The 46,837-nt window shown below is 69.8% G+C and carries 40 protein-coding genes and 1 tRNA gene; 22 read left to right on the top strand and 19 right to left on the bottom strand.

The annotated features are described in order from the left end of the window. The first annotated feature begins 768 nt into the window (after nucleotides 1–768). Complete coding sequence (locus FMQ63_RS38150) at nucleotides 769–1,344, top strand: immunity protein YezG family protein (protein WP_309247157.1); 576 nt, start codon at nucleotides 769–771, stop codon at nucleotides 1,342–1,344. Between the two features lie 160 nt (nucleotides 1,345–1,504). On the opposite strand, the gene FMQ63_RS26600 is transcribed toward FMQ63_RS38150, so the two are convergent. Further along, nucleotides 1,505–1,581: transfer RNA gene (locus tag FMQ63_RS26600), tRNA-Pro, on the bottom strand. A 253-nt stretch (nucleotides 1,582–1,834) separates the two neighbouring features. Between FMQ63_RS26600 and FMQ63_RS26595 the strand changes: the two genes are divergently transcribed. Continuing rightward, nucleotides 1,835–2,221, top strand: a complete 387-nt coding sequence (locus FMQ63_RS26595) for a two-component system response regulator (protein ID WP_044276566.1) — start codon at nucleotides 1,835–1,837, stop codon at nucleotides 2,219–2,221. Nucleotides 2,222–2,234: 13 nt separating this feature from the next. Here FMQ63_RS26595 and rpe read toward each other — a convergent pair whose 3' ends face one another. Further along, nucleotides 2,235–2,894, bottom strand: coding sequence for a ribulose-phosphate 3-epimerase (rpe, locus tag FMQ63_RS26590; RefSeq protein WP_011556230.1), 660 nt, complete (start codon nucleotides 2,892–2,894; stop codon nucleotides 2,235–2,237). A 172-nt stretch (nucleotides 2,895–3,066) separates the two neighbouring features. Here rpe and FMQ63_RS26585 point away from each other — a divergent pair, with 172 nt between their 5' ends. Then, the gene (locus FMQ63_RS26585; RefSeq protein ID WP_011556231.1) at nucleotides 3,067–4,569 is read left to right on the top strand and encodes an HD family phosphohydrolase; all 1,503 of its coding nucleotides are present in this window, start codon (nucleotides 3,067–3,069) and stop codon (nucleotides 4,567–4,569) included. A gap of 4 nt (nucleotides 4,570–4,573) precedes the next feature. Here the strand turns inward: FMQ63_RS26585 and pyk are convergent, their stop codons facing one another. The 4 genes from pyk to FMQ63_RS26565 form a co-directional block, all read right to left on the bottom strand. Beyond that, complete coding sequence (gene pyk, locus FMQ63_RS26580) at nucleotides 4,574–6,007, bottom strand: pyruvate kinase (RefSeq protein WP_011556232.1); 1,434 nt, start codon at nucleotides 6,005–6,007, stop codon at nucleotides 4,574–4,576. A gap of 101 nt (nucleotides 6,008–6,108) precedes the next feature. Further along, entirely contained in the window at nucleotides 6,109–7,029 is a 921-nt protein-coding gene (locus FMQ63_RS26575; protein WP_011556233.1) for a hypothetical protein, read from the bottom strand. 118 nt (nucleotides 7,030–7,147) lie between these two features. Further along, nucleotides 7,148–8,605: an NFACT RNA binding domain-containing protein gene (locus FMQ63_RS26570; protein WP_011556234.1), complete on the bottom strand. Its 1,458-nt coding sequence runs from the start codon at nucleotides 8,603–8,605 to the stop codon at nucleotides 7,148–7,150. 97 nt (nucleotides 8,606–8,702) lie between these two features. Beyond that, nucleotides 8,703–8,942 (bottom strand): hypothetical protein, encoded by a 240-nt coding sequence (locus FMQ63_RS26565; RefSeq protein WP_020478039.1) that lies wholly within the window; start codon nucleotides 8,940–8,942, stop codon nucleotides 8,703–8,705. 355 nt (nucleotides 8,943–9,297) lie between these two features. Here FMQ63_RS26565 and FMQ63_RS26560 point away from each other — a divergent pair, with 355 nt between their 5' ends. After that, nucleotides 9,298–10,605 carry a glycoside hydrolase family 1 protein gene (locus tag FMQ63_RS26560; RefSeq protein ID WP_011556236.1) on the top strand — a complete coding sequence of 436 codons (1,308 nt, stop codon included), beginning with the start codon at nucleotides 9,298–9,300 and terminating at the stop codon, nucleotides 10,603–10,605. Between the two features lie 65 nt (nucleotides 10,606–10,670). Here FMQ63_RS26560 and dusB read toward each other — a convergent pair whose 3' ends face one another. Further along, on the bottom strand, nucleotides 10,671–11,684 hold the full coding sequence (dusB, locus tag FMQ63_RS26555; RefSeq protein ID WP_011556237.1) for a tRNA dihydrouridine synthase DusB: 1,014 nt from the start codon (nucleotides 11,682–11,684) through the stop codon (nucleotides 10,671–10,673). A gap of 95 nt (nucleotides 11,685–11,779) precedes the next feature. Here dusB and FMQ63_RS26550 point away from each other — a divergent pair, with 95 nt between their 5' ends. The 3 genes from FMQ63_RS26550 (at nucleotide 11,780) to FMQ63_RS26540 (ending at nucleotide 16,585) form a co-directional block, all read left to right on the top strand. After that, the gene (locus FMQ63_RS26550) at nucleotides 11,780–13,207 is read left to right on the top strand and encodes a M50 family metallopeptidase (RefSeq protein WP_011556238.1); all 1,428 of its coding nucleotides are present in this window, start codon (nucleotides 11,780–11,782) and stop codon (nucleotides 13,205–13,207) included. Between the two features lie 82 nt (nucleotides 13,208–13,289). Next, complete coding sequence (locus FMQ63_RS26545) at nucleotides 13,290–14,354, top strand: acyl-CoA desaturase (protein ID WP_011556239.1); 1,065 nt, start codon at nucleotides 13,290–13,292, stop codon at nucleotides 14,352–14,354. Nucleotides 14,355–14,551: 197 nt separating this feature from the next. After that, complete coding sequence (locus FMQ63_RS26540; protein ID WP_011556240.1) at nucleotides 14,552–16,585, top strand: chloride channel protein; 2,034 nt, start codon at nucleotides 14,552–14,554, stop codon at nucleotides 16,583–16,585. A gap of 12 nt (nucleotides 16,586–16,597) precedes the next feature. Here FMQ63_RS26540 and FMQ63_RS26535 read toward each other — a convergent pair whose 3' ends face one another. After that, a complete protein-coding gene (locus FMQ63_RS26535) occupies nucleotides 16,598–17,806 on the bottom strand; it encodes a glycosyltransferase family 4 protein (protein WP_020478038.1) in 1,209 nt (402 codons plus the stop codon). A gap of 240 nt (nucleotides 17,807–18,046) precedes the next feature. On the opposite strand from FMQ63_RS26535, the gene FMQ63_RS26530 reads away from it, so the two are divergent. Next, a complete protein-coding gene (locus tag FMQ63_RS26530; protein WP_011556242.1) occupies nucleotides 18,047–18,559 on the top strand; it encodes a GNAT family N-acetyltransferase in 513 nt (170 codons plus the stop codon). Between the two features lie 17 nt (nucleotides 18,560–18,576). On the opposite strand, the gene FMQ63_RS26525 is transcribed toward FMQ63_RS26530, so the two are convergent. After that, the gene (locus FMQ63_RS26525; RefSeq protein ID WP_011556243.1) at nucleotides 18,577–19,107 is read right to left on the bottom strand and encodes a peroxiredoxin; all 531 of its coding nucleotides are present in this window, start codon (nucleotides 19,105–19,107) and stop codon (nucleotides 18,577–18,579) included. A 48-nt stretch (nucleotides 19,108–19,155) separates the two neighbouring features. After that, nucleotides 19,156–20,448, bottom strand: coding sequence for an amidohydrolase family protein (locus tag FMQ63_RS26520; protein WP_011556244.1), 1,293 nt, complete (start codon nucleotides 20,446–20,448; stop codon nucleotides 19,156–19,158). A 179-nt stretch (nucleotides 20,449–20,627) separates the two neighbouring features. Here FMQ63_RS26520 and FMQ63_RS26515 point away from each other — a divergent pair, with 179 nt between their 5' ends. From FMQ63_RS26515 to FMQ63_RS26505, 3 genes are read left to right on the top strand one after another with little or no spacing between them, the layout of a single operon-like run. Continuing rightward, nucleotides 20,628–22,730 carry a serine/threonine-protein kinase gene (locus FMQ63_RS26515; protein ID WP_020478037.1) on the top strand — a complete coding sequence of 701 codons (2,103 nt, stop codon included), beginning with the start codon at nucleotides 20,628–20,630 and terminating at the stop codon, nucleotides 22,728–22,730. Between the two features lie 47 nt (nucleotides 22,731–22,777). Further along, on the top strand, nucleotides 22,778–23,800 hold the full coding sequence (locus FMQ63_RS26510) for a PHB depolymerase family esterase (protein ID WP_011556246.1): 1,023 nt from the start codon (nucleotides 22,778–22,780) through the stop codon (nucleotides 23,798–23,800). 24 nt (nucleotides 23,801–23,824) lie between these two features. Then, nucleotides 23,825–24,574 (top strand): carbohydrate deacetylase, encoded by a 750-nt coding sequence (locus FMQ63_RS26505; RefSeq protein ID WP_011556247.1) that lies wholly within the window; start codon nucleotides 23,825–23,827, stop codon nucleotides 24,572–24,574. Here FMQ63_RS26505 and FMQ63_RS26500 read toward each other — a convergent pair. Next, entirely contained in the window at nucleotides 24,558–26,456 is a 1,899-nt protein-coding gene (locus FMQ63_RS26500; protein ID WP_011556248.1) for a hybrid sensor histidine kinase/response regulator, read from the bottom strand. The genes FMQ63_RS26505 and FMQ63_RS26500 overlap by 17 nt on opposite strands. A gap of 162 nt (nucleotides 26,457–26,618) precedes the next feature. Between FMQ63_RS26500 and queF the strand changes: the two genes are divergently transcribed. Beyond that, a complete protein-coding gene (queF, locus tag FMQ63_RS26495; RefSeq protein ID WP_026113840.1) occupies nucleotides 26,619–26,987 on the top strand; it encodes a preQ(1) synthase in 369 nt (122 codons plus the stop codon). A 14-nt stretch (nucleotides 26,988–27,001) separates the two neighbouring features. On the opposite strand, the gene FMQ63_RS26490 is transcribed toward queF, so the two are convergent. Further along, a complete protein-coding gene (locus FMQ63_RS26490; RefSeq protein WP_074960096.1) occupies nucleotides 27,002–28,093 on the bottom strand; it encodes a serine/threonine-protein kinase in 1,092 nt (363 codons plus the stop codon). Nucleotides 28,094–28,191: 98 nt separating this feature from the next. Here FMQ63_RS26490 and FMQ63_RS26485 point away from each other — a divergent pair, with 98 nt between their 5' ends. The 6 genes from FMQ63_RS26485 (at nucleotide 28,192) to FMQ63_RS26460 (ending at nucleotide 34,355) form a co-directional block, all read left to right on the top strand. After that, on the top strand, nucleotides 28,192–28,395 hold the full coding sequence (locus FMQ63_RS26485) for a hypothetical protein (RefSeq protein ID WP_225909537.1): 204 nt from the start codon (nucleotides 28,192–28,194) through the stop codon (nucleotides 28,393–28,395). Between the two features lie 80 nt (nucleotides 28,396–28,475). Then, nucleotides 28,476–29,609, top strand: a complete 1,134-nt coding sequence (locus FMQ63_RS26480; RefSeq protein ID WP_011556252.1) for a phosphatidylserine/phosphatidylglycerophosphate/cardiolipin synthase family protein — start codon at nucleotides 28,476–28,478, stop codon at nucleotides 29,607–29,609. A 48-nt stretch (nucleotides 29,610–29,657) separates the two neighbouring features. Next, complete coding sequence (locus FMQ63_RS26475) at nucleotides 29,658–30,458, top strand: hypothetical protein (protein ID WP_225909538.1); 801 nt, start codon at nucleotides 29,658–29,660, stop codon at nucleotides 30,456–30,458. Further along, on the top strand, nucleotides 30,455–31,363 hold the full coding sequence (locus tag FMQ63_RS26470; RefSeq protein ID WP_011556254.1) for a type VI immunity family protein: 909 nt from the start codon (nucleotides 30,455–30,457) through the stop codon (nucleotides 31,361–31,363). Before FMQ63_RS26475 ends, FMQ63_RS26470 begins: the two co-directional genes overlap by 4 nt. 106 nt (nucleotides 31,364–31,469) lie before the next feature. Continuing rightward, nucleotides 31,470–32,987, top strand: coding sequence for a Ppx/GppA phosphatase family protein (locus tag FMQ63_RS26465; RefSeq protein WP_011556255.1), 1,518 nt, complete (start codon nucleotides 31,470–31,472; stop codon nucleotides 32,985–32,987). Nucleotides 32,988–33,134: 147 nt separating this feature from the next. Next, the gene (locus FMQ63_RS26460; protein WP_011556256.1) at nucleotides 33,135–34,355 is read left to right on the top strand and encodes a zinc-dependent alcohol dehydrogenase; all 1,221 of its coding nucleotides are present in this window, start codon (nucleotides 33,135–33,137) and stop codon (nucleotides 34,353–34,355) included. 20 nt (nucleotides 34,356–34,375) lie between these two features. On the opposite strand, the gene FMQ63_RS26455 is transcribed toward FMQ63_RS26460, so the two are convergent. After that, nucleotides 34,376–35,401, bottom strand: coding sequence for an S-adenosylmethionine:tRNA ribosyltransferase-isomerase (locus FMQ63_RS26455; protein ID WP_026113841.1), 1,026 nt, complete (start codon nucleotides 35,399–35,401; stop codon nucleotides 34,376–34,378). Next, the gene (locus tag FMQ63_RS26450; RefSeq protein ID WP_011556258.1) at nucleotides 35,398–36,126 is read right to left on the bottom strand and encodes an SDR family oxidoreductase; all 729 of its coding nucleotides are present in this window, start codon (nucleotides 36,124–36,126) and stop codon (nucleotides 35,398–35,400) included. Before FMQ63_RS26450 ends, FMQ63_RS26455 begins: the two co-directional genes overlap by 4 nt. Nucleotides 36,127–36,211: 85 nt before the next feature. Here FMQ63_RS26450 and FMQ63_RS26445 point away from each other — a divergent pair, with 85 nt between their 5' ends. Next, the gene (locus FMQ63_RS26445; protein ID WP_011556259.1) at nucleotides 36,212–36,769 is read left to right on the top strand and encodes a helix-turn-helix domain-containing protein; all 558 of its coding nucleotides are present in this window, start codon (nucleotides 36,212–36,214) and stop codon (nucleotides 36,767–36,769) included. A 41-nt stretch (nucleotides 36,770–36,810) separates the two neighbouring features. Next, complete coding sequence (locus FMQ63_RS26440; protein ID WP_026113842.1) at nucleotides 36,811–37,425, top strand: DUF4230 domain-containing protein; 615 nt, start codon at nucleotides 36,811–36,813, stop codon at nucleotides 37,423–37,425. A 7-nt stretch (nucleotides 37,426–37,432) separates the two neighbouring features. Here the strand turns inward: FMQ63_RS26440 and FMQ63_RS26435 are convergent, their stop codons facing one another. After that, nucleotides 37,433–38,713 carry a tetratricopeptide repeat protein gene (locus FMQ63_RS26435; protein ID WP_225909540.1) on the bottom strand — a complete coding sequence of 427 codons (1,281 nt, stop codon included), beginning with the start codon at nucleotides 38,711–38,713 and terminating at the stop codon, nucleotides 37,433–37,435. A gap of 30 nt (nucleotides 38,714–38,743) precedes the next feature. Here FMQ63_RS26435 and FMQ63_RS26430 point away from each other — a divergent pair, with 30 nt between their 5' ends. Further along, the gene (locus tag FMQ63_RS26430; RefSeq protein ID WP_011556263.1) at nucleotides 38,744–39,415 is read left to right on the top strand and encodes a TIGR02269 family lipoprotein; all 672 of its coding nucleotides are present in this window, start codon (nucleotides 38,744–38,746) and stop codon (nucleotides 39,413–39,415) included. A 6-nt stretch (nucleotides 39,416–39,421) separates the two neighbouring features. Continuing rightward, nucleotides 39,422–40,147 (top strand): double-CXXCG motif protein, encoded by a 726-nt coding sequence (locus tag FMQ63_RS26425; RefSeq protein WP_011556264.1) that lies wholly within the window; start codon nucleotides 39,422–39,424, stop codon nucleotides 40,145–40,147. 12 nt (nucleotides 40,148–40,159) lie between these two features. On the opposite strand, the gene FMQ63_RS26420 is transcribed toward FMQ63_RS26425, so the two are convergent. From FMQ63_RS26420 to FMQ63_RS26405, 4 genes are all read right to left on the bottom strand, one after another. Next, nucleotides 40,160–40,402, bottom strand: a complete 243-nt coding sequence (locus FMQ63_RS26420) for a DUF1059 domain-containing protein (protein ID WP_020478033.1) — start codon at nucleotides 40,400–40,402, stop codon at nucleotides 40,160–40,162. A 106-nt stretch (nucleotides 40,403–40,508) separates the two neighbouring features. Then, nucleotides 40,509–42,101: a hypothetical protein gene (locus FMQ63_RS26415; RefSeq protein WP_225909541.1), complete on the bottom strand. Its 1,593-nt coding sequence runs from the start codon at nucleotides 42,099–42,101 to the stop codon at nucleotides 40,509–40,511. Nucleotides 42,102–42,249: 148 nt separating this feature from the next. After that, nucleotides 42,250–44,439, bottom strand: a complete 2,190-nt coding sequence (locus tag FMQ63_RS26410) for a serine protease (RefSeq protein ID WP_225909542.1) — start codon at nucleotides 44,437–44,439, stop codon at nucleotides 42,250–42,252. A gap of 279 nt (nucleotides 44,440–44,718) precedes the next feature. Then, nucleotides 44,719–46,836, bottom strand: a complete 2,118-nt coding sequence (locus FMQ63_RS26405; RefSeq protein ID WP_228556500.1) for a response regulator — start codon at nucleotides 46,834–46,836, stop codon at nucleotides 44,719–44,721. Nucleotide 46,837 lies beyond the last annotated feature (1 nt).

Here is a 46,837-nt window from a genome sequence, read left to right as displayed (position 1 = left end):
GCCATGGCCCGGGGGATTGCCACCTGGCTGCCGCGCTGCCCCACCTGCCACCGCTCCAACCACCCACGCTCCTCGCGCAGCCCACCCGATCTCCCCGTCCACCCGTCGGGGCCCTGACGCAGTAGTGCTAATCGGGGCCCCTGCACGGCTCTCAGCACGTCGTTGGCCGGATACTTACGGTGCTTCAACGCTGCCGCAATGGCCTCGCACGCTGGTCTTCGTACCAGGACACAGCACCTTCCCCCCCTGCGTCAGGGAAGTTGTCGCGTAAAAGGGTGAGCCAATCCAAGTCGTGCCTGATTTGGCGGGGGTAGTTCCATCACCGGACCCACGCGGCGGCGTTCTAACAGCGATCTGATGGAGTCCGCGAGAGGTCACGCCATCCAGATGCGATGCTCGGTCAACTGGCCGGATGAATCCCTCTCCAGTCGCACTCCGTACGCATCCCGTAGTCCGCAGTGACTTGCCGCGTACACCGCAGGCTCGCGACGATACGGAGCGACTTCAAGCACTCCGACCCTTGTCGCCAGTGGGGAGTACAAGGAAGAATGCTGCATGGAGCGGTGGCGCAGATAGCGCCACACGTCATGGCGAACGAAACAGGAGTCGCTCAGGAACCAAGCCCCTAGCAGCGGCACAGCAATCCTGAGGCGTTCAAGTTCCTCATCACTCTCGATAGCCCCCCACAGCAGAACCCAGGTCCCCCAAGGACGCCTCCGCTCATCACGTGACGACCAGTTGGCCACCAGCATCCGGACCGCCTCCGCGATGAGCCATCGTCCTGGGGTGTCAAAGTCAGTCATGGGAGTCAGTGAAGTCTTGGCTCCAGGCGTCGAGAGAGCAATCTCGTCCACGGCTCGTTGTACCGATGACCCACTCCAACAAACAGGGCTCCCATCCATCCTATACTTCGCGCCAGCAAGCTTCGGATTAACGGGACAATCGGCACGACCACGAAGAGCCGTTTGCTCGCCAACCCCAGACTCTAGACGTGACGCCCGACATCGAACAGCTTCACCAGACCATCGCCCAAGGCGTGTACAACAAGCTGAAGACGGCTGGGTTCAGGCCACCTATTCGTACCTGGCCATCCCCCTCTTCTCCGAAGAAACCGGCCGGTACCGCCTCGCCGACGGGCAGCAGCGCTCCTTCGCCGCGACAGACGAAGTCACGGACGCCTTCGACGAGTTGAGGACCCGGATGGCGACACTCAGCAAGAACGGCCACGACTGGCACACGGCCACGCTGACCATCACCGCCGATGGCAAATTCGCGTTTGACTTCAACTACGACGACCTGCCACAGCTCGAAGTGGTGCCAATCTGCCGGCAAATGGGCCGATGAATTCCGCACCTACCCGCGCCAGGAACTCCAGGCTCGCGTCTCCATCCAGCCCAGGTGCCCCGAGGTTCGCGCCCGCAACCGGTCGGCCAGAGCCGCGAGGACTATCGCCCCAAAACGAAACGGGCTGGAGACCTTGCGATCTCCAGCCCGCTTCATGACGTGGTCGGGGAGACAGGATTTGAACCTGCGACCCCTTGGTCCCGAACCAAGTGCTCTACCAGGCTGAGCCACTCCCCGATATGTCGCCTCGCCGGACGGTCCTTCTCGGGACCGGCGAAGTGCGGGCGGTAGTACCCGAGCCGCCCAGCCGAGTCAACGTCCTCGGATCACCTTTTCTTCCACCCCTCCCCGCTCAGAGGGAGCAGGCAGCCGGGCGCTGCCCGGGTGGCCCCCGACTCCGCTTCCCAAGACCACGAATTTCCTGTACTCCCGGACAGTTTCCCTCCCTGCTACACTCACGAGGCAGCCTGCATTGTTGCACCGCGATGCCATGACGCCGCCCCCCGTCGTCCTCATCTCCGATGACGAACCCCTCATCGTCTCCGCCCTCGCCCGCGAGGGGAAACGCTCCGGGCTGAACTGCATCTCGGACACCACGTCCGAGCGCGTCCTGGAGCTCGCCCGCGAGCACCGGCCGGCCGTCATCATCCTGGACATCAACCAGCACCAGGACGGCCGGGACTTGCTCGCCCAGCTCAAGCAGGACCCCAACACCCGCGACTGCAAGGTCATCATCCTCAGCGCCGTCGAGGACCAGTTCACCCGCCACGTCTGCTTCGAGCTCGGCGCCGACGACTACGAGGTGAAGCCCTTCGACCCCACCTTCATGACCCGCGTCGCCCGGCTCGCCTCCTCCGTGGCGCGCCCTCGCACCTGAAGTCCGCCGCGCCTCACGAGCGCAGCGAGCGGATGGCCTCCGCGTAGTCCTTCGAGCCGAAGACGTAGCTGCCCGCCACCAGCACCGTGGCCCCGGCCTCCACCACCCGCTTCGCCGTGGTGGCGTTGATGCCGCCGTCCACCTCGATGTCCACGTCCTTCAGCCCGCGCGCATCCAACATCCCGCGCAGCCGGCGCACCCTCTCCACCGTGGACTCGATGAAGCTCTGCCCGCCGAAGCCCGGGTTCACGCTCATCAGCAGCACCATGTCCACGTCGCCCAGCACCTCCTCGATGGCCGACAGCGGCGTGCCCGGGTTCAACACCACCGCCGGCTTCGCCCCGGCATTGCGAATCTGCTGAAGCGTCCGGTGCAGATGCGGACTGGCCTCCACGTGCACCGTCAGCACGTCCGCCCCCGCCTTCACGAAGGCCTCCACGTAGCGCTCCGGCTCCACAATCATCAGGTGCACGTCCAACGGCTTCGTCGCCACCCGCTTGATGGCCTCCACCACCACGGGGCCAATCGTGATGTTCGGCACAAAGCGGCCATCCATGACATCCACGTGAATCCAATCCGCACCAGCGGCTTCGATGGCGCGGACCTCTTCGGCCAAGCGGCCGAAGTCACAGGACAAAAGCGAAGGAGAGATGCGAACGGGGCGGCGGCTCATGCCGCGCTTCATAACCGCAACCCGCGCGCTGGATAAGGCTGAACGCAACGCGGCGACGTCCACCAGACAGCCAGGGACCTGCCAGGTGGGTCCCCCGAGGCAGTGTGCTGTCTACCCGTGCTAGAACTTTGTAGCCCTTCGCGGCCGCTGGCCGCTTCTCACGGAGCCGCCGGTGCTCGCTCAACCCGCCCCACAGCCCGAGCTGAACCGCCGCCTGGCGAAGCTCACGTCCATCCTGGATGTCGCGAAGGCGATGAGCGCCGAGCGCGACCTCGACCTGCTCCTGCCGCTCATCCTCTTCGAGGCCACCAAGGTGGTGGAGGCGGACCGCTGCTCGCTCTTCATCCTGGACCGCGAGCGCAACGAGCTGTGGAGCAAGGTGGCCCAGGGCTCCAAGAGCGAAATCCGCCTCCCGGTGGGCAGCGGCGTCGCCGGACAGGTGGCCCAGACGGGCGCCGTCATCAACATCCCCGACGCCTACGCCGACGCTCGCTTCAACCGCTCGTTCGACGTCTCCAGCGGCTACCAGACGAAGACCATCCTCTGCGTCCCCATGCGCGACGCCGGCGGCGAGGTGACGGGCGTCATCCAGGCCCTCAACAAGCTGGACGGCGCCAGCTTCAACGCCGAGGACGAGGAGCTGCTGCTCGCCCTGGGCGCCCAGGCCGCGGGCGCCATCGAGAACGCCCTCCTCCACGAGGACATCAACCGCCTCTTCGAGGGCTTCGTCTCCGCCTCCGTCGTCGCCATCGAATCCAGAGACCCGACCACCGCCGGTCACTCCGGCCGCGTGGCCGACCTCACCGTGGCCATGGCCCAGGCGCTCGAGCACCTGTCCACCGGCCCCTACGCCCACACGCGCTTCTCCGCCGGGGAGATTCAGGAGCTGCGCTACGCCTCATTGCTGCACGACTTCGGCAAGGTGGGCGTGCGCGAGCCCGTGCTGGTGAAGGCGGAGAAGCTCTACCCGCATGAGCTCGAAGGCCTGCGCGCCCGCTTCCAGCTCGCCCGGAAGGACTTGCAGCTCCAGAGCTACCGCCGCCGCTTGGAAGCGGTGAAGATTCGCGGCCAGGCGAACCTGGCGGAAATCGAGGCCGAGGAAGAGGAGCGGCTCGCCCGCGAGTCGTGGCAGTTGGACGAGGTGCTGGAGTTCATCCTCTCCTGCAACCGCCCCACCGTGCTCGCGCAGGGCAACTTCGAGCGGCTCCACGAGCTGGGTGCGCTGCGCTTCCTGGATGCCCACGACAAGGCCCAGCCGCTGCTGCTGCCGGGGGAAATCCAGTCGCTCTCCATCGCCCGCGGCACGCTCTCCCCCGAGGAGCGCCGCGAAATCGAGAGCCACGTCGAGCACACCTACCGCTTCCTGTCCCAGATTCCGTGGACGCGCACGCTGCGCCGGGTGCCGGAGATTGCCTACGCCCACCACGAGAAGCTGGATGGCACCGGCTACCCCCGCGCGGAGAAGGACATCCCCGTCCAGTCACGGATGATGTCCATCTGCGACATCTACGACGCGCTCACCGCCAGCGACCGGCCCTACAAGAAGGCCGTGCCGCACACGCTCGCGCTCGACATCCTCCGGCGCGAGTCCGACGCCGGGCAGTTGGACCCGGCGCTCTATACCGTCTTCATCGAGGCCGACATCCCCCGGAAGGTCCTCCAGGGAATCAAGTAGCCGCTCAGCCCTGGATGGTGTGCAGGCGCAGGCTGTTGATCTTGCCCGGCTGCCCCACGGGCGCGCCGAACACGATGACGATGCGGTCGCCCTTGCGGCCCAGGCCTCGCGCCAGGAGCTCTTCCTCCACGCGCTTCACCATGGCCTCGGTGTCCTGGGTGGGCTCCAGCACGCGCGGCACCACGCCCCACAACAGCGACAGCCGGCGGCGCACTTCCTGGTTGGGGCTGAAGGCGACAATCGGCACCGGGGGCCGGTAGTGCGACAGCAGGCGCGCCGTCACACCCGACAGCGTGAAGGCCGCGATGAGCGAGGCGTTGCTCGCCTTGGCCGCCTCGCAGGCCACGCGCGCGATGACGTCCGGGAAGTGGTTGGGCAGCCCCACCGGCGTCTCCAGCACGCGCATCAGCGACTGCGTCGTGCGCGCGGAGGACTCGGCCGCCAGGATGATGCGCTCCATCATCTGCACGGACTCGATGGGGAACTTGCCGCTGGCCGTCTCGCCCGACAGCATCACCGCGTCCGCGCCGTCGAACACGGCGTTGGCCACGTCGCTGGCCTCGGCGCGCGTGGGGCGCGGGTTATCAATCATGGAGTTCAGCATCTGCGTGGCCACGATGACGGGCAGGCCGCGCAGGTTGGAGCGCCGGATGATGTCCTTCTGGACGGCCGGCACTTCCTCGGGGGGAATCTCCACGCCCAGGTCGCCGCGCGCCACCATCACGCCGTCCGTCTTGTCCAGGATGGCGTCCAGCCGGGCAATGGCCTCCGGCTTCTCCAGCTTGGCGATGATGGGCACCGTGCGGCCCACCTCGGCCATGGCCTGGCGCGCGGTGTCCAGGTCGGACGGCTGGCGCACGAAGGACAGCGCGATGTAATCCACGCCGGCCTTGATCCCGAACACCAGGTCCTCACGGTCCTTCGGCGTCAGCGCCTCCGCGCGCACCGCCACGCCGGGCAGGTTGATGCCCTTGTTGTTCTTCAGCGTGCCGCCGTGGATGACCTGCGTGCGGATGAGCTTCTGCTTGTCCGTCTCCAGGACCTTCAGCTCCAGCAGGCCGTCATCCAGGAGGATGCGGTCCCCCGGATTCACGTCCGCGGCCAGGAACGGGTACGTCGTGGACACGATTTCGTCCGTGCCCGGGACCGTTTCATCCGTGGTGATGTGGAAGGTGCCGCCTTCCTTCAGCTCGGTGCTGCCCTTCACGAAACGGCCAGTGCGAATCTTCGGGCCTTGCAGGTCGCCGAGGATGCCCACCGCCTTGCGAACCTTCAGCGACGCGGCGCGCAGCTTCGCGATGTTCTCCGCGTGCTGCTCGTGGCTGCCGTGGGAGAAGTTCAGGCGAGCCACGTCCATGCCGTTCTCCAGGAGCGCTTCGAGCATCTCCTGGCTCTGGCTGGCGGGACCGAGGGTGCAGACAATCTTCGCTCTTCGCATAGAGCTCGTGAGGATGGGTTTCCCTCACGGCAGCGTCAAGCACGCTGCATGCGCCGCTTCGCTCGGTAAAACGGTAAATGAGCCAGCGAACGACGCGGCGCTCATCCGCGCAACAGCACGCCCAGGTTCTCCCGCTCCCAACGCAGTGCGGCGGCGTAATGCGGGAATGTTCGCTCGCGTTCGCGGAAGGCACGCGGGTGATGCACGCGGCGGCCACCCCGGCCCGTGCTCGGGAAGAGCTGGTGGAGCATCTCGTGGAAGATGATGAACTCCACGAAGAAGGAAGGCACCTCGGGGGTGTCCAGCGCCGGGTGGATGCGAATCTCACGCGTCTGGTGGTCGTAGACGCCCAGGCGGATGGACTTGCGACGGCGGCGCGGAGGCATGCGCCCCCAGCCAATCCGGGCCTGGATGAGGCCCTGGAAAAAATCTCGGTTGGTGGCGTCGTAAAGCGCCTGGAGGTCGAAACAGCGCCCGCGCGGGTTGAGGTCCGCGTCGGATTCGCGGCGCATCTGGCGGATGCGCGGCTGCTGACCGCGGATGTACTCGTCCAGGATGGCGCCCGCGGTGCGGTGTCCCCGGCCCGCGTAGTCCGCCACCGCGCGCACCACCGGCTCCGGCGCGTCCAGGAACATGTGGTGCAGCCGCAGCGCCAGCACCGCGGAGCCCCGGCGGAAGGACACCATGGTGGAGCGGTTGTCCGTCACCGACAGGCGCACCGGCATGCCCAGCTCGGCGCTCAGCCGCCAGGCCAGCGATTCAGCCCGGGACCACAGCTCCTCCCGCGTGGGCGGACGCGTGACGATGCGGGGTGCATCGTCGGGCGGGAGGTTGCGCTGCGGCATGGGCACGGGCGGCGCGACGGGCCGCGGCGCGGGCGCCACGGGCGCGGCAGGTCCCCCCTCGGGCCGGGGTGCGGCCGTGCCCTCCGCCGCGCGGCTGGCGGCGGAGAGACCTCGAGGGAAGAGCGACGTCTGGCGAAATTGCTCGGGGGACACGCGGCTGCGCATCGTACCCCGCACTTCCGGGGACTCAAGGGCGGCGGTCCCCTGCCCGCCTCCTCACCGTCAGCCCGTCAACCGCGCTCGCACGCAGCGTCCACTAACAGGAGGGAAGGGCAGGCGAGCGTACGACGCGCCCTCACGGTGCGGGCGGCTCCGCGTGCCGGGACTTGAGGAGCCGCTCCAGGCGCTCGGGCTCCATGCGCACCACGAAGGTCTTCTCGCGCGTGAAGGTCACCTGCCCCGGCGCGCCGCCCTTCACCTTGCGCACGAACTTCGCGGGCACGTAGCTCACCTCGCCGCGCGGCTCGCCCTTGGCCCCGGAGTGGTGCAGCGCCAGGTGCGCCGCGTCCAGCAACACCTCCTGCGCCACCTCCTGCCCCTTCTCCAGCGGCAGCACCACGTGGCTGCCCGGGACACCGCGCGCGTGGAGCCACAGATGCCAGGGTCTGGCCACCTTGAAGGTGAGCGCGTCGTTGTCCTCCGAGCCGCGCCCCACCCAGATGCGCGCCCCGCCATGGCCCACGTACTCCTTGAAGGGCCGGCCCTCCCGCGCACCCTCGCCCCCACTGGGGAGCTGAAGCACCTCCGCCTGCGACAGCAGCGCGGCGTCCTCCATCCGCTCAATCTGCGTGAGCGCCTGCTGCGCGTGCGCCACCTCGCGCGCCAGCTCCGCCTCGCGATGACGCGCCTGCTCCACGCCCCGCAGCAGCCGCCGGTACTGGTGGAAGTGCCAGTCCGCCTCCTCCTTCGGGGTGCGCTTCGGGTCCAGCGTCACCCGAACCTCCTTCGCGCCCTCCTCTGTATAGGCGGTGAGCACCGCCTCGGTGGCGCCACGCTTGAGGAGGTAGAGGTTCTGCGCCAGCAGCTCGCCCACTTCGCGGTGCTTCTCCGCGTCCGGGCCGCGGGCCGCCTCGGCGCGCACCTTCTCCAACGTGCGGGAGGCGCGCTTGAGGCGCGCGCGGTACGGCTGCGCCAACCGGCGGCGGATGGTCTCCGAGCGGCTGGCCTTGTCGCGCGCTCCGAGCAGGCGCTCCGCGGCCTGGGAATACGGCAGCGCATCCGAGTCCTGGGGAGCGAGCCGCGAGGGTTGGCTCCGGGCCTTCTCGCGGGCCTCGGGCGGCGGCGGCTCCGGCGGCGTCCACGCCGCGCCCGGATGCAGGCCCCGGCGCTGCGCGAAGCCCTCACCGGAGAGCATCAGCACGCGGCCGGTGTCGCTGAGCAGCAGCAGACCACCGGGCGCGCCCACCTCCAGAAGGAGGCGCCGGCGCACGTCCTCGCGCTCGAAGTCGAAGGCCACCACGCGCTCGGCTTCCATGAAGCGGGCGCCCTGGAGCTTGAAGCCTGTCAGCTCCTGACGCAGCCACCGCTGGAAGGGGGCGGGCTCGCCCGGCGTGGGGAAGCGATCATCCGCCACGGACACCCGGGCCAGGTCACCTTCCGCGCACAGGCACAACAGGATGGATTTGCCCGGGACGCGAAGCTCCACGTAGGCGAGCCTGGGAAGGGGACACCAGGCCTTCTGCGCCACCGCGCCAGTGAGGCGCTCCGCCAGCTCCGCCACCACCTGCTCCAGCTCCACGGGACGCAGCGACATGGGGCACTCCGGGTCCTGAAAATGAAAACGGCCCGGCGGGTTTCGCCGAGCCGTTCACCGGACGTCAACTACCGTCCGCTCATGACGACGGGACTGCTCAGGACTCCGGCGTAACCGGGGCCGCCACCGTCTTGGCCTTGGTGGTGCGCTTGCGAGCCGGGGCCTTCTTGGCCGCCTTGCGGGTGGTCTTCTTGGCGGCCGCCTTCTTGGTCGCGGTCTTGCCAGCCGTCTTGCGAGCGGTCGTCTTCTTCGCCGACTTCGCCGCCTTCGTGGCCTTCGCGGTCTTGGCAGCCTTCTTGGTCGCGGACTTCGCAGCGGTCTTCTTCTTAGCGGCCATCAGAATCCTCCAGTTCAGTGGTTGGCCCCAGGTCAACCGAGGCCCTGCACTCTTCTTGATGGGAGTGAGTGCTTGAAGTGAATGGTACGGGCGACATGCCAGTGTGTCAACGCATGGTGATGTATTGCATCGCGTGCGAGGCCGATTTTTCGGCATCGAGCGCGTCCGGAGGTGCCGAACGCCACCTCGCGGACACTCGCGAGCGCATCCGAGGTGTCGCGCGCGAGGCCGAGTTTCCGGCTCCGGACACGTTTCGGCCACTTTCGAGCACGACGTTGGCGCATGCCGCGGCGCATGCGCGCGAGCGACGCGGCGCTTTTCGTCGTGGGGTGCGGCGTCTACGGTTCGCCACCACATGAGCGCCACCGAGCAGACCTTCCCCGCGGACTTCACCTTCGGCGTCGCGACCGCCGCGTACCAGGTGGAGGGCGGCATCGAGAACGACTGGGCCGAGTGGGAACGCGCCGGGAAGCTGAAGGAGCCGGACGCTCGCTGCGGCCCCGCGGTGGACCACTGGAACCGCTACGAGGAGGACTACGCCCTGGCCCGGGCGGTGGGCGCCACCGCGTTCCGCATCTCCCTGGAGTGGGCGCGCATCGAGCCGGAACGCGGGCGCTTCGACGAGGCGGCGCTGGAGTCCTACCGGGAGCGGCTCCTGAAGATGAAGGCCCATGGCCTGCGGCCGGTGGTGACGCTCCACCACTTCACGCACCCCACCTGGTTCCACCGGGAGACACCGTGGCACCAGCCGGCCAGCGTGGACGTCTTCCGGCGGTACGCGAAGCGGTGCGCGGCGCTGCTGGAGGGGCTGGACGCGCTGGTCATCTCCTTCAACGAGCCCATGGTGCTGCTGTTGGGGGGGTATCTGCAGGGCGCCATTCCTCCGGGCCTCGCGGATGGCCCCACCACCATGCGGGCCATGGAGAACCTGGTGCGCTCGCACGTGGCCGCCCGGGAGGAACTGTTGTCCCGGCTGGGCCGCGTGGAGCTGGGCATCTCCCAGAACATGCTCGCCTTCGCGCCGGACCGGTGGTGGCACCCCTTGGACCGTGCGCTGGTGAGGCTCGGGGCCCAGGCCTACAACCATGCGTTCCACGAGGCGCTGGCCACCGGCAAGCTGCGCGTCACCATGCCGGGCGTGGCCTCCACCCGCGTGGACATCCCTGGCGCGCGGGACTCCGTGGAGTTCATCGGGGTGAACTACTACACCCGCGCGCACCTGCGCTTCGTGCCGCGCCCGCCCTTCATCGAGTTCAAGTACCGGGACATCCACGGCCGGGGCCTCACCGACATCGGGTGGGAGGACTGGCCGGAGGGCTTCCTCCAGACGCTGCGCGACGTGAAGCGCTACGGGAAGCCGGTGTGGATTACGGAGAACGGCATCGATGACCGCGTCGGCGTCCGCCGGCCCCACTACCTCCATTCCCACCTGGCCCAGGTGCTGGCCGCGCGCGCGCAGGGCGTGGACGTGCGCGGCTACCTCTATTGGAGCCTGCTCGACAACTTCGAGTGGCTGGAGGGCTGGGGCCCGCGCTTCGGCCTCTACCACGTCAACTTCGACACGCTCCGCCGCAGCCCCACGCCCGCGTGTGACTACTTCCGCGCCGTGGCCACCGGACGGAAGCTGGTAGCGCCAGACGCCGTCCGCCCCTCGGGCGCTTGAGCGGCGCGCCGCCCACGAAGGGCACGGGCTCCCTCCTTATATATAGATAGAGAAGCGCCGTGCCCTCAGCCCAGGGCCGCCCGGTAGTCCACGTCCTGCTCCTCACCGGGGCCCGCGAGGTCCACATGGGCCGCGGCGAAGAAGCGGCGCACGCAGTCCTCCACCGCTGACGGCAGGTCCAGGCCGTTCACCTCCGCACGGAAGGCCGCGGCGCCGTACAAGCCGTGGGCGTACCACGCCAACTGCTTGCGGAAGGAGCGCACGGCGCCCAGCGGGTCCCCCATGAAGTCCAGGTGCGCCCGGAAGTGCTCCAGCACCAGCTCGCAGCGCTCGCGCGGCGTGGCGGGCGGGCCTCCGAGCAGCTCGCGGAAGATCCACGGGTTGCCCAGCGCGGCGCGGCCAATCATCACGAAGTCACAGCCGGTGGTCTCCAGCATGCGCGCCGCGTCCGCGGGCGTCTTCACGTCCCCGTTGCCGATGATGGGCAGCTCCGGGAAGTGGCGCTTGAGGTCGGCGATGACGCTCCAGTCCGCCTGCCCTGAATAGCCCTGCTCGCGCGTGCGGGGGTGGATGGCCAGCCCCGCGCAGCCCGCCTCCTGGAGCGCGCCAGCCACCTGAAGATAGTTCAGGCTGCGGGCGTCCCAGCCCGAGCGAATCTTGCAGGTGACGGGCAGGCCGGTGGCCTCACGGATGCGCCGGACGATGTCCGCCGCGCGGGGCACGTCACAGAGCAGGCCGCTGCCCGCCCCGTTCTTCACCACCTTCTTCACCGGGCAGCCCATGTTGATGTCGATGATTTGCGCGCCCGCCTCGCGCCCCACCACCGCGGCCCGGGCCATGGCCTCCGGCTCACCGCCGTAGATTTGGAGCGAGTAGGGCCGCTCCACCTCGGCGTCGTAGCGCAGGTACTTCAACGTCCGCTGGTTGGCGCGCATCAGCCCCTGCGAGCTGACGAGCTCGGTGGGACAGAGCGCCGCGCCCAGACGGAAGGCGAGCACACGGAAGGGCATCTCGCTCACCCCGGCCATGGGGGCCAGGATGTACGGATTCGGCAGGGTGTAAGGACCAAGCTGCGGCATGAAGGGCGGGGAACCTAGCGGATTTGCCCGGGACATGGCGGAGACGGTGAGCAAGTGCCTGCGCTCGGAGGTCCTAACGGTTAAGGTCCGTCCCCATGTTCCGCTTTCGCCTCGGGAGCATTCCCGTCGAAGTCCACCCCAGCCACCTGCTGGTGTCCGGCATGCTGGCCTGGAGCTCCGTCCCCGCGGCCCAGAACGGCTGGCCGTTCCGCCAGGTGGATGGAGCCCCCCCCCTGGGCCACGCCAGCGCGATGGTGGTCTACATCCTGTCGTGGATGCTCATCGTCTTCGTGTCCGTGCTCATCCATGAGATGGGGCATGCGCTGGCCAGCCGCCTGTTCGGCTACCGGCCAAGCATCGCGCTCGTCTGGATGGGTGGCCACACGCTCCCCACCGATGCGCCAGGCCCCCTTCCGTGGAAGCGGGACTTGCTCATCACCGCGGCCGGCCCCTTCTTCGGGCTGATGCTGGGGGTGACGAGCGGGGTGGGCTACCTCCTGCTCGAGGGCCGCTCGCCCGCGCTCGACTTCTTCCTGCTCACCTTCATGATCGCCAACTTCTTCTGGGCGTTCCTGAACATGCTGCCCGTGCTCCCGCTGGATGGGGGACGCATCACCACCACCCTGGCCACGCGGGTGTTCGGCCCGCGGCGCGGCTTCGTGCTGGCGCAGGGGCTGGCGCTGCTAGTGTGCGTGGGGGCCGTAGTGTACGGCCTGCGGTCGGGTTGGCTCCTGCTCACCCTCATCTTCGCCATGTACGGCATGCAGTCCTTCCGCGTGGTGGCGGAGGCGCTGCGCAACGGACAGGCGCAGAGCGTCCCACTGGAAGGGCCGCTGGCGGAGAAGCTGCGCGAGGCCCGGGCCGCGCTCGACGCGGGCCGCATGGACGAGGCGCGGCGGCTGGGCGCGTCCGTGCTGGAGGCCAACGAGGGCCTGACGCCGCGGGTGGCCAGCCATGCCCACCACCTGATGGGCTGGCTCGCCTTGAAGGAGGGCCAGGGCCGCCAGGCGCTGGACCACTTCTCGCAGGTGCAGGGCCTGCCCGTGGAGCCGCACGCGGTGGCGGCGTCCTTCTCCCTGGTGGGCGATGACGCCCGCGCGGTGGAGTGGTGGAAGCAGGCCTGGCAGTCCTCGTCGGACCGGACCGTGATGCACGAGTACGCCGGCACGCTCATCCGCATGGGCCGCGAGTCGGAGGCCCTGAAGCTCCCGGGCCTGGACCCGGAGGCGGCGTTCTCCTGCGCGGAGCGGGTGCTCTTCATCCGGGGCGCGTACTCGGAAGCCGCGGCCGTGGGCGAGGCGGCGCTGCAACACGCGCCCAGCGCCACGCTGGCCTATGACGCGGCCTGCGCCCATGCCCGCGCGCGCAACGTGCCTGACGCGATGCGGCTGCTGCGACGCGCCACGGAGCTGGGCTTCGCCGATGGGGCCTATGCCGCCTCGGACGAGGACCTGGCTCCGCTCCATGGGTACCCCGCATTCGAGGAGTGGCTGACGGAGCTGCGGCAATCCGCCGCCTCCTGACAGAGGGATGACAGGCGGGGGTGTTGATGCGGGGTGAGGCTGAGCACGTTCCAGCTCGGCCCACCCAGCGCACGAGGCTCCCTTGCAGACACCGTCTCCAGCCCTGCCCGCGGCGGATGAGCGCCTCAACTGGCTCTCCTCCATCCCCTTCTTCGCAGTCCACCTGATGTGCCTGTTCGTCTTCGCCGTCGGCGCGAAGCCGGTGGACGTGGCCGTGTGCGTCGGCCTCTACGTCGTGCGCATGTGGGGCATCACCGCGGGCTTCCACCGGTACTTCTCCCACCGGGCCTTCAAGACGGGACGCGTCTTCCAGTTCATCCTCGCCTTCGTGGGCAGCATGTCCGCGCAGAAGGGCGTGCTGTGGTGGGCGGCGCACCACCGCCACCACCACCGCTATTCGGACCAGGCGGAGGACATCCACTCGCCCCTGCAGAAGGGCTTCTGGTGGAGCCACGCGGGGTGGATTCTCTCCGACAAGTACAACGACACCCGCATGGAGGGCATCAAGGACTTCGCCCGCTTCCCGGAGCTGGTGTGGCTCAACCGCTTCCACCTGGTGCCGTCCGTCCTGCTGGCCGTGGCGCTCTACTTCATCGGAGGCTTCTCCATGCTGGTGTGGGGCTTCTTCGTCAGCACCACCCTGCTGTGGCACGGCACCTTCACCATCAACTCGCTCAGCCACATCTTCGGCAAGCGCCGCTACAAGACGACGGACACCAGCCGGAACAACTGGCTGCTGGCGCTCCTCACCCTGGGCGAGGGGTGGCACAACAACCACCACTTCCATCAGAACACCGCCAACCAGGGCTGGTTCTGGTGGGAGGTGGACCTCAGCTACTACTCGCTGAAGGTGCTCTCCTGGTTCAAGGTGGTGGAGGGGCTGCGGCTTCCCTCCGAGGCCACGAAGTTCGCGTTCCAGAAGTACACCGACGAAGAGCGCGCGGCGCTGGCGGCCCCTACCCGCTTCTGGGGTGCTTCGGGCGCGCGGGCCCAGTTCGTGGCCACGAAGGCCGCGGGGGATGCGGCCCGGGCCGCCAGTGATGCGGCGAAGGCCGCGGGCGACAAGGTGCGAGAGGCCCTGACGACCGCCGCGGACCACCTGCCCACCTCCGCGCCGCCACCCTCCGCCATGCTCAAGCGGCGATAGCCGTTCGAAGCTGAAGCGAAATCGTGACGCGCCTGTCATGGGCGCGACCCGACGGCTGGCCGCCCTGCACACGTCCGCGTCACGAACCTTGAGTGGCGCCTGACCCACTGTTAGTGGGACCTGCAATGAGTGCAGGGGATGTACCCGCATCAAGCGCGACGGCCCAGCGCGCCATCTGGGCTCAACTGCGCGCGGCGATGGGCCGCTTCGTCCACGCCGCGCTGAGAGCGTCCAACCGCCTGCGGCTTCCCGGCCCCTCTGTCCTACCGGTAGCGGGCGCGGTGGTCGGCCTGTACAGCGGGCTGGCGGCCGGCATCTTCTCCAACCTCATCGGGTTGGTGAGCGGGCTCACCTTCGGGGCGGCGTCGCTGAAGCACACGCTTCGCCAGGACCAGTTCCAGTCGCTCATGGAGGCGTTCGCCGCGGCCCGCTGGCATCCGGAGTACGCCTTCATCGGCGTGCCCCTGGCATCCGGCGCGCTGCTGCTGGCGCGCATCATCGAACCTGGCGGGCCCCGTGACGAGGTGAAGCGCCGGCTGCGCCTGCTGGCCCTGCTGGCGCTGGGCGGACTGTCGCTCTACTACCCGCTGGTGGCGCTGTCCGCGCTCAACAGCGTGTTCGGACACAGCCACAACCTGCCCGAGGCACTGCCCCACCTGCCCTGGTGGCTGATGCTGCTGGCGCCCACGCTGGGCGGCGTGGTGGTGGGCCGGCTGCTGCGGGACAAGCCCGAGACGCATGGCCACGGCGTCCCCGAGGTGGTGCGGGCGGTGAAGAGTGGCGCCAACGCCCTGCCGGCGGACCGGGGCCTGCTGAAGCTCGTGGCGTCCGCCATCACCATTGGCAGCGGCGGCTCGGCGGGCCGCGAGGGGCCCATCGTCTACGGCGGCGCGGCGTTCGCTTCCACCGTGGGCCGGGTGCTGGGCTTCAGCCGCAAGGAGCTGTCCATCCTCCTGGCGTGCGGCGCGGGCGCGGGCATCTCCGCGTCCTTCAACGCCCCCATCGCCGGCGCCGTGTTCGCGATGGAAATCATCCTTCGCGAGTTCGAGCTGCGCGTCTTCTCCCCCATCATCCTGGCCAGCGTGGCCGGCACCCTGGTGAGCCAGGGTGTCATGGGTGAGTCCGCCATGCTCCGGCACGTTCCCTACGAGCTGGTCAGCGGCGGCGAGGTGCTGGCCTACGCGGGCCTGGGCATCGCCTGTGGGCTGCTCGCCTTCACCTTCGTGCAGTTGCTGCACGGCGTGGAGCACTACTTCCATGGCCATGGGAAGGACCGGCTGTCCTCGTGGCTGGGCAGCAAGCCGCTGCCGCTGCGCGCGGGACTGGGCGGTCTTTGCACCGGCATCCTGGCCTTCGCCAGCCCCACCGTCTGGGGCAGCGGGCACGACTACATCAACCTGGCCGCGCTGGGACGGCTGCCCTTCCTGTTCCTCATCACCGCGTGTCTGCTGAAGCTGGTGGCCACGGCCCTCACCATCGGCTCGGGTGGCTCGGGCGGGACATTCTTCCCGGCGGCGCTCATTGGCGCCATGGCGGGCGGCGCCTTCGGCACCCTGGTGCACTTCTTCTTCCCGGAGAGCACCGGCCCCAGTGGCGCATATGCCCTGGTGGGCATGGGCGGCGCGGTGGCGGCGCTCACCCGCGGCCCGCTCACGGGCATGATGATGCTGTACGAGCTGAGCGGGAACCACGACATCATCCTGCCGCTGATGGTGACGTGCACCATCGCCTCGGCGCTCTGCCACTACCTCACCGAGCGGAAGACGCCGAAGGTCCAGAGCGACACGGACCTGCTGGAGGCCACCCCCGTCCGCTCGCTGATGGCCCACCTGACACCCGTGCCCGCGGGCACGCCGCTGCGGGCGCTGACGGACCTGCTGCTCACCTCCGAGGCGGGCACCCTGCCCGTCCTGGACACCGTGGGCCGCATCTACGGCACCGTGCAGGTGGAGCAACTGCGCGAAGTGTGGCGCGACGAATCCGTATACCCGCTGCTGGTGGCCAGTGACCTGGCGCGCAAGCTGCCTGCGCTCTCCCCCGACGCGAACCTGTCCCATGCCCTCCACGTCATGGACCAGGAGGACGTGGATGCCCTGCCCGTCAGTGTCCCGGTGGGCAGCCCCACCTGCGGGCTGCTCACCCGCGCCGCGGTGCGCAGGTTCCTCTTCGCGCAGCATGCCCAGGCCCACGCGTCGGGCAACTACCCGGTCAGCCCCACCGAGGCGAGCTGACGCCCCACCCGCTCAGTGCGTGGGGGTGCCCGCTGGAGACAGCACCCCCTGCGTGCCCACGAGGCTGGCGTAGGCGGAGAGGTAGCGGCTGGCCATCCGCCGGGGCGTGTACGTCAGCGCCCACGCCCGCGCGCGCAAGGCCAGCCGGGTGCGCAGCCCGGTGTCCTCGCGCAGCCGCTCCAGCGTCTCCACCAGGGCATCCACGTCGTCCGGGGGCACGAAGCACGCGGCCCCATCTCCCCACACCTCGCGCAGCGCCGGAATGTCGCCCAGCACCAGCGCGCAGCCGGACAGGGCCGCCTCCAGCGCGGTGAGGCCAAAGGGCGCGTATCGGGCCGGCAGCACGAAGATGGATGCGCGCGACATCCACGCCGCCAGGACATGCGGCTCCAGGTGCCCCATCCACTGGAGGTGGCGCGGCTCCGCCTTCCGCTCGGAGGGATGGCGCGCGTCTCCCGCGAGCCGCACCGGCCAACCCAGGCGGGGCGCGGCGGCGTCCAGCACGGTGAGATTCTTCGCGGCGTCCCACGGACTGCCCACGCCGAGGATGAAGGGCTCCCGCTCCGAGCGAGGTGGCACCCGGTCCGCGCGCCGCCCATGGGGGATGACCTCCGCGGCGGTCAGCGGGCCATAGTGCATCTGGAGGGAGTCGAGCAGGTCCCGGCTCGGCGTCACCACCCGGCCCGCGGCGCCGAGGCCCGCGGTGACGGCCTCGCGATAGCGCGCATGGCATGCGGGCGCGTCCTCGCCCTTCACCGCCCGCCACCACGACAGGCGGCATGCGTGCCCCACCACCAGGGGCCGGTGCAGCCACGGCAGCGCCCCGTGCACGTAGCCATTGAGGTGCACCACGTCCGGACGCACGCGGCGCTCCAGCGCGAGCAGCCAGTCGCCCGCCGAGCGCACGTCGTCCCACGGGTCTTCCATCCACTCCAACCGGAAGCGCCCTTCCTCCACGGTGAGATTGGGAATGCCCCGCGCCTCCGCCCACTGCGCGCTGGTGAGCGGCGCCCCCATGGTCGCCAGCGTCACCTCCACCCCGTGCGGCGCGAGCGCCCGGGTCAGCTCCAGCGCGTACGTCCAGACGTCGCCCACGGCGTCGGCTGTCATCAGCACCCGCCGCACCGCCCGGTTCGACGTGGCGTCATGGCCGTGCGCATGCCTGCCCTCGTGGGGTGGGGCATGGGTCTCCTGGCCGTCCATTCCACTCGCCATGCGCATCCGCTGACTGTTCATGGTTCCCCCGCAGAGCCCCGGACTCGTGGAGGGCAACGTAGGCCGAGCGCCTCCATGGGAGGATTGCCCCACCGCGCCCCTTCCCTGCATGACACCCGATGGATGGAGAGACGAGGACCCATCCAGGCCCCTCCTCATCCGTCCGCAAGGCTCAGCAGATACCCTCCGAGCCCCCCTGGCCGACGGACGCCCGAAGGGTCATGCTGGGAACACGAGAGGCCCTCCATGGAGATTCTCCGAGCGACTCCGTCCGAGCACACACTGCTTCGAAACCTCTACCCGCTCTACCTCCACGACCTGAGCGAGTTCGGCGTCGACTACGCCATGGACGAACAGGGGCGCTGGCGGCCGGACTTCCTGCCCACGTGGCTGATTCCCGCCCCCGAGGTCCACCCCCTGCTGCTGCGCTGGGAGGGCCGCGTCGTGGGCTTCGCCTTCGTGGGACAGTCCCCCTTCTCCTACATGACGCCTGGACGCGACTTCCGGATGAGCGAGTTCTTCATCCTGCGAAACGAGCGGCGCATCGGCCTGGGCCGGCTCGCGGCCAGGGCCGTGTTCGACCTCTTCCCCGGCATCTGGGAGCTGTCCCAACTGCCGCGCAACCGCCCGGCCATCGCCTTCTGGCGCAGGGTCATCGACGAGTACACGGGGGGCGCCTTCGAGGACACCTTCATCGATGGTTGCCCCGCGCAGGTCTTCGACAGCCGGCAGCGCGTGGCGCCCGCTCAGAGACGGTAGCCACGTGCCTTGCGCGGCTACTTCGTGCCCGAATCCGGCGTCTTCGCGTCCGCGCCGGCCGGCTTGCGCAGCGGGCACGCGACAATCGCTCCGTGCGGGTTGATGGCGTCGTTGCCGGACTCGACCTTGAGAATCTTCAGGCCCTCCCCCACGACGAACGTGTACCGCTTCGGCACCGACAGCAGCGGCATCTTCACGTCATAGGCGGAGACGACCTTCCCTTCAGGGTCGGGGATGAACGGGAACGGCGCCTTCAGTTCGGCCTTGAAGCGCGTGAGCGACTCCGCGTCATCCATGCTGATGGCCAACACCTGCCCCTGCGCCTTCTCCACGTCCGCGTAACGGTCCCGGTACGCCTTGAGCTCGCGGGTGCAGCCGCCCGTGAAGGCCTTGGGGAAGAAGGCCAGGATGACGGGGCCCCTCTTCACCATCTCCGACAACGTGTAGACGTTCCCCGCGGAGTCCTTCGCCGTGAAGTCCGGCGCCGTCTCTCCGGCCTGGGGAATGGCACCGCTGAAGAATCCCGCAACGAGCAATGGCACGAGCATGGGCGGGACTAGACAGGACATCCCGCCCCCGGACAAGGCAGAGGCGGGCTACTTCTTCGCCGCCTCCGCCATCCGCGCCCACACCGCCGACGCGGCCTCGCGCGCCTGCTCCGCCACCACGGAGGGGCTCACCGACAGCGGCCGGCGCGCCCACATGCGCCACACGCCATCCACCATCACCGCCTCCACGTGCCGGCTGCCCAGGCCGAACACCACGTGCCAGGCCAGGTTCTCCGCCGTCAGCGGCGTGGCCGGCAGGTAGTCCAGGATGAGCAGGTCGGCGAGCGAGCCCTCGCGCATGGGCCCCACCGATGCGTCGAAAATCTGCGACGCCATGCGGTGCCCGTTGGCCAGGTAGCGCAGCACATCGATGGGCTGCCCCGCCTCACGTGAGCGCAGGTACGCCGCCTGCGCCTCCGCGAACAGGTCCGCCGACACGCCATCCGCGCCCAGCGTGGCCCGGGCCCCGAACTTCAGTGCCGGCGCGTACCCCACCTCCAGCCCCTGGTTGGCGCGCGGCGTGTGCACCAGCCACGCACCGGTGGCAATCACCTGCGCCAGGTCCGCCCAGTCCAGGTGGCCCACGTGCGCCAGTTGGCTCTTGGGCGACAGCAGGCCCGCCTCCAGCAACCGCGAAACCGGCGAGGCACCGTAGTTCTCGTTGGACAGGCGCTCATCGAGCGGGTCCTCCGCCAGCGGCAGGTGCAGGCCGCCATCACCCAGCGCCTTCAGCGCCTCCGCCAGGCCTGACAGCGCATCCGGCCCGATCGTGAAGCACGGCGCCGCGCCCACCTGTCCCCGGAAGCGCCCCTTCGCCTTCTTCGCGAAGCTGACCGTCTCCTCCAGCCCCTCCTCGCGCCCGAGCGCCCCCTGGCGATCCGACACCGCGTAGGCGAGCACGCCGCGCACGCCCACCTCATGGAGCCCGCGCGCCAGCCGCACCAGCGAGCCCGAAATCGCCTTGGGCGAGGAGTGCAAATCGCACACGGTGGTGGTGCCGCACTGAAGTGCCTCCAGCCCTCCGGCACAGCCCGCCACCTGCACGGCGTCCAGGTCGAGCGCGTTCTCGTACGGCCAGGCCACCTGCTCGAGGATTTCCTGGTAGGTCTCCAGCGGCGGGCGCGGCATGCCACGGCCCAGCACCGCGTACAGGCGGTGGTGCGCGCTCACCAGCCCCGGGAAGACGAGCTTGCCCGACAGCGCCACGACTTCGTCATCCGGGCCCGGCGTCAGGTCCGGCCCACGGGCGACGATTCGCTCTCCTTCGATGCGCAAGTCCACGCGCTCGACCAGCGCTGGCTCCAGTTCGACGACGTAACCACCCTTGAGGACTGTGCCCAACCATCCCTCCGGCCGCAGCGCGTGCGTGTGTCTGGGCCACCTCCCGCCAGGCCCATGAGACAGGACGGACGTTAACATTCTCGCTCCCTCGCGCGAGCGGGGAGGTAGAGGACCCCCACCCGCCGTAATGGCTACAACACTGTGCGCGGACGGGCGCCTACACGTAGACTGCGCGCACTTTGGAGCCGGAGCAGAACCCCTATCAGGTGGGTCGCTACCGACTGTCCGCGCGAATCGCGACAGGCGGCATGGCGGAGGTGTACCTGGGCCGCCGCATCGAGGACGACGGCAGCCGTGGGCCCTCGGTCGCGGTGAAGCGGTTGATGCCGCACCTCGCCTCGGACCGGCGCGTGGTGCAGATGTTCCTCAACGAGGCCCGCATCACCGCGCAGGTGCGACACCCCAACGTCGTCACCATCATCGAGCTGGGCATGGAGGGCACCGAGCCCTTCATCGCCATGGAGTTGCTGGAGGGACGTTCGTTCGCCGAGCTGCGTCAGGAGGCCGCCGAGCACGGACACCGCGTGCCGCTGGGCATCACCCTGCGCGTGCTGGTGGAGGCCTGCCGGGGCCTGGACGCGGCGCACCGCGCCGTGGATGAAGCGGGCCGGCCGCTGCGCATCGTCCACCGCGACTTCACGCCCGACAACATCCACGTGGGTGTGAATGGCGCGGTGAAGGTCATCGACTTCGGCATCGCCAAGGCGGACGCGCTGGGCTCGGGCACGGAGCCCGGCATCCTCAAGGGCAAGTTCTTCTACATGTCGCCGGAGATGATTGCCGGCAAGCCGGTGGACCACCGCGCCGACCTGTTCGCCGCGGGCGTCATGCTCTACGAGCAGCTCTGTGGCCGCCGGCCCTTCACCGGACTGTCCGCCGACGAGGTGCTGGGCCGCATCGCGGAGGGACGCCCCAAGCCGCCCACTGCCTTCGACCCGTCCGTACCCACCGCGCTGGAGCTGGTGTGCCTCACCGCGCTGGCCCGAGAGCCGGCCGCGCGCTTCGACAGCCTGGAAGACTTCATCGCCGCCATCGAGTCGATTGGTGGCGCAGCGGAGATGGCCACGCCTGAGCAGTTGGCCGCCTACGTGGATTCGCTCTTCCCTCCGGACCGCGACCCCAAGCGACTGGCCCTGCGGCGCGCGCGGCTCGCGGACCCGTCCCATGGAAGTACGCCGGCGCCCCACACCCGGCCCATCCTGGGCGTGGTCGACGCGCCCACCGCGTGGCCCCAGGTCTCCCGGACCACGAACCCCGACGCGGCGACGGTGGCGGGCGCCACGCGGAAGGCACCCACGGGCACGGCCGCCTCCACCGCCCAGGATGAGCACGCCCCGAGCAGGCGACGCTCGCGCATGGTCCCGCTCATCGCGGGCGTGCTCGCGCTGGGTGCAGTGGGCGCGGGCGCGACGTGGTTCCTCACGCGTCCCGCAGCGCCCCCCGCCGAACGCCTGGCCCGGGCGGAGTCCGCCTCCACGGCGGATGCGAAGGCGGCTGCCCTGGAGGGACTGGCGTCGGATGACCGAGCAAGCGCGGAGGAGCTGAGCCGGGCGGGCGCGCTGCTGCTGGAAGCCGGCGCGCACGCGCAGGCCCTGGCCCTGGCGGATGGCTTCGTCGCGCGCTTTCCCAAGGACATCGAAGCGCACCTCATCGCCGCGCGCGCCGCCACGGAGTTGCGACTGGGCAAGCGAGCCGAGCGCGCCCTCGAGGAGGCCACCGCGCTGGCCCCCAAGGACCTCCGCCCACCGCTGGCGCTGGCCGAGCTGCGCGAGCGTCAGGGGGACATCCCGGGCGCGCTGGCCGCGCTGGCCACGGTCCACGCCCGGAAGCCCGGCTCCTCGGAGGTGACGCCCCGCTACGGCCTGCTGCTCTCGCAGAGTGGCCGGCTGGATGAGGCCGCCAGCGTGCTCTCCGCGTGGACACGCTCCCACGATGACGCCGCGAGCCTCGCCGAGCTGGGCTTCGTGCGCTTCCGACAGCAGCGCGTGGACGAGGCCGCCACCCTGCTCAAGCGCGCGATTCGGAAGGCGCCCAAGCTCGCCGTGGCGCACTACTACCTGGGGGCCGTGCTCTTCCGGCAAGGCGACACCGCGGGCGCCGAGCGTGCCTACGTCGAAGCGGACCGGCTCTCTCCCGAGGACCCACGAGCGCTGGCCTCCCGTTGCCAGCTCCACGCCCACACCGGCAACACGGCGGGGGTCACCGAGGTGAAGCGCGCCTTGTCCGAGCGCTTCCCGACGCGCGCGGAGGCCCTGGCCGCGGAGTGCGTCGCGGTGAAATGACGCCGACACTTCGTGCGTCACGGCTCCGGCCCATTAACTTCGAGGCCATGCGTTTTCGCAGAACTCGCCTCGCCCTCGGAGTCCTGCTCGCTGGTGCCACGGCGTGCTCGTCCTCGGACACTTCCCGTCGGCCCACGGGGGATGCCGGCATCGTCCCTCCCACGGTTGAGGAACCCACGGTGCCGGAGCGCACGGCCTGCACCGGCCTCACGGTAGGGCCCGGCACCTACGACTGGACGGTGGAGCACGACGGGCGCACCCGCAACTACCGCGTCCACGTCCCCCCGGGCTACGACGCCACCCGGCCCACCGCTGCCGTGGTGGCCTTCCATGGACTCGGCTCCAACGAGGTGGAGATGGAGGGGCTGACGCGCCTGTCCACGCTGGCCGACACAGAGGGCTTCCTCGCCGTGTATCCCCGGGGCCTCAGCACCTCCGAAATCAATCACCAGGGGACTGACGGCCCCTACCGGGGGTGGAACGCGGGCGCGTGCTGCGGCCCCGCCTGGACGGCCAAGGTCGATGACGTGGGCTTCGTGGACACGTTGCTGGCGGACCTGGACACGCGCGTGTGCGTGGACACGCGCCGGACCTTCGCCACGGGCTTGTCCAACGGTGGCTTCTTCTCGTACCAACTGGCCTGCCGGCGCGCGAGCCGCTTCGCCGCCATCGCCCCCGTGGCGGGCATGGAGGGCGCCACGCCCTGCAACCCGTCGCGCCCCGTGCCGGTGCTGCACATGCACGGCACCGCCGACCCGGTCATCCGCTACCAGGGTGGCAACAACCTGGGCATCTTCGGCGGCGCCTACCCGTCCGCCGAGGAGTCCGTGCGCCGCTGGGCCGAGCGCAACGGCTGTACGGGTCCCACCGTGGAGACGTACCAGCAGGGCGACAGCACCTGCACCGCCGCCACCGGGTGCAGCCCGGAGTCCGCCACCGCGTCCCTGTGCACGGTGCAGGGCGGCCAGCACACCTGGCCCGGCTTCACGGACTTCAATCACGGCGGCACACCCCACCTGGACGCCACGCGGGAAGCGTGGAAGTTCTTCCAGGCACGCCCCCGGCCCTGAGCCCACCGCGAGGAGAACCCCGCCATGCCGTCACGCGCCCTCATCATCAACGCCGACGACCTGGGCTACGACCCGGCCGTCACGCGCGGCATCCTCCGCTCCATGCGCGAGGGCGTCGTCTCGTCGGCCACCTTCATGGTGAACACGCCCTTCTCCGAGGCCGCCGCGCGCGAAGCCCGGGGCCTCTCCATCGGCCTGCACCTCAACCTCGCCCGGGGCGCGCCCGTGTGGAGCGGCTTCCCGCGCGAGTTGCTCGGCGAGGACGGCGGCTTCGTGGAGGCGCGCGCGGGCAGCCTGCCGGCGGACGCGGTGGAGGCGGAGTCCTTCGCCCAGCTCGCACGGCTCGCGGGCCTGCTGGGCCTGCCGGCCACGCATGTGGACGTGCACAAGCACCTGCACCTGCACGCGGGGGTCCTGGAGGGCCTGGCCCGGGCGGCGCGAAGCGTGGGAGTCCCGGTGCGCTCCATCAACGCGGAGATGCGGCGCACGCTGCGGGCCCAGGGCGTCGCCACCAACGCGCACTTCGTCGGGGATGCGGGCGCGGAGGCGTATTGGACGCTGGAGCGCTTCGCCTCGGAGCTCGCCGCCCTGCCCCAGGACGGCGTCATCGAGCTGATGTGCCACCCGGGCTACCGGCCGGAGACGCTGAAGAGCGGCTACGCGGCCCAGCGAGAGGTCGAACTGGAGACCTTCCTCCACCCCCAGGCGCGCGAGGTCCTGGCCCGGGCGGGAATCGTCCCGGTGGACTTCCGCGTGCTCACGTCCGGGAGCTGAGCAGGTCCAGCGGCGCCTCGGCCGTGGACCGCCGCTCCACGGAGAGCGCGTTGCGCACCCGGGTCACCAGGTCCTCGGGCCTGTAGGGGCGCGTACACAACGACGTGCCCTCATGCGCCCACCAGGGGCGCTCATCCCCAGCCAGCAGGATGGGCACCGGCCGCGCGCGCGGCAGCGTGGCGAAGGTCTCCAGGAAGACGCTCGTCTGTCCCTGCGTGGCGCTGGTGGACAGGACGATGAGGTCCACCGGCAGGTGCGTGGCTCGCCGCAGCGCCTCGGCGCCGTCGCGCGCCGTCAGCACCTCGAAGCCCTCGGAGAGCAGCACCTGCTCCGCCGCGGCCTCCTGGGTCTGGTCCTCGTCCAGCAGCAACAGCCGGTGGGGCAGCCGCCTCACGTCGTGCGGCGCCATGCGAGGCAGGCTCAGCGAGAAGGTGCTGCCCTTCCCTTCCGCGCTGCGCATCGACAGCGCGCCGCCGTGAAGCCGGGCGATGGAGTGGCTGATGAAGAGGCCCAGCCCCAGTCCGCCGAAGTGGCGGTGCGACACGTTGCGCGCCCGATAGAAGCGCTGGAACACCTGCGACTGGTCCGCGCCCGGGATGCCGATGCCGTGGTCCTGGACGTGGATGCGCGCCTCGCCCTGGGAGCGCTCCACCGTCACGACGATGGGCTCTTCCGGCGCGCTGTACTTGTGCGCGTTCTCCAGCAGGTTCACCAGCACCTGCTCCAGCCTGTCCCTGTCCCCGCGCACCCAGACGCGCTCACGGGGCACTTCCACGGCGAAGGGCCGCTCGAAGGCCGCGCGGAAGTGGTCCACCACCTCCGCCACCAGTTGCCCCACCTCCAGCGGCGCCAGGTCCAGTGCCAGCCTCCCCGCGTCCAGGCGCGACGCGTCCAGCAGGTCATCCACCAGCCCCACCAGCCGATCCACCTGCCGCTTGGACTTGAGCACCGTGGCCAGGTCCACCGGCTGGCCCGACGACAGGCGCCGCTCCATGGTGAAGAGGCCCAGCTTCAGCGGCGTGAGCGGCGTCTTCAGCTCGTGGCTGGCGATGGAGATGAACTCCTCGCGCACCTGGAGCGCCGCCTTGGCCTCGCGCAGCAGGCGCGCGTTCTCCACAGCCACCGCCAACTGGTTCGCCGCGGCGCTCCACAAGTCCAGCTCCCGCACAGAGAAGGACGTGCCCTGTTCCTTGTAGAGCAGCAGCAGGCCCACCGTCCGGCGCGGCGCGCACAGCGGCACAGCGGCGAAAATGGAGCCCATGGAATCCCCATAGCCCCGCTGGATGCCCAACTGCGCCTGACGCAGCGCCAGCGCCTGCCGGAACGGGTCCGACTGGGAGTCGAAGGTCGCCTCGGGGGACTCCGAGCCGGCCAGGTCCGACACCGCCACCCGGCGCAGGCTCCCGCCCTCCTCTTCGCAGAGAAAGACCTCGGCGCGGCGCACGTGCGCGCAGCGGACCAGGGCCACCACGGCGGCGGCGCAGACGCTGTCCACCTCCAGCGTCTCCCCCACCGAACGGGCAATCTCCTGCACCGCCTGGGAGAAGGCCCCCTCGTCGTCCACGCCCGAGGGCTCCACCACCAACCAGACGCCCGCTGCCTCGCCCGCCGAGGCGGGCTTCACCTGCACCCGGACCTGACGCAGCGCGCGGGTGATGACGTGGCCGGTATGGGACGCACCGTCCCGGATGGCGCGCTCCAGGGCGTCCAGACTCCGGGTGCGCTCCAGGGCGTCCCGCAGGTCGCCACCGGCGTGCAGCGCCACGCCCGTCTTGTGGGCGAATCCTTCCTCGCACCACTGCACGCGCAGGTCCGGACCGACGCGAACCAGCGCCAGCGGCAGGCACGAGAATGCATCTTCGACGTCGGAGGGAAGCGGCATGTGCTCGGGCAGGGGGAAGAGGCTCCCCTTGATTATGGGCCTCCGCCCGAGCGGCAACCGGCCCCCCCCCAGGATTCCCCCCTGCTGGACGCCGGGCGCGTTGGCAGGCGGACATCGAAGGGAGGGATGACACGCGGCGTTGGTGTGGTAGACGACAGCGCCATGCCCTCGCAGCCGTCCAAGGAACTTCAGACCTTCCCCAACCCCGCCGCCGATCGCGACTACGAAATCGTGTTCGACGTCCCGGAGTTCACCTGTCTCTGCCCGCTCACCGGTCAGCCGGACTTCGCACGTTTCAAAATCACCTACGTGCCGGACCAGAGCTGCATCGAGCTCAAGAGCCTCAAGCTCTACATGTGGGCGTACCGCAATGAGGGGGCCTTCCACGAGAAGGTCACCAACACCATCGCGGACGACATCATCAAGGCCATCCAGCCGCGCAAGCTCACCGTGGTGGGCGACTTCTTCGTGCGCGGCGGCATCGGAACCATCGTCACCGTCACGCACGACAAGTCCAAGCAGCAGGCCTGAGCCACCCGCCGGCCTCAGCGGGTGAGCTGCTCCACCAGCGGCGCCCACTGGGCCTGGGTGAAGTAGAGCCCGGTGCCCGCCGCCGTCATCAACGCGATGGCGGCGGCCAGGGCCCACCGCAGCTTCCCGCCCTGGCGGGAGCGCCCCGTGTCGAACACCTCCACCGCGGCGTCCAGTTCGTGCGGCCGCATGAGCTGCTGGGCCTCCGTCTCCGTCAGCTTCTGACGGTGGCGCAGGAAGGCCACCAGCAGCGCCGCGTGGGACACCTGCACCTCCTGCGCGAGGAAGACGTCCAGTTCACGGCGCATGGCGGCGGCGTCGGGGAAGCGGTCCTCCGGCTTCACCTCCATGGCGCGCTGGATGATGCGCACCAGCGGCGCGGGGACGTTGGGCGCCACCTTGGAGAGCGGCGTGTACTTGCCGTCGCGAATCTTCGCGAAGACCTCGCCCGCCGTCTTGCCGTGGAAGGGCCGCGCGCCGGAGAGGGCTTCGTAGAGCAGCACGCCGAGCGAGAAGATGTCGGTGCGGCCATCCACCGGCACGCCCGTCACCTGCTCCGGGGACATGTACGACGGCGTTCCCACCGCCATGCCCTGCTGGGTGAGCGCCTCCATGCCCACGTCCTTGGCGATGCCGAAGTCCATCAACTTCACCTCACCGGACTTGGTGAGCATGACGTTGGCGGGCTTGAGGTCGCGGTGGATGATGTGGCGGAAGTGCGCGTGGTCCAGCGCGCTGGCGATGCGCGCGGCGATGACGCCGGTGACATCCGCGGGCAGCGGGCCTTCCTTGATGAGCGTGTGGAGGGTGGGGCCGTCCACCAGCTCCATCACCATGAAGAGGCTCTCACCCTTCTCCACCATGTCGTAGAGCGTCACGATGTTCTGGTGACGGAAGGCCGCGAGCGCGAGCGCCTCGCGCCGGAAACGCGACAACGTCTCCCTGTCGCGCTGGCCATCCGGGAGCAGTTCCTTGATGGCGACTTCGCGCTGCAACATCTCGTGCAGGCCTCGGTACACCAGGGCCATGCCACCACGTCCCAGCTCTCCGAGTACGCGGTAGGCACCAATCTTCCGATGACGAACGGGCTTCGCAGCAGGGGGCACGGCGCGCAGGCTATCGAAGCAAGCGCACAGCGTCGATGGGAGGATGTGGCCGCGCGCCTCCGGGCCGGGTCCGAGCATTCATGTCCTGGCCCCGCACGATGAAAGCCCGTCTCCTCCTCCCCGTTCTCGCGCTCTTCACCTTCAGTGGCTGCTTCCACCATCACCACTACGACTCGCGTCCGCCCAAGTCGAAGAAGTCCAAGCGGAGCAGCAAGCACTGCCACCCGAGCCAGTACTGGGACGGCACTGAGTGCAAGCACAAGGGCAAGGGCAAGGGCGCGCGGAAGCACGACGGGCGATGACGGCTCGTGGCGGGACGGCTCCCATGTCACGGTGAGGCTGTCCCGTCGAGACGCTTGGAGCGGTAGGGTGGAAGGCGCTCATGCGCGCCGAAGCCTCACTGCCGCCGGTGACCGCTCCTGGTCTCCGCCTTCCCCTCAACGAGGTCCGTGAGGAGCGCGTCACCCTGCTCGACGGCGGGACGGAGGCGTACCCGCGGATGCTGGAGGCCATTGCCACCGCGCAGGTGCGGGTGCACCTGGAGGTCTACACCTTCGAGCGGGATGGCATTGGCGCGAGGTTCCTCGAAGCGCTGGTGGCCGCGGCGCACCGGGGCGTCGCGGTGAAGGTGGTGGTGGACGGCTGGGGCAGCATTGGCGCCAGCCGGCACCTCAAGCAGACGCTGGAGGCCGCAGGGGCGAAGGTGCGCGTGTACAACCCGCTCACCTCCCTGTGCACCGGCCGCTCCTGGCGCAACCACCGGAAGATTCTCCTCGTCGATGACTCGGTGGCGTTCCTGGGAGGCATCAACATCGGGGACGCGTACGCGGCGAATGGGGACCAGCCCGGCTGGGCCGACCTGGCGCTGGAGCTGCGAGGTGACATCTGCCGGCAGCTGGGGGCCACGCTGCACGCGGGGGCCTCCGCGCTGGAGTCGGGCGCGGTGAAGCTGTTCCTGTCCGGCTTCGCGGGTGGGCACCGGCTGCGCAAGCGGTACCTCCAGGCGATTGACGGCGCGGAGCACGAGGTGGTGCTGGCGCACGCGTACTTCCTGCCGGACAAGGGCTTCATGCGGGCGCTCAAGCGCGCCTCGCGGCGAGGCGTGACGGTGCGGCTGATGCTGGCCGGGCGCAGCGACGTGGTGTTCGCGCGCGCTGCGACCATGCGGCTGTACCGCGACTTCCTGCGCGCCGGGGTGAGCATCCACGAGTGGACCGACTCCACGCTGCACGCGAAGGCGGCGCTGGTGGACGGAAAGAAGCTGCTGGTGGGGAGCTTCAATCTGGACCCGCTGTCGCTGGTGAACCTGGAGACGCTGGTGGAGGTGGAGGAACCCGGCGTGGCGGCGCAGGCGCAGCGGTGGCTCGACAAGCACCTGCGCGGCTCGCGGCGGGTGTACCTGGAGGACTGCGCGCGCTCCGGACTCCAGCAGTGGCTGCTGGACATCGTGGGGCTGGCCGTCGCCCGCCTCGCGGAGCGCTTCGCCAGCTTCATGGGCCGGCGGCGGAAGCGGTAGCGTATCCCCGTGTGTGCGTGGCCTCCATGGCCCTGCATGGGAGGGGACATGCCGCGACGTACGTGGATGACGCTGGTGGTCAGTGGCCTGGTCGCCGGTTGCGCGGCGCGCCCGGAGCGCTACGGCTTCGACTCAGCGACCAGCGCGTGCCGGCAGAATCCGGCGGTGTGCGCGCGAATGGCGGGCGAGGAGGCCGTCCTCCCTGGCACCCGGGCCCTGCGGGTGGCGGCCTCCATTGGAACCGCGGGCGACGCGGCGCTGCGACTGCTGAAGGCGGAGGAGCGGGATGCCATTGAAGAGGCCCTGGAAGCCTGCGTCGACGACGCGCGTTCGACCGTGCTCATTGCGTTGTTCAACGGCAGGAGCCCGACTCCGGAAGAATGCCGCTCGGAGGTCACGGTGGACGCGCAGGGGCGCCCCGTTACGCTCGCGATGCAACTGGGCACCGAGATGCACAAAGTCGCACTCCCGTGCGCACACAAATGGCTGAGCGAACTCCGTCCAGGAGGTTATCGCCTCGAACCACGCTATCGCTACAACCCGGACTCAGGCAGATGGGAACCCATGCGGGAAGAGGACGTGCGCGCACTGCTGAGACATGGGCGGGGCAGTGAATTGAAGGGAACGCTTGTCCCGGACGTCGTCATCCATACCGGGTCGGAGATGCAGGTCCTGGCCATCTACGACTTCAAGTTTCCCTGCGTGACGCCCAACCGCCCGTCGAACTGGCCTCGATACCCCAAAGGACATCCCCACGAGGGCCAGCAACAGGATGCGATGTACCAACGGGCCCTGAAGCCAAAGCAGGCCCCGCTCCAAGTCACACCCCGCCTGGGAACCCTGCCATGAACGCACGCCCTCCAAGGCTCCAACCTCAGGACCGAGACGATACGCCGGGCGTGTCCACGGGGCTCAGTGCGAGCTTCTACCTCCCCCATGCCCATTCCGCCGTGGCAACCGCGGTGCTGCAAGCCCTGGAGGTCTACCAGCGGACCGTGGGCCCACGCGCTCTGACCTCATACGAGGGCGAAGATGGAGAGTGGCACCTCCTGGACTCGCAGGGCTGGGCGGAGGTTCATCGTGGGATGCAGGAGGAGCCATGGGCCAACGTCCATCTTTCCGACGCATCCCCAGAGGCGTCCTTCCGCTTTGACTATCTGGGACGTGAACGCGTCGACGTAACCTCCGTGAGCGGTCTCGGTGAAGTCAGCGCCGTGTCGTTCTGGCTTCCAACCGAGTACCTGGAACGGCACGGTCCACGGCAGACCCGGGAGCTGCTGATGGCGCTTGCCGCCCCCCTCCCCTTTTCCTCGGGCAACGCAGGCCTGGCCTTCAACGGCTCCCTCGACGTAGCGGCCAACATCCGGCAAGTGCGTCGCGACTGCCTTCGCTATCCGGGGCTGGATGTCCTCAGGCTCGGCATGACGTCCCTTCACATTGGCACGCGCGTTCGAGGCCCCTCCTGGCTGACATTCTTGGGAGCCCCCGTGCTGAGCCAACTTGGAGGGGCCGCCCAACTCCGCTCCCGTATCAACGCTCCCAGCACCACCGTGCAGACGATGGAGGCGACAAGCGCCGTTGTCACGCTGGGCGACGCGCCCGCGACAGGTGACAGCGAGCACGGCGAGTCACTGTCCAGCTACCGGGAGCTGGCTCGTATCCTGGAACCATGGACGCTGTGGGGAGAGGGCGAATCCATCCTGGGACTCACACCCGAGGCAGCGCGCCGCTGGGAACGCCGCTTCCTCGACTGAGCAACTGATACAGGGCTGTCACGCACTGAAGCGAGGGGCCAACCTGCCGGTGCGGTTCCCGCTGCGATTACCACCGGAGCCCCGTAGACTCCGGCGAGAACCACCCATGCCTTCTCGCCCCCCTCCGCCCGTACTCGCCGCCATTGACGTGGGCACCAACGCCGTCCGTCTGGAGCTGGCACGGCCAGACGCCGACGGCGCGCTCGAAACCATGCACCAGGAGCGCGACGCCATCCGCCCGGGAGAGGGCGTCTTCGCCACCGGCTCCATGCCGGAGGAGACGGCCGAGCGCCTGCTGGCCACCCTGCGCCGCTACGCCGCCCTCTGCCGCCGCCACAAGGCCCAGGTGCGCGCCGTGGCCACCAGTGCCATGCGCGAGGCCAAGAACAGCGCCGACATCGTCCGCCGCGTGCGCGAGGAGGCCGGCCTCAACCTGGAGGTCGTCAGCGGAAAGGAAGAGGCCCGCCTCATCTGCCTGGGCGTGCTCCACCGCAAGCCGTCCCAGACGCGCTCGCTCCTCATCGACATCGGCGGCGGCAGCACCGAAATCGTCACCGCCATGGGCGAGAAGCCCGACAACCTTTGGAGCCTCGCGCTGGGCTCCGTGCGCCTCACCGAGGTCTTCGACGCCTCGCGCACCGTGCCGCCCAAGCAACTGCGCCTCATGCGCAGCTTCGTCTCGGACGTGCTGCAAAAGACGCTGCCCCCCACGGTGCCCAACGTCCCCCGTGTGGCGCTGGGCTCGTCCGGAACCATCAACGCCGTGGTGTCCTTCGCCGCCGCGGAGAACAGCGGCAACGCCACCGTCCGACAGCTCACGCAGACGGTGGACACCCTGGCGCAGATGCCTCCCGAGCGCCGCCGCAAGCGCTTCGACCCGCGCCGCGCTGACATCATCGTCTCCGGCGCTGTCATCCTGGAAGGCGTGGCCAGGCACCTGGGCGTCGAGTCCGTCAGCGTCGTCAACCGCGGCCTTCGCGACGGCATCCTCGTGGACCTGCTCTACCGGCAGGATGAGCACCGCGAGGACCACAGCCTCGCGGACGCCGCCCTGGCCCTGGGCAAGCGCTTCTACTTCGACGAGAAGCACGCCCGCCAGGTCGCCCGGCTGTCACTCACCCTGTTCGACAACCTGGCCGCCCTGCACCAGTTGCCGCTGTCGGTGCGCTCCCACCTGGAGGTCGCCGCCCTCCTCCACGACGTGGGCCACGCCGTCAGCTACGAGCGGCACCACAAGCACACGTACTACCTCATCCGCCACGCCGACCTGCCGGGCCTCGCCGACCGCGAGCGCGAGCTGGTGGCCCGCGTCGCCCGCTACCACCGGCGCAGCCCGCCGGAGCTGACCCACGCCGGCATGGCGGGCCTCAATCCGGCCGAGGCACGGACGGTGCGCAAGCTGGCCACCTTGCTGCGCGTGGCCAACTCGCTGGACGTCAGCCACCACCAGCCCATCAAGGACTTCAAGGCCACCAACGGCCGCGATGGCGTGGCGCTGCACCTGCACACCCGGCACCCCGTGGACCTGGAGCTGTGGAACGCGGACCGCGAGGTCCTGAACTTCCGCCGCGTCTTCGGCAAGCGGCTCACCTTCCACGTCCACCACGCATCCAGCGGCCGCTAGCCCCCGCTCCCCCGGCCGCCGAGCAGAAGAGGGGGCGGCGCTCGCTTTGCCCTCACCCGGGGCGATGCCCAGGCTCCAAGTCACGCGGGTCTGCGTCCGCGCAGGCCCTTTTCGTCTTGGGGCCCCGAGGGGGCAGGAGCGCGCGCAATGAAGGCTGTCGTTTTCCATGGGATTGGGGACATCCGGCTCGACGACGTGGAGGAGCCGCGAATCGAGAAGTCGACGGATGCCATCGTCCGCCTGACGGCGAGCGCCATCTGCGGCACGGACCTCCACATGATTCGCGGCACCATGCCGGGCATGAAGCCGGGCACCATCCTGGGCCACGAAGGCGTGGGCGTCATCGAGGCGCTGGGCGATGACGTCCGCAACCTCAACATCGGCGACCGGGTGGTCATCCCGTCCACCATCGCCTGCGGCAACTGCTCGTACTGCCGCGCCGGGTACCACGCACAGTGCAACGACGCCAACCCCAACGGCCCCAGCGCGGGCACGGCCTTCTTCGGCGGTCCCCAGGAGACGGGGCCCTTCCACGGCATGCAGGCGGAGAAGGTGCGGGTGCCCTTCGCGAACGTGGGCCTGGTGCGCATTCCCGAGGGCGTCAGCGACGAGCAGGCCATCCTCATCTCCGACATCTTCCCCACCGGCTACATGGGCGCGGAGCTGGCGGAAATCAAACCCGGTGACACCGTGGCGGTGTTCGGCTGCGGCCCCGTGGGCCTCTTCGCCATCGTCAGCGCGAAGCTGCTGGGCGCCGGCCGCGTCTTCGCCATCGACTGCCACGAGGACCGGCTGGACCTGGCGCGGGCCCAGGGCGCCGAGGTCATCAACTTCGAGGAGGAAGACCCGCTCGAGACGCTCAAGCGCCTCACCAACGGCATTGGCGTGGACCGCGCCATCGACGCGGTGGGCGTGGACGCCATGCATCCGCACCACGGCCCCGCGGCGAAGAAGGCCCACCAGGAGAAGGCCGAGTTCAAGCGCGAGGTGAAGGAAGCCGCCCCGAAGACGAATCCCAAGGGTGACAACTGGGTGCCCGGCGACGCGCCCGCGCAGGCCCTGATGTGGGCCGTGGAGGGACTGGCCAAGGCCGGCACCCTGTCCATCATCGGCGTCTACCCGGCGCAGGTGCGCACGTTCCCCATCGGCATGGCGATGAACAAGAACCTCACGATGAAGATGGGCAACTGCAACCACCGCAAGTACATCCCCAAGCTGCTGGAGCTGGTGCGCACTGGCGTGGTGGACCCCACGGCCATCCTGTCCCATGTGGAGCCCATGGGCAGCGCCATTGACGCGTACCGCAACTTCGACGCGCGCAAGCCCGGCTGGGTGAAGGTGGAGCTGGAGCCCACGCAGCTCCAGTAGGGCCCCGAGGCCCACACCGCTCACGCGTCCAGCAGCAGGCACGAGTCTCCGAACTCGTGCCCCAGGTAGCCGCGCGCCTCCGCGTGCGCGGCCACCTCCTGGAGCAGCGGCAGCGGCGCGAAGGCCTGAAGCAACGCGTGGTGGCGACTCCCTGGCTCGTGCACGCCGGTGAACAGCCCGTGCACCAGCCGAGGGACGAAGCCCGGCCCCAGCAGCAGGTCCGTCACCTCCTCCCCCGCCACCAACCAGCCGCCGTGCCGCGCCGCGCGGCCCTCCAGGGCCCGCACCACGGTGGTGCCCACCGCCACCACCCGCCCCCCGGAGGCCCGCGTGTGCAGGACGGCCTCCACCGTGGCGGCGGGAATGTCGGAACGCTCGGGCCAAGGCAACGCCGCGTCCAGCGCCGCGTCTCCCGTGGAGGACAGCCCCGCCGCGTGGGTGAGCGAGGCCAGCCGCACGCCCTGCTTGCGCAGCGTCAGCAGCACGCTCCAGGTGAGGGGCAGCCCCGCGGAGGGCGCCTCCACGGACCAGGGCCGCGCGCCATACGCCGTCTGCACATGCCACAGCGACAGCGGCGCCTCCAGGTACGCATACTGCACCGGACGCCCGCTCCGGTAGAGCCCGGACCAGAGCGCCGCCCCCGTCGCGTCGAAGGCCACACGCAGCAACCGGGGAGACGGTGGCAGCACCGCCACCACCAGCGCCTTCAGGCCTCCCACCACGAGCCCCGCGCCCACGGCCAGCACCGGCGGCGGTGGCCGGTCCTCCGTGCGCCTTCGCCAGTCCCCCGCGCCGAAGAGCACCCCTGTCCAGGTGCCGTCCGGCTCGCGTGACAACAGGCGCAGCTCGATTCGTTCTCCGGACTCCGTTCGCCCCACCAGGGACGCGGGCAGCGTGGCGGCGTCGTTCACCACCAGCAGGTCCCCGGCGCGCAGCAGCGACGGGAGGTCCGCCACGCGGGTGTCGCGATAGCGGCGGGCGCGCGGCTCCACATGCAGCAGGCGTCCCTCCTCGGGGCGGTCCGCGGGCCAGCGCGCGGGCTTCATGCGGCCTCCAGCTTCGCCGCCTCCAGGCGGGCGCCCGAGGGCACCGACTCCGACTGCCACGCCACCCACTCCACCAGCCGGGCCGCCACCGCTTCCGGCCGGCTCAACTGGGAGTAATCCCCGTCCGGCACCGCGTCACGGTACATCCGCGTGTCCATCTCCCCGGGGTCCACCGAGACGAAGCGCACGCCCGTGCCCTCCAGCTCCGCGGCCCAGACGCGCCCCAGGTGTTCCAGCGCGGCCTTGGACACGCCGTATGCGCCCCAGCGGGGATAGGCGGACACCGCCGCATCCGAGGTGATGTGCATGACCAGCCCCTTGCCTCGCACCGACATGTTCCCGGCCACCGCCTTGGTGAGGCGGAAGGGGCCCACCACGTTGACCTCCAGCACGCGCTGCAGGTCCTCGCAGGCGGTGTCCAGCAGCAGCGGCAGCGGTGTGGGCCCCAGCGTGCTCGCGTTGTGGACCAGCACGTCCAGCGGGCCCACCAGCGCGGTGGCCGCGCCCACCATCGGGTAGATGGCCTCCTTGTCCCCCACGTCGCAGGCCAGCGCGTGCGCCTCCAACCCCTCCCAGCGCAGCGCCTCCGCGACGGCCCCCATCTCCGCGGCATGACGCGCCACGCCCACCACCCGCGCGCCTCGGCGAGCCAATCCATTCATCAGCGCAAGCCCCAGTCCCCGGCTCGCGCCCGTAATCAGGATGCTCTTGTCGATGCGAATCATTCGTGCGTTCTCCTTGCGACGGGAGATACACGCCGCTCGCCATTGCGTTGGCATGTGGTCCAAGGGCTTGGCAGATTGCCAATCCATGAACGACGATGACCTGCCCGGCAGACTGGCCCGCAACATCCGTTCCCTGCGCGAAACGCGAGGCGCCACACAGGCGCAGTTGTCCCGGCTGGCGGGCGTGCCGCGCGCCACCTGGGCCCATCTGGAGTCCGGCGCGGCCAACCCGACCCTGTCCGTGCTGCACCGCGTGGCCGCCGCGCTCCAGGTGTCGCTGGAGGAGCTGATTGCGAAGCCCCGCGCCAGTGCCCGGCACTACCCGCGCGCCACCCTGCCCGTCCGGACGCGTGGTGGCGGAATGCTGCGCAAGCTGCTGCCGGACCCGCTGCCGGGCATGGAGTTCGACCGCGTGGAGCTGCCGCCGCAGGTGCGCATCACCGGCGTTCCGCACACCCCCGGCACCCGGGAGTACCTGGCGTGTGAGTCGGGGGAGCTGGTGCTCGTCGCCAGTGGGGAGCGCTTCCACCTCCAGCCCGGGGACGTGGTCGTCTTCCGGGGGGACCAGAAGCACTCGTACGAGAATCCTGGAGCACGGACGGCCGTGGGTTACTCGGTCGTCCTGCTGGCGCCTTCGATATGAGCTCGCCGGAAGCGCCTGCGCGGGGAGGTACACTGGGGCCCATGGCGCACCTCTCGCGAGTCCTCACCGTCGTCCTGGGCGCCGCGCTCGGCGCGCTGGGGGCCTGGGTGTTGATGAAGCCCGCATCGCCGTCGCTGCCGGACACGCCGTCCGTCGTGCAGCAGATGCGGGACGTGGCCCGGCTGGAGACGCTGGAGGTCTCGCTCTACAAGAAGGTGACCTTCACGCCGGAGCCCCAGGCCACGGATGCGCTCTGGAAGGACGTGCTGAACTGGGCGCGTTACGCGCTCCAGAATCCGCATGGCCGCGCCATCGTCTTCGCGAACGCGCACCTGGGCTTCGACTTCCAGCGCTTCGACCGCTCTCATCTCCAGGTGACGGGCACGCGCGTCTACGTGATGCTGCCGCCCATGGAGGTGAAGGTGGAGCTGCGTCCTGGCGAGACGGAGGTCATCGACTCCAACCTGGACAGCGAGCAGACGGCGCAGTTGCTGGAGAAGGCCCGCCTCGCCTTCGAGCAGGAGGTCCGCTCGAACGGGAAACTCCAGCGGCGGGCGCGGGAGTCAGCGGAGCGTTCGCTGCGGGCGCTGCTGCTCACGCTGGGCTACCGTGAGGTGCTGTTCGTGGACCACCTGCCCGCGGGCACGGCGGGCTGAAACCGCCTCACACCGCGGACAGGCCCTCTTCCGTCAGGCGGAAGGTGCCCGGGATTCCATCCGGCGAGGGCATGAGTCGCGCCAGGGCCTCGCACGCGGCGGCATCCGACTCGCGGCAGACCAGCACCAGCTCACGCCGTCCGAGGGCCACGCGCAGGGGGCCCTCTCCGGCGAGCAGTGCCAGCTCCTCGCGCTGCGAAGGCAGGAGCAGCCGCGCGGCGTCATGGCCGTCCCCCTCCGCCACGGCCCAGAGTCCGGAGAAGGCCTCCGCCAGCCGGACTTCCCCCTGGTCGACGAGCACGGGCCGCACCGGAGCCAGACGCGAGGCGAGGTTGCGCCATGCCGCCGCGTCCGCCGACTCCGGCGTGAGTCCCGCGGGGGCCAGTGCGGCTTCGGGCAGGTAGCGTACGAACTCCGCGTCCTCCAGCACGTAGAAGACTTCCAGACCCGCGGGACCGGGCCGGTGCAAGGCGCCCACGGCGCGCGCCGCGAAGTCCGCTGGGCGCAGCACCGGGCGCAGCCGCGCTTCCAACGCCGCGACCTCCGCGCTCAGGCCCGAAGACAACCCGCCGAGCCGCGCCGCCAGCGCATCCGCGTAGGCAGTGAGCCCCTGCGTGCCCGGGGACTCCTGGTAGGCCGCGTACAGCGAGCCCACGTCCACGCGTCCAACACCGCCCGTGGCGAGCTTCACGAGCAGGTCCTTCCCCTGCCGTCGGAACGCCACCCGTGCGCGGCCCAGCGCGGCGGTGAGCGCGGCGGTGAACTCCGGGCGCAGCACCTGCTCCTGGGGAACGGACGGAGGCGGCAGGTCCACGGACTCCAGTTCCTCCTTCAGCAGCCGTGCCTCGGCGTCGAAGGGGTCGCGAGCCAGCGCATCCGCGACATAGGCACGCGCCTTGTCCGCTTCACCGCGCCGCAGTCCCAGCACCGCGAGCACCTTGAGCACCTCCGGGTCTCCTGGCGATTGGGCCAGGACCTCGGTCAGCAGCCGCTCCGCGTCGCCGTGGCGCTCCAGTCCGAGCAGGGCCCGCGCCAGTCCCAGCCGCACAGGCAGGTCGCGTGGGAAGTCCCGCCGCAAGGTCTCCAGCAGGGGCAGCGCCTCACGTTCAGCGCCCGCGTTGATGAGGGCGTGCGCCAGGGCCAAGCGCAAGGCGGAGCCGGTGCCACGCTGCGCCTCGGCACGGAGCAGGGCCAGCTCCGCGTCGCTCAGAATCTCACCCGCCTCCACCTTGCGGCGGACGCGCTCCAGGTCCAGGGGGGCACTCACTGGCGGGACTCTAACGACCATCTCGGCGCTGGACGATAGGTTCCCCAAACCATGCGAACACTCCTGTCACTCTGGCTACTGCTGCTCACGGCACCGTGGGCAGGCTGCGCGTCGGCTCCACAGGCGTCCACTCAGCAAGCATGGAACGGCGCCGAGGAGGCGTGCGCCACGCCAGATGAGGACCAGTGCGTCTCGCTCTTGTGCATGGGAGACGCCTGTGGCTTCTACCGGTGTCAGGACCTGGATGGCGCGGTGGAGTTCGCGCGCTTCCCACCGGCTCGCCCGCCCGCGGCGGTCGCGGCTCCCGGCAGAGGCCCCCGGAGGAACCGGGGCGGAGGACAGCACCTGCCTCGGGGCGCCGTCATGGTGTTCCCCAACTGGAATGGCGCCCCTGAGCGCTTCTTCTCAGCGCCACCTCGACTCACACCTGGGCGCTGGGAGAAACACCACATCTTCCCGCAGGCAGAGGACCTCGCCCGCTGGTTCGAACGGCAGGGAGTGAAAATCCACGACTACACGATGCCCATTCCACGCCACGTCCATCAGCGGATTCACCGGGGCGGCGAAGGGGGCGGCGAGTGGAACAGGGCCTGGCGTGAGTTCAAAGACGCGAACGAGGGTGCGACCCCAACCGAGATTTTCAGACACGCAGGGGAGCTGATTCACCGCTTTGAGCTCATGGGCGGTCCCATCCAGCCCTACTATTCTCGCCCTGGAGCATGAGGACGAATGACGCGTTTCTTCTGGCTGCGCGAAGACTCGACGGTGCAAGCCCACACCAACGGCAGCCTCAACGCCGCGCACAAGTGGGGGCTGCCCGGCCTCGCGGGATGCCCGGGCTGCGGTGAAACCTGGGCCAGCTCAGGACATCAGTATCCCGCCGTTGATTTGTCCGTCCTGCCCGAGCAGAGCGCCTTCTTGAAAGCCAGGCCTGAGCCATTCACCGAGTTCTCACGGCTCCGGGAGCTGGTACGGCCCCTGGCACCACCAGGTGCCCTGCTTCCCCCGGGGACGACGTTCGGCCCGTTGGTGGGAACCGCCTCCGGGCGGTTCGGTTCCTTCGCATGGCTGGGCAGCAGTCTGTTGCTGATTCGCCACGAAGAACTGGAGCGACTTCGGGAGGAAGGCATCCGCGGGCTGCTCGGCGCGCGAACAGAGCTGCGGTTCCGGCAGAAGGACGCCCCCGAGCTCCTGGAGCTTCAGCTCGACCCGCGTGGCCAACTGCACGCGGACTGCATGCCTCCTGACCTGCCCCCTCGGTGCGCCACTTGCGGACGCCTCGGGTTCCGTCGACCCGACGAGCCCATCCTCGACGCGGCCTCGCTCCCGGTGGACGTGGACCTGTTCCGGGTGGGCAACTTCGCCACGATGATTGTCGGCACCGAGCGGTTCATGGAAACGGTGCGCCGCCTGGAACTGGACGGAGTCTCGTTCCGCGAGCTGCCCACACACTGACAGGCGCGGCCTTCAGTGCCTGCTCGGCTGCTGCGGCTCCTGCATCGACATGGGCTGGCCCATGCTGGCCTCGGGCGCCTCGTCCTCGAGCATGCCGCGAACCATCTCGCGCAGCTCACCGGAGTCCTCGTGGCCGTGCGCGGAGACCGCGTGCGAGATGGCCGCCTGGAATACCTCGTCCTCCTCGCCCGAAATCGTCAGCGTGCAGTGGGTGTCACTGGGCGCCTTCCGGCAGTCCATCGTCTTGCGTGACATGGTGGTGTCTCCTCCTCCCTCAGAGGTGGACACCGTCATCCAGCGCCACAAGGGAGGGACAGGCAGCCAGGGCCCGGCTGCCGTGCCCACCATCACACCTTCCGCCTCAACGCGCGTTGAGCGTGGCCACGAAGAACGCACTCCGCTCGCTGAACAGCCGCGCTGACACCGCATCGTATTGCTGCTGCGCCTCGGGCGTCTCGAAGTACTGGTCGTTCCACGAGCCCATGCCGCCAAATACATCGGACAGCAGGTAGGCGAGCAGTCCACGCAGCTTCTCCTCGGACATCCCCAGCGACTGGAACAGTCCCAACGAGCCCAACCTGTCCTCGAAGACCTGCACCGGCCGCCCGTCGAAGCCCGCGGCCTTCACCGCCTCCAGGTAATCCGGCACCCGCTCCGGTGACAGTTCGTCGTAGCGCGGCGCCTGCCCTTCGAGCGCGAACAGCGCCAGCTTGAACGCATCCGCGAAGTTCGAGCCCTGCGCGGCCGAGAAGGCAACTGCCTCCCGCAATGCCTTCGTGAAGCCACGCCGCGCCTCGTCCCAGGACGGCCCCTCGGCCACGGGCGCGGGCCCGGCCGCCAGTTCGTGGAACAGGTACATCTGGTACACGTCGGGATTGGACTGCAGGCGCAGCAATTCCTTGCCCGGAATCCACCCCGGGTCCTCTCCCCGAGAGAACGCAGGCCGGACGCATCCGCGCAAGGACTCGGGGATGACCAACTCCGCGCCATGGACCCGGGCCGCCTGCTGCAACGCCAGCATCAGGTTGCCGGTCAGCATCGACTGGAGCCCATCCGGCGCCATCGTCCGGAGACGGGCCTCGAAACCCTCCGCCGTCACGGGTGACTCCCCCTCCGCCAGGAACGAGTTCTGGTCCCGGGCGATGCGCGTCCAGGCATCCACGGCGAAGGGCTGCGCGGCCACCAGGTCAGCGAACTGCTGGGGCGTGGTGGTGTCGGTGAGGAGGAGCTGCTCCTCCGACGGGACGAACTCCGCCTGCTGCTCGGGAGACAGCATCTCGCGAAACAGTGCGTCCGGGTCGCTGGTGTAGAAGCAGGCCCGGAGCGCGTCTGGAATCGTCACGTCCGCGCCGTGACGGCGAAGGGTGGCCTGGAGTTCCTCCACCAGGTCACCGCCGCGCAAGTCGTAGTGCACGAACCCGTCCGGCGAGGCCAGGTAGTCCGGCACCTCCGAGGCCGGCACCGCGGGCCGGTCGTTGAGCTGGTTGTTCTCGGAGATGGACTCCGCCCAGGCCTCGAAGACGCGGTCCGCGTGCGACTGCGCACGGGCGAAGTCCACGAGTTGCCGCGCGGTGAGCAGGTGCGGGCGGCTGGAGTGCATTCGCAGGAGGAAGAGCGAGGACGCCCCACCCGAAGTCACCTCCAGCACCACGCCTCCCGAGTTGGCGAACGCGGCGGCGATGTGCGCGGGAAGCGCCTCGGTCGAGGACGCGCCGAGGTCCACCACGCGAACGGAGTGCACCCCACCTTCCTCGAACGAGTCGAGCCACGTGGCGAGCGGGAGCTCACGCCCATCCAGGAGCCGCACACCCAGGGAGTACGCTCTCGGCACCTCGAGCCGCCGCAGCGCCCAGGACGCGCCCAGTTCCTCTTCCAGCGCCTCGAGCCGCTGAGGCCACCGGGCACGGTCCTCCCGCAACAGCGAGGACACCAGCACCAGGCAAAGGTCATCCACCCGCACGCACTGCCTCCGGGAAAGGACGCGGCGGGAAGCGCCGCGCCGGAGACCAGACAAAGCACGGCGACGGACGGATGCAAACACGTCACGGCTCCGCCCGCGCCAGGAAGGCACGCGAGCGAAGCCGCGTCAGACGAAGCGACGGCTACTGCTTCGGCTTCGGCTCGCCGTGGGTGTAGATGTCGTAGCCGATGCCGCCCAGGCTCTCACGCTCAGGCTTGTCCTGGTCGAATTGCACGACCTCCAGGTGGTAGGGCTCCGGCGTGGCATCCGCCGAGCGCTCGAAGAACATCCGCAACTGGTGCTCCTCGCGGAAGCCCAGCGGCAGCTCGTGGAACACGCCCCCTTCCGGAGACACGACCTCGAACTCGCCCTCGCGCAGCATCTTCATGCCCTCGGCCTTGCCGCCCGCCTCCACCCAGCGCTTGAACAGCTCGTCCGGCAGACGCACGACGACACGGCCGCCATTCCCCGGGAAGGGCCGCTGCCGGTCCGTTTCCGGCACCCGCACCGCCAGCCGCAGCGCCCGGATTCCCTCGTGCACGTTGCGCACGATGAAGTGGACCTCCTCGCTGCCGGACTCCAGGTCCACGATGTTCACGTTGCGCCAGATGATGTTGTTGTTCTGACGCACGTTGGTGTCGATGTCCGTCGTCTCGGTGAACGACATGGGGTCGGATGCGGACTCCCAGCGCGCCACCAGGCAGTAGTGGCCCTCGCCGGGCAGGCTGCTCCACGGCGCCTGGACGATGTGCGTGTCGGGTGTGAAGCCGTTGACGGCGACGTCACCGAACTGCGTCCAGTCCGTGGGCCAGGCCAGGCCGGTGGAGGCGTTGGCGTAGTACAGCTTGAGGCGCCCCGTGGCGCCCGGACGGGGCCCGCCGTGCAGCTTCACGTAGGCGTAGTTCGTCGCGCCCAACTCGGGGTTCTGGTGGACGTGCGGGTTGGCGACGCCGTCCGGGTTGCGGCGAATCCAGATGTACGGGCTGGCCCACATGTCCTGGCCCGCGGTGGCGGGGTCCGGCTCCAGGCCGGTGTCGGACCAGGTGTCGCGCATCCAGACGTCATACGGGTCCGGGCAGGTGGCGCTGCGCAGCGCGCACTGAGGCAACAGGGAACCCAGGTGGGAGATGATGGAGGTGATGGGCACGCCACGGTTGGGGCAGTTGGCGCAGTGGTGCAGCGCGACGACGCGGTGGTCGGAGTTGGCGATGACGGGAGAGCCGGACGAGCCACCCTGGGTGTCCGCGTAGTAGCCGATGTCCAGCGGGCCACCCGGCGAGCACGCGGGCCGGTTGAGGGCGAAGATTTCCGCGAAGCCCGAGGCGTCCGACGCGTGCGTGGAGTTGCGGGCGATGTGCTTGCCCCAGGCGGCGGGGTGCTGGGGAATGTAGATGCGCTCATCCACGAACGCGGTGGTGTTGCGCAGTTGGAGGTAGCCGTAGGTGGCCGTGGGGTTGGTGGGCAGCCGCACCAGGGCGTAGTCCCGGGGCGCGTCCACGGCGATGAGCGTGGAGCTCGTGGCCACCACCGTGCCCGGACAGCCGAACCAACTGTTGCAAGCGGAGGTACAGGCGCCGCCCTCGGCCATGAACTCGAAGTCGGTGTTGAGCGCGTCCGAGGTGTTGGCGATGCAGTGCTCGTTGGTCATCACGTGGCCCTGGTTGCCCACGAGCCAGCCCGTGCAGGCCCCGCTGCCGTTGATGAGCAGACGGGCCACCGCGCGCGAGTGCTTGTACTGACGCGGGTCCGATGTCTGGTAGCAGCGCGCGTTGCGCGAGTCGTCCGGACCGCAGAGGGCCTTGTTGTCCAGGTCCTCGCCCAGCGCCGCCAGGTTGGCGAAGCCACGAGCGAACCGGTCGATGGTGTAGCCGGACTTCGCTTGGCCGCCCGTGCTCCACAACTCGACGATGGCGACGTCACCGGAGATGTGACCACTCCAGAAGCCGCCCCTCACCGGCGCGTTGCCCTCGCCCTTGCCGAAGCCCTCGTAGCGGTACTCACGCGAGCCGTCCGGCGCGCGGACGATGACGTAGTCCCCCGACGCGAGCGCGAACTGGCTGAAGTGCGGCGCGATGTACGTGGCACCCGGGCTGCTGACGCGGTCCGTCCAGGCCAGCTCGGCCTTGGCGCGAACACCCTCCGGACGCGCGCTGGGCTGACGTGACTTGAAGGTGGCGACGACGTCCTCACCCACCTTCACGCGCCCCTGGGCATCCCGCTGCAGGGGAGGTTGTGACGTACGGCCTTCGCAGACCGCGCTCTCTTCCGCCATGGCACCGCCGCCGGCCAGCATCATTCCGGCCAGCAACAGGCCTCTCAGATTGAATCTCACGCAGCACCTCTTGGGAGTGGCAACCACCGGGGGTGGACGCCCGAATCAGGACCGCGGGCACCGGCGGGCCCGCGGTCCTGGAGCAAGCGACGAGCCACACTCGCAGTTCTAACCAGACAGGGAGATTGCACTGGGGAAGCACCCGCTCCCCTCGGACACGGGCCCCGCCCGGCGGAATGGGCTTCGCGGTGTGACGCGTGCCGCAACACTTTGAGTGGAAAGTGTAACGCCGCGAGCTACCGGCCCGGCTGAGACCCCACGTCGTCCTGTCCGCTGCGCTCAGGCGGGTGGCGCGGAACCCGTGGTCGACGCACCGTTCTCGGAAGCGGCGGTGTCGGACTGCCCCAGGAAGTCATCCAGCGCGCCCACGTCGATGGGCTTGCGGAACACGGCGTCCACCAGCGCGAGGTTGGAGCGGTTCTGTCCGCGCACGTCCATGCCGGTGACGATGGCCAGCAGCGCCTGAGGGGTCTTCTTGCGCAGCTCGCGCGCCAGCTCCCAGCCGCTCATCTCCGGCATCACCGCGTCCAGCAGCGCGGCGTCGTAGCGGCGCCGGTCCCACATCCCCAGCGCCACCGCGGGGCTGTGGGCCACCTGGACCTCGTAGCCTTCCTCGCCCAGCACCTCCGCCATCATCCGCGCGTTGTCGAGGTCGTCATCCACCACCAGCACGCTGCGCGTCTGCTGGAAGCGCCGGGGCCCCGCCGGCCGCATCACCTCCGCGCGCGACGGCTCCGGACGTGGCGCGGTGGACACGGCGCCTTCATGCACGCGGGGCAGGCGCACCACGAAGGCCGTGCCCGTACCCGAGGCCGGAACCTCCGCCGTCAGCTCGCCGCCCCAGCGCTCCACCTGTGCCCGCGCCACCGCCAGGAACAGGGACAACTGCGGCGCGCTCGCGTCCCGGCGCAGCGGGTCGAACAGCCGCGCCAGCTCATCGGGCGCGTAGGGCGTGCCCTCGTCCTCGATGCGCAGCGTCAGCCACGAGGAGCCTTCCGCGCGCGTGGAGACGTGCAGCCGGCCTCCGGCCTCCATCCGGTCGCGCGAGACGAGCAGCAGGTTCACCACCAGTTCGCGGAAGAAGCCCGTATCCGCGCGCACGTTGCCGACATCGCCCAGGTCCAGGTCCACGTACACCGGGTGCTCGCGCTGCTCCAGCTCGCCGCGCGCCAGCTCCAGCGCCTCCCGCACCGTCTGGTCCACCGGGACGTCGGTGGGCTGCTCCTGGGTACGCTGGATGTTGAACTCCTGGAGCCGGGCCACCAACTCGCCAATCTGCTGCACCGTCTTGTCGAGCGCCTCCAGGTGCTCGGGCTTGAACTCGCGTTGCAGCAGGGTGATTCGCAGCCGCAGCACGTTGAGGAAGTTGTTGAGCGCATGCGCCGCGCCACTGGCGAGCTGTCCCAGCGCCTGCTGGCGGGTGCGCTGGAGCAGGCGGCCCTGGAGTCTGCGCAGTTCCCCGTGCGCGCTCTGGAGTGCCTTCGTCTTGTTCACCGCTTCCGTGCGGTCGGTGAAGGTCTGGATGGCGCCGGCCAGCTCGCCCTCCTCTTCCCAGACGGGCGTGGCGCTCAGCTCCAGCGTCGCGGTGTCGCCGCCGGGGCGCTCCACCACCATCATCACCCCACGCACGGGCCCCTTCTCCTTGAGTGCCCGCAGGAAGGGCATGTCGGCCAGCTTGAAGGGCTCGCCCGTGAGGTGGCGCGCGTTCACCTGCGTCAGCACGGGATTGATGGTGTTCGCCGCCCGCCCCCCCACCACCGCGCGCATGGGCACCCCCATGAGGCGGCTCACCGGCGGCGTAGCGAAGGAGACGGTGCCGTCCACCTCCGCCAGCATGATGCCCACGTCCACCTGGTTGAGCACCGACTCCATCACCGCCGCTTCACGAAAGCGCACCTCCTCCGTCTTCAGGATGCGCGCATAGGACGCCTGGGCCGCGGCGTCCGCCTCCCACACCAGCTCCGCCACGAGCTCCGCCACCTGGGACTCGATGAAGCCACCGTTGCGGCGCGCGTAGACGTGGAGAATCACCTCTTCCAGGGACTTGAACTCACGCGTCAGGTCCTCGGGGTCGAAGTTCTGGGTGTAGCGGAAGGCGCCGTGCGGGCGGACCACCTCCGGCCAGAGCCGGACGACGTCGTCGGGCCGGTCCTTGAGCAGGCGGGCCAGCTCGTCCAGCAACCGGCGCAGCGGAGCGCGCAGGTCCCTCCCGGGGACCTCCACGTCATATGTCTCCGCGCGCAGGCGCTTGGCCCACAGGCGCGCCAGGCGCTCGCGCTCCTCCTGGAGGAGGTGGGACAGGGCCTGTATGGGATTCACGTCGGGCACGTTCAAGTCAGCAAGCTGCACACGCGCGCCCGCCATGGCCACCCGTGCGCTCGCCCGCCCGCCTGCCACC

Source organism: Myxococcus sp. CA005 (assembly GCF_006518205.1).
GTDB classification, from domain to species: domain Bacteria; phylum Myxococcota; class Myxococcia; order Myxococcales; family Myxococcaceae; genus Myxococcus; species Myxococcus xanthus.
This window is presented reverse-complemented; position numbering and strand designations above follow the sequence as displayed.

Excerpts from the sequence above, each read along its gene's own strand:
- FMQ63_RS38150 (WP_309247157.1), top strand. The coding sequence starts at position 769 with ATGAGCCATCGTCCTGGGGTGTCAAAGTCAGTCATGGGAGTCAGTGAA.
- FMQ63_RS26595 (WP_044276566.1), top strand. The coding sequence starts at position 1,835 with ATGACGCCGCCCCCCGTCGTCCTCATCTCCGATGACGAACCCCTCATC.
- rpe (WP_011556230.1), bottom strand. The coding sequence starts at position 2,894 with ATGAGCCGCCGCCCCGTTCGCATCTCTCCTTCGCTTTTGTCCTGTGAC.
- pyk (WP_011556232.1), bottom strand. The coding sequence starts at position 6,007 with ATGCGAAGAGCGAAGATTGTCTGCACCCTCGGTCCCGCCAGCCAGAGC.
- FMQ63_RS26570 (WP_011556234.1), bottom strand. The coding sequence starts at position 8,605 with ATGTCGCTGCGTCCCGTGGAGCTGGAGCAGGTGGTGGCGGAGCTGGCG.
- FMQ63_RS26565 (WP_020478039.1), bottom strand. The coding sequence starts at position 8,942 with ATGGCCGCTAAGAAGAAGACCGCTGCGAAGTCCGCGACCAAGAAGGCT.
- FMQ63_RS26560 (WP_011556236.1), top strand. The coding sequence starts at position 9,298 with ATGAGCGCCACCGAGCAGACCTTCCCCGCGGACTTCACCTTCGGCGTC.
- dusB (WP_011556237.1), bottom strand. The coding sequence starts at position 11,684 with ATGCCGCAGCTTGGTCCTTACACCCTGCCGAATCCGTACATCCTGGCC.
- FMQ63_RS26550 (WP_011556238.1), top strand. The coding sequence starts at position 11,780 with ATGTTCCGCTTTCGCCTCGGGAGCATTCCCGTCGAAGTCCACCCCAGC.
- FMQ63_RS26540 (WP_011556240.1), top strand. The coding sequence starts at position 14,552 with ATGGGCCGCTTCGTCCACGCCGCGCTGAGAGCGTCCAACCGCCTGCGG.
- FMQ63_RS26535 (WP_020478038.1), bottom strand. The coding sequence starts at position 17,806 with ATGCGCATGGCGAGTGGAATGGACGGCCAGGAGACCCATGCCCCACCC.
- FMQ63_RS26530 (WP_011556242.1), top strand. The coding sequence starts at position 18,047 with ATGGAGATTCTCCGAGCGACTCCGTCCGAGCACACACTGCTTCGAAAC.
- FMQ63_RS26525 (WP_011556243.1), bottom strand. The coding sequence starts at position 19,107 with ATGCTCGTGCCATTGCTCGTTGCGGGATTCTTCAGCGGTGCCATTCCC.
- FMQ63_RS26510 (WP_011556246.1), top strand. The coding sequence starts at position 22,778 with ATGCGTTTTCGCAGAACTCGCCTCGCCCTCGGAGTCCTGCTCGCTGGT.
- FMQ63_RS26505 (WP_011556247.1), top strand. The coding sequence starts at position 23,825 with ATGCCGTCACGCGCCCTCATCATCAACGCCGACGACCTGGGCTACGAC.
- FMQ63_RS26500 (WP_011556248.1), bottom strand. The coding sequence starts at position 26,456 with ATGCCGCTTCCCTCCGACGTCGAAGATGCATTCTCGTGCCTGCCGCTG.
- queF (WP_026113840.1), top strand. The coding sequence starts at position 26,619 with ATGCCCTCGCAGCCGTCCAAGGAACTTCAGACCTTCCCCAACCCCGCC.
- FMQ63_RS26485 (WP_225909537.1), top strand. The coding sequence starts at position 28,192 with ATGAAAGCCCGTCTCCTCCTCCCCGTTCTCGCGCTCTTCACCTTCAGT.
- FMQ63_RS26480 (WP_011556252.1), top strand. The coding sequence starts at position 28,476 with ATGCGCGCCGAAGCCTCACTGCCGCCGGTGACCGCTCCTGGTCTCCGC.
- FMQ63_RS26475 (WP_225909538.1), top strand. The coding sequence starts at position 29,658 with ATGCCGCGACGTACGTGGATGACGCTGGTGGTCAGTGGCCTGGTCGCC.
- FMQ63_RS26470 (WP_011556254.1), top strand. The coding sequence starts at position 30,455 with ATGAACGCACGCCCTCCAAGGCTCCAACCTCAGGACCGAGACGATACG.
- FMQ63_RS26465 (WP_011556255.1), top strand. The coding sequence starts at position 31,470 with ATGCCTTCTCGCCCCCCTCCGCCCGTACTCGCCGCCATTGACGTGGGC.
- FMQ63_RS26460 (WP_011556256.1), top strand. The coding sequence starts at position 33,135 with ATGAAGGCTGTCGTTTTCCATGGGATTGGGGACATCCGGCTCGACGAC.
- FMQ63_RS26455 (WP_026113841.1), bottom strand. The coding sequence starts at position 35,401 with ATGAAGCCCGCGCGCTGGCCCGCGGACCGCCCCGAGGAGGGACGCCTG.
- FMQ63_RS26450 (WP_011556258.1), bottom strand. The coding sequence starts at position 36,126 with ATGATTCGCATCGACAAGAGCATCCTGATTACGGGCGCGAGCCGGGGA.
- FMQ63_RS26445 (WP_011556259.1), top strand. The coding sequence starts at position 36,212 with ATGAACGACGATGACCTGCCCGGCAGACTGGCCCGCAACATCCGTTCC.
- FMQ63_RS26440 (WP_026113842.1), top strand. The coding sequence starts at position 36,811 with ATGGCGCACCTCTCGCGAGTCCTCACCGTCGTCCTGGGCGCCGCGCTC.
- FMQ63_RS26435 (WP_225909540.1), bottom strand. The coding sequence starts at position 38,713 with ATGGTCGTTAGAGTCCCGCCAGTGAGTGCCCCCCTGGACCTGGAGCGC.
- FMQ63_RS26430 (WP_011556263.1), top strand. The coding sequence starts at position 38,744 with ATGCGAACACTCCTGTCACTCTGGCTACTGCTGCTCACGGCACCGTGG.
- FMQ63_RS26425 (WP_011556264.1), top strand. The coding sequence starts at position 39,422 with ATGACGCGTTTCTTCTGGCTGCGCGAAGACTCGACGGTGCAAGCCCAC.
- FMQ63_RS26420 (WP_020478033.1), bottom strand. The coding sequence starts at position 40,402 with ATGTCACGCAAGACGATGGACTGCCGGAAGGCGCCCAGTGACACCCAC.